Source organism: Aquimarina pacifica, from assembly GCF_000520955.1.
In the GTDB taxonomy this organism is placed as follows: domain Bacteria; phylum Bacteroidota; class Bacteroidia; order Flavobacteriales; family Flavobacteriaceae; genus Aquimarina; species Aquimarina pacifica.
In genome coordinates, this window is the sequence record NZ_JACC01000046.1 from 1 (window position 1) to 49,755 (window position 49,755).

Consider the following 49,755-nt stretch of genomic DNA (forward strand, 5'->3'; position numbering starts at 1 on the left):
GTAACGCTATTTCAGGACAAGACATTTATAAACTAAAAACCGCCCTTGTCGAAAAAGGGCGGTTTTCCATAATAATCAAATAATCACACTAACCATCAACTATGAATAAAATTTGATTATTATTTAACTAACTAACTAACTAACTTTATGAAATATTATCATCTCAATTACATTATATAAGACGCACTCAATCTAGTTGTGTTACAGCAGTATTTTGTTTTTAACATTTTTAGTATATTTTTTAACGATTCTAATAAATTATTTATGAATAATAAGACCTTGGTTCTTGGAGCCTCTTTAAAAGAAAAACGATATTCTAATTTGGTAATTCATAGATTAGTGCATTATGGACATTCGGTAGTTGCCGTTGGTTTGCGAGAAGGAGAAGTTGCAGGAGTCCGAATTCAATCAAATATAGAAACAGTGCATAATATTCACACAATTACATTGTACTTAAACCCTTCACGACAAGTGCATTATTATGATCAAATTCTTAGGCTAAGACCTGTTCAGGTAATTTTTAATCCCGGAACAGAAAACCCAGAACTATATGCATTACTTAAAGAAGAAAACATAGATGTTGAGATAGCTTGTACTTTAGTTCTTCTTTCTACTAATCAATATTAATCCCAGGAAAGTTATAAGTCCATTGATTATTAATATAAAAAAGCCAAAATCAAAATCTAACCATTTTGTACATGAGGCACTAATGATATAGGATAAAATGGGGGATATGATTGCAACCCAAGGGACAAAATTATCTTTAACCTTCATTTTGGTAAATAATCCAAATGAATAAAGCCCTAATAATGGTCCGTATGTATATCCTGCAAAAACAAATAATCTTGCAATTACACTTTCATTTTTTATAATGTATTTAAAAATTATGATTACCAGAACTAATATAATAGAGAATAGTACATGTATCCTTTTTCTCATTTTTACTTGATCTGATGTATTATATTTCTTTTCTATATCCAGAATATCTATACTAAAAGATGTAGTTAGAGAAGTTAAAGCACTATCAGCACTGCTGTACGCAGCTGCAATAAGACCAAGAATAAAAAAAATGGCTATTCCATACCCCAATTCACCTTGTGTGGCAACAATAGGAAAAAGTTGATCCTTATGTGCATTAATTCCATTTTGCGTAGCATATTCAGTTAGTAATAATCCAAGTCCTAAAAATATAAAAATGACAACTGTAGATACGCCTATGAACCAAAACATATTTTTCTGAGCATCTTTAAGATTCCTACATGTAAGGTTTTTTTGCATCATATCCTGATCTAGTCCGGTCATAACAATAGCCATGAAGGCTCCTGATAGAAATTGTTTCCAAAAATAATTAGCATTTTTGTAGTCATCAAAAAAGAATATTTTAGACATTTCACTTTCTGATATATGACTGATTAGGTTTGATCCGGCAATCCCTAGGTCTTCGGATACATAGTAAATTGCTACACCAAGGGCTATCAACATGCATAATGTTTGCAATGTATCGGTCCAAACGATAGTTTTTATACCAGATTTAAAGGTGTAAAGCCAAATAAGCAATATGGTAATGATTACAGTAATCCAAAAAGGAATACCTAATGCATCAAAGAGAATAGATTGCAAAACATTTGCAACAAGAAATAACCTAAAACTCCCACCTATTACTCTTGATAATAGGAAGAATGAAGCTCCTGTTTTATATGAATATCTGCCAAAACGCTGTTCTAGATAAGTGTAGATAGACGTAAGATTAAGTTTGTAATACATAGGAAGTAGTACAGTGCCAATTACAATAAATCCTACTATATATCCCAAGGCCATTTGCATATAACTAAACTGCGAGGCTTCTACCCATCCAGGAACAGAGATAAAAGTAACTCCACTTAAAGTAGCTCCTATCATCCCGAAGGCAACAATGTACCAAGGTGATTGCTTGTTTGCCTTAAAAAATGCTTCATTTCCCGCATTTTTTCCTGTGAAAAAAGAAATAAGTAGAAGAATACCGAAGTACGTGGCAATCAAAAAAAGAATATGGATAGGTTGCATGAATTTGTGTTAAGGATAGCGATAACCAAAATACAAATTTTTGTTAAAGAATCAAGGTAAACAAGAGTAATACCTCTCCTAATTTAAATTTACTCAAGAAGCATACTTTTTTTATTAGGTATAGGCAAATGAGGTAGGTTTAAGTTCTTATTATAAAATGTTCTTTGACTTGTTCTTTCCTAAAAAAAACAAATCCCAAATCATAGGTGTCAATAGTAACAGTGACTGCCGTTTGATTTTTTATTTCTTTCCAAATAAGGTAGTTTTTTTTTGATTGATGTATATTATTGATAAGTAATAGAGAGTCATTATGTGTACTCTCTAATATCAAAGATAGGATGTCGGAGTTATATTTTTGGATATCTAAAAAAATAAGATCATAACTTTTTTTGACGTTAAGAATATCAGAGACTTTTGCCGATGGGCTTAGCGCTAATATCTGATACATGGTTTTTACAGTATTTTCGATAGCGACTACTTCTTTAAAATCAAAATATGCAACTAACCGATTTATGAGTTTCAGTTTTTTTAGCGGTATGCATGACGGATTGACCACATTTTTATAAACAGATTTTATCGCAGGGTAGGAGTGTTTTGGTTTTCTGTCATAAAAACATTTTGTTACCAGATCATAAACAAAAGGTGAGTGAACACCATGTTGATTGGTCGATGTCAAAAGAAACTTGATGTACTCATTAGTTTGAAACCACATTGCAACAAATTGAAAGTGTAAATTATCCTTCTAGCTTTTCAGAAAGTTCTAACCAGCGCATTTCATTTTCTTCTATTTTTTCGAGGATTTTTTCGAGTTTTTGCGACTCTTCAGTAATCTTATCACCTTCTAAACTTCCTTCAAGAAATAGTTTTTCAATCTCTTTCTTTTGTAGCTCTAGTTTTTTAAGGTCACGTTCAATTTTACTAAACTCTTTTTGCTCGTTATAGGACAGTGATGTTTTATTATCTTTTTTCCAGGTGTTTTTTTCTTTTGAGGCGACACTTTCTACTCCTTTTATTTCGGGTGTTTTACTATCGTTATAGATACGATAATCTGAGTAATTACCGGGAAAATCCTGAATGATCCCTTTACCTTGAAAAACAAATAGATGATCTACAATCTTATCCATAAAGTAACGGTCATGAGATACAACTAATAAGCATCCAGGAAAGTCTAAAAGGAAATTTTCGAGGACATTTAGTGTAACGATATCCAAATCATTTGTCGGCTCATCAAGAATTAAGAAATTCGGGTTCTGAATTAAAACAGTACATAGATATAACCTTTTGCGTTCACCACCACTTAGTTTTTCTACAAAGTCATATTGTTTTTTTCGATCAAATAGAAAGCGTTCTAATAATTGTTGAGCCGAAATTTGTCTTCCTTTTTTTAATGGTATATAGTCTCCGAATTCTCGAATTACATCGATTACTTTTTGTCCTTCTTTTATTGTAATACCACTCTGGGTGTAGTATCCGAATTTTATGGTATCTCCGATTATTATTTTACCATGATCAGGCGTAATGGCACCTGTAATCATATTCAGGAAGGTGGATTTTCCTGTACCATTTTTACCAATAATTCCTATTCGCTCTCCTTTTTTGAACACATAATCGAATTTATCAAGAAGGATTAGATTTTCGAATTTCTTAGAGATTTTATGAAGCTCAAGAATTTTACTTCCCATACGTTCCATATTAATCTCGAGCTGCACTTCATGATCATTACGTCGCTTATGTGCACGCTCCTTAATTTCATAGAAGTCATCAATTCTGGATTTAGATTTTGTAGTACGTGCCTTAGGTTGGCGTCTCATCCAATCCAGTTCTTTTTTGTAGAGTTGCTTTGCCTTGTCTGTTGCTATTTGTTCATTTGCTATTCGGGCTTCTTTATTAGCAAGATAATAGGCATAATTGCCTTTATAACTGTATAACTTTCCGTTTTCTAATTCTACAATTTCATTACATACATTTTCTAAAAAATAGCGATCATGCGTCACCATGAATAACGTAAAATTTTCTTTAGCGAAATACTCTTCTAACCACTCAATCATTTCTAGATCTAAATGGTTTGTTGGTTCATCGAGATATAGTAAGTTAGGTTTGCTTAATAAAATATTGGCAAGAGCTAGTCTTTTTTTCTGTCCACCCGATAAATCACGTACTTTTTTACCGAGGTCATCAAGTTTTAGTTTAAAAAGAATCTGTTTGTATTGTGTCTCAAAATCCCAAGCATTTATAGCATCCATTTTTTCAAATGCTTTTTGGTACTCTTCTGCATCATCAGGATTTTGTAATGCTTTTTCATAGGCATTAATTACCTGAAGAACTTCATTGTCAGAAGCAAAAATTGTTTCTTCAATGGTAAGCAGTGGATCCAGATCGGGTTCTTGTGGCAAGAAAGCTACTTTTAAGTTTTTACGATATACAACCTGACCTTCGTCTGGTTCATCATCTCCGGCTATGATGTCAAGCAAAGAAGTTTTTCCTGTTCCGTTTTTGGCTACAAAACCAATTTTTTGTCCTTCGTTGATCCCAAAGGATATATTTTTGAACAAGATGCGTTCTCCAAATCCTTTAGCGATATTTTCTACTGATACGTAATTCACATTTTTTTATAAGACTGCAAAGGTACAAAGTTCTTTTAAGTTGGTGCCGCAAATTCATATATCAGTTAGTCATTCTAATGTATTACGTTTTTTTGCACCTAATTTTTGGGTGTTGCTCGTTATAGAGGTTGTAAAACTATAGCGAGAAAGCTTTATTCTGCCATATTCCAGTATTGTTGAGATATTATTTATTTAAACGGTAACTTATTCCTAGTTGCATAAAAATTGTTGGTTGCAAAGAATTTTCGAATGTTTCGTTTTCGGACTTATAGTTATCATTTACAAAATTATACGTGTTATTAAATAATATCCCTCCTTTTAGATTAAGCCATAAATTGGACGTAATATTCTTTGAAAAATAAGGAAAAAGATAGAAGTTTTGCCTTTGTAAATAGTTTGCAGCTTCAGGATACGCTTCATTTTGTAAATTAGTTATACTTCCTTCTAGATTAAATGAAAAACCATATTCATTTTTTTTACTTGGCATAAATGTTATCGTTGCACTTTGCGGGAGTCTAATGTTAAGATTCATTTTAGGTTTTGAATATAATAATACGAGGACTGGAAGAATAGAGTTTTTTGCCTGATTATTATTATAATTGATCCCAAAACCCCATCTAAAATCAGGATTTTTCTTAGATGTTTTTAATGCTGCAACCAATACTTGAGGGAATAATAAATCTTTATTAAACTGACGCTCTGCAAAGTCAGAACGTACATTTATTGAGGGTATATAAATCATTTTCCAAGATTCTGAAATAGAATGTCGAATAGGAAGAGAGTAGTTTAATTCATATAGCTCTTCGGGAAAAGGTAATATCATATTCTCGATAGTATCGATATCATTAATTATGGCTTTGGCACTAAAGACATTATTGATTAATAAATTTTCCCCAACTTTAATCGTTGGGGTATTTATTTTTACATCAATAACGTTTTGTGATATGGTCCCATTTGCATCCTTAAGATCCGTTTTTGGGGTTGCAAAATAGTTCGCATAAAATACATCCTTGGTTGATTGAACGGTTTGAGCATTGCTATAGCCCAAAAATAAAACCGAAAACAATAAAAGGAACGATCTTCTATTTCTTCGAAAGTTTGGTCTCATGAATAATAATATAAGTTAAAATTGTAATAAATAATATAGGCATTGATATTCCGCCAAGTAACTCAAACAAGAAGAAAGCAAATGCACCCAGCATAATAAGGAGGTACATGATTTTTCTTGAAATCCAATTTTCTATTCTTGCCTTATAAAGTATCAATAAATTTACCGGCAAATACAAGAGTATTGCAGTAACTGTCCCTGGACTATAATCTGTAAAGAAAACTCCTGCACCAATATGAAAAAAAGCATTAGTCAGCTGTGACATCATAAAGAACAAAATGACAGCATTTGCTGCAGGTTTACTTTTTCGAATAGAGAACAACAGAATAAGTAATAGTGCTACAAAAGAGACTACGATAAAAACGTATTCTGTAGTAAGTGGATTGTTTTGAAGGAAGTATCTCGCTCGCCAAGTCCTAAAGTTTCCTTCCTTTTCTTCTATATGATGTATACAATAGGCCAGAGGAGCCAGTAGTAGGACCGATGAAAAAGTTAATTTTTCGAATAGACTTTTAATTTTACTCATTTCTTTATGATTTTTTAGTCCAAGTAATAGTTTTGGTAACAAAATATTTTTTAGCTACAAAAGTTATTTTGTCATCTTTGATAGTTGCAGTGGCATTAATTTCGACACCATCTTTGGGTCGAATAAGTACGCATTTCCATTTGCCGTTTTCAAAATGTAAATCCTTTAAGACGATTACATTTTTACCAGTTAACATTCCTTCAAAGGCATTTGTTTTTTTAGATATAGCAACCACGCCTTTTTGTTCGGTTTTCCATTGACCTTCGAAGTCATCTGCTGCGCTTTGACTAAAGAGATGGATACTTAGTAAAGCGAATACTAGTATTGTTAATTTATTTCTCATTTTTTGAATTATTTTATACCGCAAGTATCTGAATAATACGAATGAGAGAAGTGAATTAATTTTTGAAATGAAAAAAAACACATGTGAATGGTACAGTGAAAAAATGAATGGTACAATACCGTAGATGAAAAGTACCTTAAAATGGTTAAGAATTATACCACTTTATAAAATCATTGACGTTTAATCGACTTACGATAATATCAAAATCTACAGGAATAGTAGTAATGATTTTTAACCTTCTGTCATCTAGTTTTACCATCTCGACGACACTTTTTTTATTAATAATAATTTGTCTATTGATTTTAAAAAAATCTGCAGGATCAAGTTCTTTTTCTAATTTATTTAATGTTTTATGAAATAGAAATTTTTCTTCGGTAAAAGTGAAAAGATATAGGTTTCCAAACTCTAAACAGAAAAGGCCTATTTTTTCTGAAGAAATAGGGATGATTTTGTTGCGAAAGGAAACCAGAAAATTATGAGTGTATTCTTGAGAAACCTTATTTTCTGATACTGCATTTGAATTCTGAACAGTGGTATCCAAAAAATCATTCAAAAGCTTATTGTACTTGCCTTGAAGTTGTTGATTTATAGATTTATACTTTAAATAATGAAGGACAACAAAAGTGAGGATAATAACAAAAATATGTCTTAGAATATGAAAAATACCATTTTCACTTGCAACGATCCCAAATTTTGGAAAGAAAAACATGCCTAGCCATTGTGCAAATAGTGTATTTAGTACATTGAGTATAATAAAAATGGATGCAAATTCTAGAGTGTTCTTTGTTTTAGGTTTTATAACGATTAACAAGTAATAATTCATAATCCAGACCAAAAAAGCTTTAATTGTTGTAGCAATAAAATGTGCGACTATTTGCCAAAACCCTAATGAATTTGTTTTGTCGCCCATGATAATAGAAAATAACCCAAGCAAAATGCAATAGTAAATTCCTGTGACTAAATATTTTTTCAAATTCATTTAAAAATTATAATTTCTTAATATCGCTAGATGATTACTTTTTGAGTATTAAAATGAGTTATTAGGTGAGTATTAAAACTCTCGTTTTTGTCATGTATAACGGTAGTTTATATAAAATCAAGATATCTGGGTTTTATTTTGTTTAAATATGCTACTATATTTGAATATTTACCATATTCGGAATCAATTTTTTTTCGTGGATTACTACATAAACATCAAAATCCTTAGTCGTTTTTATGTCATTAAACACACTAGACTCATTTAGATACGTAAGTAACTGAATCATGAGCTTATAATAAGAAGTATGTTTTACATCATCAATAGACTTTAGGCCTTTTTCATAATCGTCTCTGATACTATAAAAATCATTTTGGTATCTTAGAAAGGTTTCTTTTTCATTTTCTTCTTTAGATGAAAACGCATACGAGAAATCAATACCATGTGCCCAATCGTCAAAATTACAGACTCCCTTTTTTCTATCTTTACCATCAGAACTATCTAGAACCAAACAACTGAACCAACAAGCAATACCACTAAATACTTCATTGTCTTGATACTCTAATAGTGCCATTAATTCTGCTTCTACAAAAGAGAAGAAACGTATCCTATCAAATTTTTCAATTTTACTCATTATGCTATTATTTAATAATGAAGTGTTTTTTTTAAAACGTTCTGTCACGTAATTATTACACTAAACGCACTAATGTTCACCTGTATTTGAAACATTTTTTCTTTGAGTACATATCTAAATTAAGAGGTACTTCTCTTATAAAAAAGGATGTTTATACTTAGTTTAGGTATCTAATTTAATAAATACAAACCGAATAGAAAATCTGTAGGTTTTTTGCCTAAACTTAGATTTGTTTAAATTAATGTAGCGACTAAATATTAATTTGATTTACTCTCCTAAATGTGCAATCTATGCAATCGAAGCCTATTTTGATGAATCAACTCTGCTTTCAATTCTTCATATTTCTAATGTTTAGACAGATTTTAATTATAGGTTAGGTAAGTTGTAGTTTTAGAAGTGTTTGATTTCTATTTTTTTCGTAATTTAAAAAGATGAAATATGCATTGCTAGTTTGTATACTTGTCATGATTAGGTTTGATGGTACAAGCCAAGTCAATCCTACTTTTTTTGGTGTAAAATCGCAATATGGGTTTATTATAGCCCATTCTCCCGAGTTAAAACCTATTTCGCAAACGAATCCTTTTGGGTTTCAAATAGAGTATAGTAGACTAAAGATCAGCAATGAACAATGGAAGACTTGCAATTGCTATGGGAGAACTGGCTTATCATTTGCTTATTTTAATTATAATAATCCCAATGTGTTAGGGAGCTCATATAACTTGCTGTATAATGTAGAACCTTATTTAGCCCATAGCAGAAGGCTTAAATTTTCTTTAAGAGGATCTATAGGGGCGACATATCTTACCAAAGTCTTTGATCAAGAAACGAATCCTCAAAATGTATTGTTTAGTACAAATCTTAGTTTTTATCTGGGGTTGTCTCTTCATTTTAATTATCATATTAATAATCGTCTTGCATTAAATGTATCTGGGCATTACAATCATATTTCTAATGGTGGACAAAAACAACCAAATAAAGGGATGAATTTTCCTACTGTGTCTATTGGTATTGATCGCACCCTTAATATGACAATGCTTCCTCGCAAACCAGATTCTTTACGCTTTTATAATCGGTCGTTACGATGGTATGTGGGGGCTTTTGGTAGTTTGCGTTCTTCTGATCGAGAGGCAGAGGCATCTAATCATCCTCTAATTGGTACAATAGGAGGAGTATTAAAACCGGTATCTAGAATTAATGGGGTCAATACTGGGTTGGAGTTGTGGTATGATTATTCTGATGAAAAAATAGCCGAAAATCGACAAATTGATGACGCTGCATTTTCCTCGGCATTATTGCTGGGGCATCATTTTACTTTTGGGAATTTTTATTTTTTACAACAATTTGGGGTATATGTAACTCGACCCAAAAATATTCAAAGTAAAGCATTATATCAGCGCTACTCGTTTTGGTATAGTATTGGAAAAAATAAACGTTTTACACTAGGTGCCTCTTTGATTGCGTATGGTAGAGTTGCAGATCATATGGATGGCAGGTTGATTTATTTCCTGAATTAGAGAAACTTCTTATGCTTACGCGAGATAATACTAATCCACAAAAACTTACACTAATTAGGTTTTCTTATAAATCTGCAGTGTCAATTGATAATAAAAAGGAGGTCTACCTTAAAAAAATATATACAACTAATTGTACGTGTTTCCTTAAGAGATGAATGGACTCAAGACTTATAGGTATGATGTCCTTGGGTATTTATGGGGTTAAATAGGGGACCAGAATAAGCAGGAGAGCTATATGTTTTTTGTTCTTCTTCGTGTAATTGCAAATAGAAAAATAAAAACACAAAGAAAAATAGCAACTCTAGCCAAATAGTTTCCTGCTCTCACATAAAAGGTGATTTTATCATTTGTTTTAAGGGTTCCTACAAGTGCTCCTTTTTTTTCGTATCCTAATTTTTTAGTGATAGTTCCAGTTTGATTTATTATTGCAGAAATTCCTGTGTTTGCACTTCTGGCAATACTTCTTCTGGTTTCTATTGCTCTTAATTTGGCATAAGCCAAATGCTGTTTATGCCCTTGAGTATTTCCCCACCAAGCATCATTCGTTATAATAGCAAGAAAGTCTGCATTGTTTCGAATATATCCGGTGGCGAATTCACCATATACGCTTTCATAACAAATAAGTGGACCCACGCCAATATTATCATTATTAAAAAACACTTCGCGATCATCTTGCGTTGTTTTTTTAGCTACAGTACCACCCAAATCAATCATTGCATCACCTAAAATAGGTTTTAAGACACTTTGATACGGAAAATTCTCAATCCCTACAACAAGTTTACTTTTGTGATATAATTCAGAGGAGCCATCTGAGCGAACAAAAAAGGAAGAGTTGTAATCATCATAAAAATCATTTTCTCGTATTTTATTGGTTTGCTTGTGTACGCGAGAAGGATCTTTAAATCTGTCATAAAGAGATATCCCGCCCAGAAAATTAGCTTTAGGGTAATTTTCTAGGATTTTTAATGTTTGTTTTTTGGCAATTGAACGATCAAATCTCTGTAACCTGGTATTATCTGCAAAAACAGTTTCTGGTGCAATAATAAAGTCAGTGTTTTTGGTGATAACCGTATTTGTCAATGAGGTTAGTAATGTTGCAACCCTATCGTCGGTAGTGTTATATTTTTCTGTATAAGGATTTATATTTGGTTGCAGAATTACCACTTCTATGTTAGTACCTTCTTCTTTGTATGTTTTAAGGATAATGATTGAGATAAGTATCGGGATCAAAATAATTAATCCGTTACGAATACCAGATCGATAAAGAATTTTTTTGTCTTTGGATGCTAGAAAGGCAAGTATACTTTTGAAAATACTAATGTTTACAATCCAAACCCAAAGAGTTCCTCCGAATGTACCCGTAAATTCGTACCATTGAATCCAAGATGTAAAGCTTGCAAACCCATTACCAAGGTTAAGCCAAGGCCATGATACTTGCCATTGTAAATGAAAATATTCAAAACCCATCCAAAAGCAAGCAAGAAACAGAGTGCTTAATGTAAATGTTGTTCTTTTTGCAATAATATGATAGATCAAAAATACAATGGCCATTAATAAACTATTCACAAAAACGGCAATGCACATACCTAGCACTGTAGAATTATAAATCCACCAAGAAGCAATCAAATTCCAAATAAAAAAAGTCAGATATGCAAGACCGAATACCTGAGTTTTACTAAACCTATTAGTACGAACGTTGTGCTCGGCCAATAGTAACGGAATAAACCCAAAAAATAAAAGCAGAGGAAAACCATATGTTGGCCAACTTAGACCAAGTAACAATCCTGATAATACAGCTAGTAGAGTGTTTTTCATAGTATAGGTATACGGTATATCTAATAACGAAAGTAAAGTTATTCTGTTACAAATAGAATAATTGAATACTTCTTTTTTGTTAATACCATTTAAAGTTTAACTTGTCTTTGTAAAATCTTCATATGATGAATCAGAGGTGTAGGACCAAATAGTTTGTTACTTTTGCAAAAAAACAACTTTATGTGGATCAAAAAGCAAATTCCGAATTGTATAACCCTATTGAATCTTTTTTGTGGATGCTTGGCCGTTATTTTTGCGGTATCTGGGCATTTAGAATTGACAGCTCTATGTACGATAGCCGGTATAGGATTTGATTTTTTTGATGGACTTGCTGCGCGACTTTTAAAAGCTCAAAGCGAATTAGGGTTACAATTAGATTCTTTGGCTGATATGGTAACTAGCGGTTTGGTTCCTGGTATTGTAATGTACCAATTAATGTCTCAGGTCTTTGGAAAACCCTTTTATGTTACTCCACCTTCATGGAGTTCTGAGCAGATTTTGGCTAGTTTTGATATGTCTTATATGTCTCTTTTTGGGCTGATGATCACATTGGCTTCTGCGTATCGATTGGCAAAGTTTAATATAGATACAAGACAATCTACATCTTTTATAGGACTGCCTACACCAGCTAATACCTTGTTGATAATAAGTCTACCTCTTATATTAAAGTTTCAACTAGATACTTGGGTACTGAAGCTTATTCTTAATAAGTGGTTTTTGATTGTGCTAACATGTATCAGTTGTTTCTTACTAAACGCAGAGATTCGCTTATTTTCTTTAAAGTTTAAAACATGGGGATTATTAGAGAATTGGGTTCGTTATACTTTTCTATTATTAAGTATTGTACTTATTGTATTTTTCAAGTTTATAGCGATTCCTGGCGTAATATTACTTTATGTTTTGATGTCTCTAATTTTTAGAGAGAAAAAAGAAAAGTGACCCTGCCAATGCTTTAGAATTCAATACTTACTTTTCCTTTAATAAAGAAAGGAGTTCCTGGTGTAAAATGAATTTCTTCTACACTTTCTGTTTCATTAAATAGTCTTGATTCTGTAGCGAATTGTGCTTCATTCCATTCTGTGTCGAGTAAATTTTCTACAGAGAGACCCAAAGTTATTTTTTTGATAGTATAGCTGAGATTGGCGTCTAAAACAGTGTATCCTTCTGCCGTAATACTATTATCTTCATTGGCTGCTCTGTCACCCAAATAGCGATAGCGGAGTCCACCAGAAAAATTATTTATGTTGTCAATACTGATACCTCCTGCAGCAGTAAGCTCAGGAGCTAGCGGAATGTAATCTTGTCCTCCTGGCTCATCAACACTTTTGGCATCGGTATACGTGAAATCTGAATCAAAAAATAACCAGTCATTGAGCTGATATCGTCCGCTTAGGTCTATTCCTAACCTTTTTGTTTTTCCGCTTGGCTCAATAATACCCTCATCTCCTACATATACAAATTCTTGATCTAAACCTAAATACCATGCTGTAGTGTTAAGAAATACCCTTGGAAACGGTTTCCAATTTATACCAATATCTAACCCATATGCTCTAGGTAGAATATCCTCACCACCAGCAGCGACCACTACGCGAGTATCATTGCTATGAAACCCTATACCAGATTTTATAAATGTTGTAATATTATCTCCAAAATCATAGGATAGTTTTAGTTTGGGACTTACAATAGCTTTTTTTATGTCTTGAGTTTCGTATGTTTCCTCTAGATTATCCTCGTATAGATTTTTAAAGTAATCAAATCGTATTGAAGGTGTAATTTTTAATTTGTTATAGCTCAAAGTAGCATCGATAAAACCGTATATATTGGTTTCATTTACAGTACCTAGACTTATGATTTCTAAAACATCACTTCGGTTTAATGTTCTCGATAATTCATTGTCATTGATTTGATCATTTCGAACTCCTAAGCCTAGATTATAGTCAATTTTAGCATTTCCTACAGTAGTTTTTGTGTTCATAGTACTATTAAAACCAAAAATATCACGTGCTTCATACTGTTTTATTTGGTCTCCATTCACTGGGTCATTAAGAAAAAATGTGAAATTAGAATATAACTCAAAATCATAGTTAGTATAAAAAGCATTTGTTTTAAGAATACTATTGTCGGATAAAAACTTATGATGATTAATATACAGGTTGGTTCTCGAGGTATTCCCTCCTTCGGTATCATCAATTGCACCAAATCTAGAGATAAAACCACTATCAACAGCTCTCTCAGGAATTTGTCCCGATGCATCCCATCTACTTGAGAAATGAGAGGCACCGATACTCAATTTATTATCATCTGATAAAAGTGTGGTGTATTTTGTACTTAGGTTAATTCGATTAAAATTTTGATGAGATTCAAAAGGTCCATCACTCTCTAAATATTCTAAAGCCAAAATGGCTTTTTCTTTAGAAGAATCATCTAAAAGGTTAAATAGGCCTAAAGTTCTATAGGTATTAAAATCTCCTAACTCAATTTTTAGAAGGTTTGTGTCGAATTTTTCTTTGGTGTCAAAAGCGACGTATCCGGCAGTATTGAAGTTACCTTGCTCTGCATAATGAGGGCCTTTGCCAAAGTTTACTTTTTTTATAGTTTCCGGGATGATAAAATGTAGATCAGCGTATCCTTGTCCGTGAGCATGAGATACCATATTAACAGGGATACCGTTTACAGAAATCGCTATATCTGTACCATGATCTACATCAAACCCCCGCAGAAATATCTGTTCTGCTTTTCCACCACCACCATGCTGACCAATGAATAATCCGGGAACTTTACGTAATACCTCTTGTGAGGAGTTAACGGGATTGGTTTTGCTATCTATGGTGTTGATAACACTCATGGGGTCTATTTCTTGTTTTAGAATCAATTCATCAAGTTGAAACACTTTTGGTTTTAATATAACTTTCAATACAGAAGTAACATCTTGTTGGTTGATGATTTTTTTTTGAGTTTCGAAGCCTAACAGTTTTATAAACAGTGTGTCTTTAATAGTACATTGAGGTAAAGAAAAGGTTCCGTTTTCTAATGAATGTGTGTGTAATTCAGTAGTAGTATTATATACATAGACTCCTTCTAAGGGAGTCTCGAAACTATCATAAATGATTCCTTTTATTACTTGGTTTTGAGAAAAAGCGGTAAAATTGAAAAGGAGTGCGGTAATACCCAAAATACATTTTAGAACTCTTGTTTTTACTATTCTTAGTATGTGGTTCATGTTTTATTGCTGTCGATTTAGTTTGCATAGGTTACGGAATTGAAATATAAAAAAAGCGTTTTTAGAGGGTCTTAATTTTATCTAAAACCCAATGAGTACCTATTATTTTTCAGTGAATCTATTGGGGTTATATGCAAGGAATATTATGATTTCTCAGAATCGTGCTTAGCCCATTATATAATGAGAACTTATTAGAAAAAGAATTTTCTAGAAATTACCAGAGAGAGGTGACATTACAATAGCCCATGAAGGGACTATGATTATTAAGGCATATGTTTAATTCTTGAAAAGTTTACATCTTTTTATGGTTAGAAAAAACATGTAAATATTTAGATCATAGGAAAGAATTAAAATTCGATTTTCTTCTTACGAAGTTCAAAATTTTGTCCTAGATACACTTTACGAACCATTTCATCTTCTGCCAATTCTTCGGGGATACCAGCTTTAAGAATGCTGCCTTCAAACATTAGATAAGTTCTGTCGGTAATTGCAAGTGTTTCTTGTACATTATGGTCTGTGATCAGGATGCCAATGTTTTTATTTTTTAATTGTGCAACAATACGTTGTATATCCTCTACTGCTACAGGGTCTACTCCAGCAAAGGGCTCATCAAGTAAAATAAAATTAGGGTCTGTAGCTAATGCACGGGCGATTTCGGTTCGTCGTCGTTCTCCACCACTTAATAAATCTCCACGGTTTTTTCGAATATGGCCCAATCCGAATTCTTCTATAAGTGATTCCATTTTATGTAACTGCTCTTTTTTAGAAAGTTTTGTAAGTTGTAGTACACTTAGGATATTATCCTCGATACTCAATTTTCTAAATACAGAAGCTTCTTGGGCGAGATAGCCAATACCGTTTTGTGCTCGCTTATACATAGGAAATTTTGTGATATCCGTGTTTTCTAATGTTATTTTTCCTCCATTCGGTTTTACAAGTCCCACGATCATATAAAATGAAGTAGTTTTACCAGCTCCATTTGGTCCCAAAAGTCCAACAATTTCTCCTTGATTAACTTCTAGAGAAATTCCCTTTACAACTTTTCTACCTTTATATGATTTTATAAGATTTTCCGCTTTCAACTTCATAATAGAATGACTTTTTTATTTTGGGGATGTTGCTACAATGTGCGTATAAATTTATAGTATTTCTTGTTAAGTTTAAGTTTAATTTAAGAAACATTTTCTTCTAACGCATCCCAGAACTCATACGCTCTTCTTAAATGTGGTATTACAATGGTTCCTCCTACTAATGTAGCAATACTTAAAGCTTCTACAACTTCTTCTTTAGAGAGTCCTTCTTTATGACATGTTTCTAAATGATATCGCACGCAGTCATCACAACGCAAAACAGCAGAGGCTACAAGGCCTAATAACTCTTTAGTTTTTACATTAAGAGCGCCTTCCATATAGGCATTGGTGTCAAGGTTGAAAATTCTTTTGATTACCTTATTATTATCCTCAAGAATACGAGTATTCATTTTTTCTCGATATTCATTAAATTCATTAATTATTGAGCTCATTTGTGTAGTTTTTGTAATTTTTTCTTTTCTTTTTTAATAACCATTTTAGATATAAAAATACTTACCTCGTATAAGATAAGAATAGGAATAGCTACTATAACTTGACTTGCTATATCTGGTGGAGTTATGATTGCCGATAATATGAGAACGATAACCAAGGCAAATTTTCGGTATTTTTTTAAAAACTCTGGGGTAACCAATCCTACTTTTGTTAAGAAAAACATGATTACGGGTAGTTCAAAAATTAAACCGCACGCAATTACAGATGCCCTCACGAGAGCAATGTAGCTATCAATATCAAACTCATTGAGAACTTCTTTGCTGACTTGATACCCTCCTAAAAAATTAATTGATAAAGGGGTGATTATATAGTATCCAAAGAGTACACCTAAAAAAAACAAAAAGGAGCATATGATGATAAATCCTTTAGAGCTTTTTCTTTCCTTTTCGTATAGCGCAGGGGCAATGAATTTCCAGAATTCGTATAAAACATAGGGAAATGCCAGTATAAAACCTGCAGTAATTGATGTCCAGATATGAACAGAAAATTGACCAGCAACTTTTCTACTCTGCACGCTAAAAGGGAGTTCTTTGAAACATAGACTTTTGTCTAGTCCCATCATTTTTGATAGATTACATAATCCATTGTATGTTGGGAAATCTGGTTTTTTTGGACCAAAAATTATTATATCAAAAATAAATTCTTTTGATATAAACGCTATAATACCAGCAATAAGTACAGCAGAAGTGGCTCGAATTAAATGCCATCTTAATTCTTCTAGATGATCCAGAAATGACATGGATTGTGGATCTTTTTTACTTGTTTCTTTCATTATAGAATACCTTCTCTCATTAAGTCATGAATATGTATAAGTCCAGCGTACTTACCATTTTCTTCAGATATTAGTTGGGTTATTGAGTTTTCTTCCAGTTTTTCGAGAGCGTCTATTGCCATAGCATCATTACTTATGCTTTTGGGGTTAGGAGACATAATATCTTTGGCTGTTAACTCATTAAAAGAAGGAACTCCTTTGGTAAGCATTCTTCTTAGATCTCCATCAGTAATAATACCGAGCACACTTCCGTTTTGTGTTACTGCTGTTGCGCCGAGTCTTTTTTCTGTCATTTCGACAATAACAGTATTAATGTCAGATTCTGGAGATACTTCTGGCTTTTGATTTTGTGCAGTAATATCACTTACCCGAAGATATAGTTTTTTACCAAGTGCTCCTCCGGGATGATATTTGGCAAAATCACGACTAGAGAACCCCTGTAAATTTAATAAACAAACAGCCAAAGCATCTCCCATAACTAGCTGTACCGTAGTGCTTGTTGTGGGGGCTAGGTTATTAGGGCAGGCTTCTTTTTCTACGTAGGCATGTAATACGTAATCTGCTTCTTGGCCTAAAAATGATGTCTTGTTAGCTGTAATTCCTATAATGGGATTTTTAAAGTTTTTAATTAGCGGAATTAGTACTTTTATTTCTGGAGTATTACCGCTTTTAGAGATGCAAATTACAATATCATCCTCAAGAATGTTTCCCAAATCACCATGAATAGCATCTGCAGCATGCATAAACACAGCAGGAGTACCTGTAGAGTTCATCGTGGCTACAATTTTGGTAGCAATTATAGCGCTTTTACCGATACCTGTAATAATTACCCTACCTTTTGAGTTATGTATAGTTTCTACAGCATTAGAAAATTCTTCGTCGATAAGTTTTTCTAAGTTAGCAATTGCACTGGCTTCTTCGGCAATTGTTTTTTTAGCATATTCAATTATAGTATGTTGGGTGTTCAAAATTTAAGAATTTTGTGTGTTATAATTAAAGATTTTATTATCTTTAATTTATGCAAAGGTATACAATACCTTATTAATTTTAAATACGCTCAAAGAAAAGCATATTGTTTATCTTTGTCGTGTTAAAATTTAAAAATGAGAGTTTCCACAAGATCTGAATTGGGGAAGACAGATTTTTGTGATAGAGTATCTTTATTTAATTGGTATATAAAAGTAAAAGATTTAATGAGTTTGAATGAAACTGACTTGCAAAGTGCTTTAAAAAAGTATTTTGGGTTTAGTCAATTTAGAGGACTACAGGAAAAGGTAATACAAAGTATTCTTGCCCAGCAAAACACTTTCGTTATTATGCCTACGGGTGGTGGTAAATCCCTATGTTACCAGTTGCCTGCTTTGATGTGTGAAGGAACCGCTATTGTTGTGTCTCCTTTGATTGCTTTGATGAAAAATCAGGTAGATGCTATTCGTAGTATTTCTTCGGTTGAGGGAATTGCGCATGTACTTAATTCTTCTCTGAATAAATCAGAAATTAAAAGAGTAAAGGAAGATATAATAAATGGTGTAACCAAATTATTATATGTAGCACCAGAATCACTGACAAAAGAAGAATACGTAGATTTTCTGAAATCTCAGAAAATATCATTTCTAGCCGTAGATGAGGCCCATTGTATTAGCGAATGGGGGCACGATTTTAGACCAGAATATCGTAATCTTCGAAGTATTATAGGTCGCATAGGAGAAGATATTCCTATTATAGGACTTACCGCTACTGCAACTCCCAAAGTACAAGAAGATATTCTTAAAAATTTAGCAATGACTGGTGCCACGACATTCAAGGCATCATTTAATAGACCCAATTTGTTTTATGAAATTAGATCAAAAACTAAAAACGTAGATTCTGATATAATACGTTTCGTAAAACAAAATATGGGCAAGAGTGGTATTGTTTATTGTTTAAGCAGAAAGCGAGTAGAAGAATTATCGCAAACACTTGAGGTGAATGGTATAAAATCAGTTCCATATCATGCGGGATTAGATGCAAAAACTAGGGCAAAACATCAGGATATGTTTTTGATGGAGGATGTAGATGTTGTTGTCGCTACAATTGCATTTGGGATGGGGATTGATAAGCCAGATGTGCGATTCGTAATTCATCACGATATGCCCAAAAGTATAGAAAGTTATTATCAAGAAACAGGTCGTGCAGGTCGAGATGGGGGAGAAGGACATTGTTTGGCGTATTATTCTTATAAAGATATAGAGAAACTAGAAAAATTTATGAGTGGTAAACCTGTTGCAGAACAGGAGATTGGTCATGCGCTGCTACAAGAAGTAGTTGCTTTTGCAGAAACATCAATATCACGACGAAAGTTTATTTTACATTATTTTGGAGAGGAGTTTGATGATGTGAATGGAGAAGGTGCAGATATGGATGATAATGTGCGCACTCCAAAGAAAAAAACGCAAGCAAAGGATGAGGTCAAGTTGCTTTTAGAAGTTGTAAGCAAAACTGGTGAGATATATAAATCAAAAGATTTGGTTAGTACTCTTATAGGTAAGAGTAATGCATTGATTATTTCTCATAAAACCCATAATCAATCTTTTTTCGGAAGCGGAAACGCAAAAAATGACAAATACTGGATGGCTCTTGTACGTCAAGTAATAGTAGCAGGGTATTTGCGCAAAGATATTGAAACGTATGGAGTTATAAGAATTACTCAAGAGGGTAAGGATTTTATAGATGCTCCCCAAGATTTTATGATGACCGAAGATCATGTATATGATCATAATAATGATGATGCTATTATCACTGCTGCCAAATCCCTTAATAAAGGAGGTGGCGATGATAAACTTGCAGGTATGCTGCGAGACCTAAGAAAAAAGGTGTCTAAGAAACTAGGAGTTCCGCCATTTGTTGTTTTTCAGGACCCGTCAATCGATGATATGGCTCTCAAATATCCAGTTTCTATAGAAGAATTGGCCAATGTTCATGGTGTTGGTGAAGGTAAAGCAAAGAAATACGGTCCAGATTTTGTCGCACTAATTGCAAAATATGTGGGAGAAAATGATATCATGAGGCCTGATGATTTTGTGGTAAAAAGTACAGGAGCGAATAGCGGTCTTAAACTTTATATTATACAAAATGTAGATCGTAAATTGCCCTTAGATGATATCGCTTCTGCTAAAGGAATGGACATGGATGATTTTATCAAAGAAATGGAGGCTATCGTATATAGTGGTACTAAACTTAATATAGCTTATTGGATAGACGAAATTCTAGATGAAGATCAACAAGAAGAAATTCACGAATATTTTATAGAAGCAGAAAATGACAAGATAGATACAGCTATAGAAGAGTTTGATGGCGATTATGATGATGAAGAGCTTAGGTTATATCGTATCAAGTTTATAAGCGAAGTAGCTAATTAAATAGTATCAAATACAATTTTGTAGATGATGATTAAAAATTAAAGGTCTGTGTTTTTAAAACACAGACCTTTAATTTTTTTTGTTATTTATTGACTATCATTTTATTCGGATTTTCTAGAATAAGATAATAGTGTTGGTATTAAACTCATAATATTACCTATTATATCTAGACAAATTAATAGATAGATATATACTTGTTGTAGAAAGTGTTGATTCTGATAACTCATCAGTCAAGTTTTCTGTTTTAACAATATTCTTGTCAGTATAGATTCTATACCCTACTTTAAAACGGCCTATGCCTAGCCCACTACCATAAAAATAATCAAGAGTGGTTTTTTCTATATTTTCGAATATGGATTCTGTGCCTATATCATGATCAACAGAAAGTCCACCCTCAAAGAAAACTTCGAATTTAGAGCTCAAATATATGTGAAACCTAGGAGCTACTGCGACATTCACACTTTTGAAATCCAGTACTGCTGGCTCTACTGTAGGAAAAGCATTGTTCTGAGTTGTTGTAAATTGCCTGTAAGTAGATTCGAGAAAGAAACTAAGCCCTACTTTAGAAAAAGGAATAAAAGTTTCTAAAAAGATACCGTATTTTGGAGCCATGACTTCGTCATATATGGTTGTCGGATTCGTACTAACTCCAGAGGGATGTGAGAAGTTTACCATATCCAAAGATGCAATCAGTCCAATTTTAGTTTGACTAATCTTTTTCTTTAATATATACTCAATTTTTGCACCTCTACATTCATTAAATTCTTTGAAGTAATTTTTTAAGTCTTTTTCTGTATGTTCTACTGTAGAAACATCTTGATTACCACAATTTATATGCTCTTTTAATTGGTCTTTATATGTAGTGTTTTCTTTGGTAATTATTTTCTCACCTACTTTTTTTGTCGTATCCGGAACATAATATGTCTTAAAAACTAATAACTTGGGATAAGCTGTCGTTTTATTGGTGTAAAAGAAACGATGGACATCATTTTCTGAATATTGATAAAGTGTCGCTTCACTTTTTAGAATTGTTCTAAGAAATACTTTCCTAATTTTAAGTCTTGGATCCTTACTTTTTGTAGAAATACCTACATCATCTCCCTGTAGGTCAAACTCCATAATAAACCTCTTAAAAAAATAGTCTCGTCCTACTCCAAATTCTTTAATGTCCTCGATTTTTTCTTTTCTTGGACTAGACGAAATTGTTTTTTTCCACTCGAATTCGGTTGGATTATTTTTCCAGGGGAGTTTCTTTATTAAACATTCTTTACGTTTACCGTTGTTATCAATAAAATATCCAGATTCATAGATACTTTGGGCTGTAATAATGGAAGAAAAAAATAAAAAAAAAGTAAGTGTGGTGAGTAATGATTTCATTGCATAAAATTCAATTAGCTGGTTAAAAAAGTATTTAGAATACTTTGTTGTTTTATTTTAAATGTGTTGATTATAACAGTATTCTATGGTAATTATTGCGTTAATATACTGTTTTTAGGTAATTAATCAATGTCTAGTAATTAAATAGCTAACATTCTTGTTGTTACGAACTTGTTTCATTCTTGTTTTGATTGTTTTTTTTATGGTGAAAAAAAGGAATTTTTCCCCAAAAAACAGGTGTTGTATTTTTTGTAGAAAAGTTTCTTTATTTATAAAAATCAGATCATGACAAAGAATAGAAGAAATATAAAAGTGTCTAAACCTCTATGTTGAATCCATAGGCTTTTCTATAAATAGCACATGTTTAGAATTGTTGTATGTGTATTTAGGAAATATGTATTGATAATTCTTGGGTTTATAAAGAGTATTTCTATTCGTGTTTTTGTAATCTGAAAAAAATAGGATTGTTTTACCATTAAAACAATCCTACTGTTTTTTAACCCCCTTCAATTGGTTATCTTTGTCACCTTAATTTTTTAAAAAACATAAATCGCTATGCAAGAAGGATTGTACGCAAAATTTAATACAACAAAAGGAAGTATTTTGGTGAATTTGGAGTTTGAGAAGACTCCAGGAACCGTTGGTAATTTTGTTGGTCTGGCAGAAGGGACTATAGAGAATCAGGTAATTCCTCAAGGAAAACCATATTATAATGGACTTAAATTTCATAGAGTAATTGCAGATTTTATGATTCAAGGAGGAGATCCACAAGGTACAGGAGCAGGTGGTCCTGGGTATCAATTTGATGATGAGATTCATCCTGACCTTAAGCATGATGGACCGGGGGTATTATCTATGGCAAATGCAGGACCAGGAACTAATGGGAGTCAATTCTTTATTACACATACAGAAACGGCATGGTTAGATGGTAAACATACGGTTTTCGGAAAAGTAGTTGAAGGCCTTGATGTGGTTAACGCTATAGAGCAAGGAGATGAGATAGAATCGTTAGAAATTCAACGAGTGGGCGCTAAGGCAGAAGGTTTTAATGCGACTGAAACTTTTAGAGTTTTTAATGGGGCTAAAGCAGAGAGAGAAGCTGCAGCAAAGAAAAAAGCAGAAGATTTATTAGAAGAAATTGCAGCTGGTTTTGATAAGACTGAAAGTGGGTTACGCTATCAAATGATTCAAAAGGGTGATGGTGTAAAAGCAGAGAAAGGGAAAACAGTTTCTGTGCACTATAAAGGTAGCCTAACTGACGGAACCGTTTTTGATTCCTCATTCAAACGCAATCAGCCAATTGATTTTCCTTTAGGAGTAGGACAAGTAATTCCGGGATGGGATGAAGGTATATCATTGCTACACGTAGGAGATAAGGCAAGGTTTGTTATACCACCACATCTTGGATATGGAGCAAATGGAGCCGGAGGAGTGATTCCCCCAAATGCAACACTAATTTTTGATGTTGAATTAATGGAAGTAAAATAAAATATAGAATAAAATAACAAAGAAAAGCCTTAGGTCTAAAGTACTTAAGGCTTTTTTTTCGTTTTAGTTATAATCCTTGGATGGTTGAAAAATTATTAGATGTTACTTTTTTTTTGAAAAGTAACATTATTAAGGAAACAAAAATAAAGGGTGTAGCGTATTGATTTAATGATAAAAAAAACACTATCAAAAGAGGGATTTCATATTTTTTTGATTAATTAAAGTTTTTTTTCAGTTTTTTTTTCAGTAAATATTCTGTTAAATCACATTCGATAAGGGATTTAACTTCTCTTTTAGTTATATTTACTCTGTTTTTTACCCCCTAGAGAATGAAAAAAGTCAGTAGTGTTATTATTGCCGTTTGTGGTATGCTCATATGCCATGCCCAAGAAAGTCAGAGTATACTTGAAGATATCAATGATCAAATGGAGATCATAGATAGTTACACAGAATTCGAGACATTTTTTTTAGAACCCGAAGAGTTTCTTGATAAGATTCCTGATCATGGTGCCGAGTTGAATGGTTATTATGAGCATGAACGTTTAAAAAAAATAATCAGGAAAGTTGGTACACCCACAGCAGATATTCTAACATCATTTTATTTTTGGAATGACCAATTGATTTATGTAAACTATAGTCAGAATATCTATCAAGATACCACGAATGATTTTGGTCAAAAGGTAAAAGATTATGAGAATACGTATGTTAAGTATCAATCCCACCATTTTTACAATAATGGAAAACAAGTAAGTTTTAATAAAACGGGTGTGCCTATTTCTACAATTTCTCCTGAAAAAAAATTTCTTAGTTACGCTAAGAAAATGAAAGGACTTTTGGATAATAAGTTTTACAATCGAGGAACCTATGAGGCATTACAAGGAAAGTGGATTTTTATTGAAAATACTGATGATTACCTTGTTTTTGACGGAACAATACGGTTTAATTTTTATAACGGACAATTTGCAAATCGATTGAAAACCAGAATTGAGGATAACAGTGTCTTAGTTTGCTTTTTTCCTATGGATAATCGAATTTATAGATATAAGATAAATGACATTAATGAAAATATACTTTCTTTGACAGATTTGTTTTCTAATGAAGAGTTCGTGTATGCCAAAGTAGAACGATAATGGCAGATGATAAAAAAAGATATCCTATTGGGCAGTTTGACTGTCCAGAAATTATAACACAACAACATATAGAAAATTGGATATCAGATATAGAAAACCTTCCTTCAAAACTATCTAATCTTGTTTCTGGTTTTACAGAAGTACAATTAGAAACTCCGTATCGAAATGCAGGATGGACTGCCAGACAGGTTATACACCATATTCATGATAGTCACCATAATGGGTACATAAGGTTTAAATGGGCACTAACAGAAAACACTCCTGTTATTAAGGCATATCATGAGCATTTATGGGCAGAATTATTTGATACGAAATCTGCACCTATTTATTTATCATTGGATCTTATTACTGCCTTACATGCTAAGTGGGTTTACTTTTTAAAGGGTTTGTCAAGTAATGATCTTCAAAAAGAATTTATACATCCAGAAGGTGATACAGTTATTTCTCTGGCAGAAGATATTGGTATATATGCTTGGCATGGTAATCACCATTTGGCGCATCTGAAAATAGTTGCTGACTTGTCCTAATATTTAAAATATCATACTGTATTAGGTTTAAAGTATGAGATTTTAATTCAGCAGTTTTGATACATAATTATTTCCATTTGATATTGCAACCAATACTTGGTTTTTGAATTGTTGATACTAGAGCATTTCTCAATACAGCATCAAGTGCTTGTCTTAGATCACGACCATTAACAGGTATTCCATTTCCGGGTCTAGAATCATCGAGTTGGCCTCTATAAATTAATTTTAAGTTCGCATCAAATAGATAAAAATCTGGCGTGCATGCTGCGTCATATGCCTTAGCGATTTCTTGACTCTCATCATATAAATATGGAAAAGTGTAGTTGTTTTTTTGCGCAGTTTTCCACATTAATTTTGGGCCATCTTGCGGATATTTTTCAATATCATTGCTGCTAATGGCAACGAAACCAAATCCTTGTGTTCTGTAATCATTGGCTATCCTAACGATTTCTTCATTGACATGTATAACAAAAGGACAATGGTTACAAATAAACATAATTACGGTTCCTTTTTGTCCTGCAATATTCTCTAAGGAAACTTGGTTGTTGGTAACACTATCAACAAGATTAAAATCGGGAGCTACTGTACCTAGAGGTAACATGGTGGATTCTGTACGAGCCATATGTTTACTTTTTTTGGAAGATCTGAAATTACAATTTTTATAGCAGATTAATTTTAAATAATTGGATAATTTTTCTTGTGTGGCCTAAATTGGGGAGAAAATATATTGGAAGTGTATTGGTCATGGAATGGTCTTAGTTTTCTAATGCGTAGAAAAAATAGTATCTTAGGGGCATTAGAAAATACCTTTGTAAGGTATGAAAGATGTGTTATGGGCAAAATGCTATAGAAAGAGTTTTCTAAATATAGCTTTGTTAAGAATGCCCACGTTTAGTATACCCATTTGTTAATCATAAACTTTATAATTGATGAAATCTTTAGAAACTTGGTTTAGCGAATATGCAGTAAGTCATCAAAACAAGACTAATATTGCAATTCATTTTGTTTGTGTCCCTGCAATAGTTTTTTCGGTAGTAGGTCTGTTAATGAGCATCCCTAGTGGTTTTTTAGCCTCAATCATCCCTGGTACGAATCCATTTATAGAAAATTGGGCCTTTATTGTGTTATTACTAGTAGTGTTTTTTTATATCAGATTGTCTATAAAAATGGCATTACAAATAATAGTTTTTTCTGCTCTTTGTATTGTTGGTAATTACTACTTAGGTCAATTTGTTTCCTTATGGATTGCTTCGATAGCAATTTTTGTCATTGCTTGGCTAGGGCAATTTTATGGCCACAAATTAGAGGGTAAAAAACCATCTTTTATAAAAGACTTACAATATTTATTGATAGGCCCTGCATGGGTCATTCAAAAAATGTTTGGAAAGAAATCCTAATCGTTTTTTAGATGTTAAAGACAGTAGGTTTTTGTTAGAAAATACGTATTTCGGATTATAAGATTCAAAAAAAGAACAAATGAAAATTTGTTCTTTTTTAGTCTTACGGGTATTTTTATGTTAAGGGTTTCTAGCTTAACTTACATTTCGTTATCAAAGAAAATGGCATTCATTAGTAATTTGTTAGTGCCGTACCAAAATGCTCTGAAATTCGTATTATCGGTAAATAAAATAACATTTCCCTTTCCTAAATGAGTGTGTACAAATGGTACAGTACCTGATAATGAATCTAGATTTTTTTTGCTTATGTAGCCACTAAGAAGTGGGTTTTTACTGTATTTAATAGGGTTGTTGTAACTTTGTTCATTAGGTTTTATAAACAAGGTAGTGTTTCTGAATAATGAAATTTTGTCGTTATGATAGCCAAAATTAATTGGGTGTGATCTATCCTGATTTGCTTCAAAAATAGCGCCTCCAATTCTTTGGGCATCATGAAACTTTCGTTTTTGCTCAAAAGAGATATTCTTTGCAATGTTTTCAGAGGTTACAAATTCGATATTTATAAGTTTATTATTTTTAAAAAACTGAGCAGCATTTCTATAGCCGATTAGTGTACCACCTCTTTGGATCCACTGTTTGAGTATTTCTGCTTCTCTTTTGTGTAAGCTTTGTTGCCAGCTATTAGGTAGTACAATATGAGTATACCTAGATAAATCAGATATAGCAATGCTTTCGGTTGTTAGTTTAGTGATAGGAATGTCATATCGTTGATCTAATAGGTGCCAAATTTCACCAGAGTCATAAGAAGTAATTCCTGTACCCGTTATAAGTGCAATTTTTGGTAGTGATACCGCTCTAAACTGATTACTTCCCAAATCAATTCCTTCTGTAAGTCCAGTAGATACGCCAGTAATATCAATATGATTTTCAATAGCAATCTTCTGTAAAAAAGAATGTAATTCATCACTGTTTAATGTTTGATTTTGAACTGGGATTAATATGGTGCCATAGTCATAAGCGTTATCCTCTAGAGAAAAAGGTTCCATCCCTACTTTGGCACGTAACTTTTTTGATAGAATTTGGTATAAAGCCTTCGGGCTATAATATTCATGCCATTGCATCAAGTAGGCATAATTACTTTTGAGAGTTTTTTTGATTGATCGATGTTTAAGGGTTTTAACTTCTGTTCCGATTTCAGATATAGAAATATTATCTGCATAGTCAAGATTAAAAGCTAAGGGAAATGTCCAAGCAGAAATGTCATAAAACAAACTGTCTTTAAATGACGTTCGTTTTTCGAACATGGCTTGTAATAATCGATATTGACGTTGTTTTTTTGGTACTATGTAGCTGTATTGACTTTTGAATTTTTTGCGTTCAATGGTTAGATCCTGTTTTGGTCTATATACAGAGATCTTGTGTCTTTTTAGAATTTCTGCCAGATGATAAGATGAGGCGGCGTCTTTCTCGTTACCGAAAATGTAACAATCATTCGAAACTTCTTTTTTTGCATTTGCAAAAAAGTCTCTTTTGTATCCGAGTAATTCTGTACGCATTACTTTGGCAGCTTTGAGAGTAGAAAGTGCTGTGGTAAACTGATTTCGTATTGTAAAAGGAAAAGTAAGAAGCCCATTATCGGTTTGTTGAGCATGCCCTCTAGAGCTTCCTTGCTCGAATAAGATACCAATACCCCCATTAATATCAGGAAAAGTAGATCCCTTACCATAATAAAAGTCATCAAAATTTTCCTCGGTATAATAAAGTGAGCCAATAGTGTCTAAAGCACTAGCGTGATAGTTGGCTATTTTTTTTGTCAATTTTTGATTTAATTGGGGTGTTAGCGGATGTGTTCTTGATTGAATTCCAGGTTGAAAAAAGAAAGTACTATTAGAACCCATTTCGTGATGATCGGTAAGGATATTAGGGTACCATTCATGAAAAGTTTTAATTCTTGCTCTGGATTCTGGAAGTTGTACAGGTAACCAATCGCGATTCATATCAAACCAATAATGATTGGTACGCCCACCTGGCCATACCTCATTATATTCACGATCTTGAGGATCTGTACTTATATTTTTGCTTTTATTGGTATTGGCCCAATATGCAAAACGTTGCAGACCATCAGGGTTTAATGAAGGGTCAAGAAGTATTACCACAGAGTCGAGCAATTGTTCTATTTCTTCTCCTTGAGCTGCAGCAAGATAATATGCAGTTAGCAATGAGGCATTAGAGCCACTAGGTTCATTGCCATGAATAGAGAACCCTTGATACACTACAGTTGGAAGTTTTTCTAAAGAAATAGTTTTTTCAGTATCCTCAGTAAGTTTGTAATGGTGTTTTTTTATTTCATTTAGGTTATTATGATTTTTTTCTGAGGTAATAGTTAGAAGGATGATAGGGCGGTCTTCAAAGGTTTTTCCTCGTTCCTCTATCGTAATTCTAGGAGAAGCTTTTGCTAATGCCCGCATGTAGTTCACAAGTTTATCATGGGTTACATGCCATTTTCCAGGAATATAACCAATATTGCTTTGTGGTGTGGGGATTTCTGAATTATAAGTAATGCCTTTGGGTAAATAGTAATCCAGTGATATGTCGCTTTGAGAGAAAGCGCTGTGATAGGTAAAAACAAATAGAGTAATTAATATGTATTTCATACGCATAATCGATGTTAGAGAATCAGTCTAAAGTACCAACGAATAATGATAATAGTATGTACATTTTGTATGTATCGTTGGTGCGTATAACTGACGTTGTGTGTACTTCGATGCTGAATATAAAAAAACCACTTCATGTATATGAAGCGGTTTAGATAACTTTAACTAAAGTGTGTGTTTTCTATTCTAAATATCGTCAAAGCTTACATCTGTAAAGCTTTCTGTTGATACAGCAACCTGTTCTTGTTTTTCAACATCTTGGGTTGTTTCTTTTTCATACGATTTCTGGAAATCTTTCTGATGTCTTTCACTAATCACTTCTTCGCCTTTTTCTTCGACAATGAATTGAGTCATCTCATTCAAGATTTCTGTAAAACCAACAAAGTCTTCTTTATAAAGATAGATTTTATGTTTCTTATAGTGAAAAGATCCATCATCATTGGTGAACTTTTTACTTTCGGTTACTGTCAAATAGTAGTCCCCTGCTTTTGTAGCCCTAACGTCAAAAAAATACGTTCTTCTCCCTGCTCTTAAAACTTTTGAGAAAATTTCTTCTTTATCCATCATTTCATTATCACTCATGATCCGTATGTATTAATTAATTAATCTGCTATGATGCTTTCAAAAATCCAAAAAAATTGTTAATCGGACAAAAAAAACTCAAGTTTCTTTTTCGTTAAGTTGTTTTAAATAGAGTTCTTTATAGTATCCTTCTGTCCTTATTAGTTGATTGTGAGTGCCTTGCTGTATTATTTCGCCTTCTTTAAGCACGATAATTTTATTTGTATTTTTAGTTGTAGATACCCTATGACTTACAATGAAAGTGGTTTTATCTTTAGAAATGGCATTCAGATTTTGTAAGATCTCTTCTTCTGTTTCTGTATCTACAGCAGATAAACAATCATCAAAAAGCAATATGGAAGGTTTTTTTATAATTGCTCTTGCAATCGAAACACGTTGTTTTTGACCTCCTGATAGTGTAATACCACGTTCTCCCAGTACCGTGTCATATCCATTTGAGAAATCTTTAATGTTATTATGAACTACTGCATTTTTTGCTGCTTCATAGACTTCTTCATTTGATGCATTTTGATCACCAAATTTTATATTGTTTTTTATACTGTCGCTAAACAAAAAAGCATCTTGAGGAACATAACCAATGTGTTTTCTTAAATCTATTAGATTTAAGTTTTTAATAGGAACTCCATCAATACGTATTTCTCCTTCGGATACATCATAAAGTCTACCTATTAAATCTAATATAGTAGATTTACCCGACCCTGTTTTGCCAATGATTCCTATGGTTTCTCCTTTTTTGACCTCAAAACTAATAGATTTTAGAGCTGTAATATTTGTGTCGTCATATATAAAAGAAACATTATCAAAACTAATATCTCCTCCAATAGGTGTCTGAGTCGTAATTGTATTAGTGATTTCTGGTTCTTGACTTAAAAATTCATTAATTCTTGTTTGCGATGCTTCAGCTTGCTGTACAATTGAGCTTACCCAACCTACTGTCGCAACAGGCCAGGTTAACATGTTAACAAATATGATAAACTCAACTATTACACCAAGATCCTGTATCTTTCCTTCGATAAATTGATTACCACCGATATAGATTACCAAGAGATTACTGCATCCGATTAATAAAACCATTAATGGAAAGAATAAAGCTTGAACTTTGGTTAGATCTAAGTTTTTATCTCTACTAGTATTTGACAGATCAGAGAAATTTTGGTGTGTTTGAGGTTCAATTCCATATGCTTTTATTACACTAATACCACTAAAGGATTCTTGTGTAAACGTTGTTAACTTAGACAAGAATTCTTGAACGATGGTACTTCTTTTATGAATCGCAACGCTAAGTTTATATATAGAAATAGATAGTATAGGTAATGGGGCAACTGTATAAAGGGTAAGTTCTGGGGCGATACTAACCATATATCCAATCACAACTATAAATAAAGTAATCGTGTTTACACTATACATAATTGCAGGACCGACATACATTCTTACTTTTGATACATCCTCGCTAATACGATTCATGAGATCACCAGTTCTATTTTTTTTATAAAAATTAAGTGATAATTTCTCATAGTGCTCAAATACTTCGTTTTTTAGATCAAACTCAATAAATCTGGATACGACTATAAAGGTTTGACGCATCAAAAAGGTAAAGAATGCCGATATTAATACTGCACCAAGTATAAGAAGGATGTTCAGAATTAGGCCATTTTTTACTTCTGAGATATCTGTAATCTCATGATTTATATATTGTTCAACTACATCAACAGAGTCTCCTACTAATGTAGGGACCATAGTCGCAAAAATTCTAGCAACAATAGTAATTATTAGTCCAATGATAAGGCGATACTTATATAATAAAAAATATTTGTTTAAATGACGTAATGCCCGCATGTGGAGTTAAGGTTTTGAATTTAAATTATTAATAAATTAATAAAATTAACATCGTATTAATGAATTTTATGTAAAAACAAGTTATTTTAGCACCTGTATTTTACGTATAATGTAATTTTATAAGTTAAAAATTTTATATCATGATAACCGAAATGTTTACTGCAAATCAATTAAAAAAAGAGTCTCCCGTATTTGGTCAATTATCTTTTGATGATCATGAACAAATTGTTTTTTGTCATGACAAAGATACAGGATTGAAGGCAATTATTGGTGTGCATAACACAATTTTAGGACCTGCTCTAGGAGGGACGCGTATGTACAATTATGCCACAGAATGGGATGCTCTTAATGATGTTCTAAGATTATCTAGAGGTATGACCTATAAAGCGGCAATTACAGGTCTTAATCTCGGAGGCGGTAAAGCGGTTATAATAGGAGAACCATCAAAAATAAAGACGCCAGAACTTATGAAACGATTTGGTAAGTTTGTACATACATTGGGAGGAACATATTATACGGCAGAAGATGTGGGGATGGAAACATCAGATATGGATACCATACGAGAGGTGACTCCTTATGTAACGGGTATTTCTGAGGCCAATGGGGGAGCAGGAAACCCATCACCTGTGACAGCTTATGGCGTATATATGGGAATGAAAGCAGCAACAAAGTTTGCCTTTGGGAACAATGATCTTAAGGGAAAACGAATTCTCATAGAAGGTATAGGGCATGTCGGAGAGGAACTAGTACGACTTACCTCAAAAGAAGGAGCTGATGTGGTCATCAGTGATATTAATCAAGAACGATTAGAAAAAGTAGCCAAGGCATATGGGGCAACTATATATAGAGGAAATAATCTTTATGCTGAAGCTGCTGATATTTATGCTCCATGCGCTTTGGGAGCAACAATAAATGATAAAACCATTGATGATCTTAAAATAAAAGTGATTGCTGGTGCAGCAAATAATCAATTATCAAATGAGGAAATACACGGTGCTAAATTGCAAAATAAAGGGATTGTGTATGCTCCGGATTTCTTAATTAACGCAGGAGGTATAATAAATGTATTTGCAGAAATTGAAGGATACAATCGCGACCATATTATTTCTAAAACAGAAAATATTTATGATACTACTCTAGATATTTTGAATAAAGCAAAAGCTACTAATATGACGACAAACGCCTCAGCACTTAGTATTGCTGAAGATAGAATAGCATTTAGAAAAAAAGAAGTTTTTAGGTAAGTACGTTAAAAATAATACTATTTTTGTAGGGCAAAATTTAAGGCAAATTTTTGCCCTTTTTTAATATAAAGTTCTTTGTAATTTTCTATGTTAACCAGAAGACATATTAGAGTAAAAGTTATGCAGTCGCTCTATTCAATAGCGCAGACGCAAAGTGAAAATATAGAAAAAGAAGAAAAGTTTCTTCTTTTTAGTATTGATAAGATGTATGATTTATTTCTTATAAATCTTCAGCTTTTGGTGGAAATTAAAAAGCAAGCTGCTGATTTAATTGAAAAAAGCCAGAAAAAGCATTTGGCAACCTCCGAGGAAAAAAACCCGAATACAAAGTTCGTCAATAATACATTATTAGTATTATTAGAGAAAAACCTTCAGCTTAAGGATGAAATTGATAACAAAAGACTTAATTGTTGGGAGTTAGATGATGAGTACGTGAGTATTTTATGGAAGGAAATAAAAGAAAGTGACTTATATACTACATACATGAGCACTAAAGTAAGTACCTTTAAAGAAGATAGAGATTTTATCCTTGATGTTTTTAAAGAGATTATAGCTCCAAATGATAAGTTGTACGAGTATATTGAAGATAAAAAATTAACGTGGGTTGATGATTTACCTCTTGTTAATACGTCAATTATTAAAATGCTTCGTAAGATAAAATCTTCTCACGATGAGACAATGTCCTTGCCAAAACTTTATAAGGATGTAGAAGATAAAAAATTTGCCAGAGACATTTTTAGAAAGACAACACTTAATGCAAGTGAGTTTTCTAAAGAGATTGATGGTAAAACACCTAATTGGGATCAGGATCGTATTGCAGAACTTGATAAGGCAATAATAAAAATGGCTATTTGTGAGTTTGTAAAATTTCCATCTATTCCCGTAAAAGTAACAATTAACGAATATTTAGAAATTGCTAAGGAGTATAGTACACCCAAAAGCAGTATTTTTATAAACGGAATTTTAGATAAAATTTCTAAAGAATACTTAGAAAGTGGTAAATTAAACAAAGTAGGCCGCGGACTTATGTAATATTTAGAAAAAATAGTATTTTTAACGCTCAAATAATTAAAAACTTAAGTAATGAAAAAAGGAATCCTAGTTTTGGCCGGAGTTTTCGCAATGACAGTAATGTCTTGTAAAGACAAAGCGGTAGAAAAGGTTAAAGAAGAAAACGTAGAAATAGCAGCCGATCGTGATGCAAAAAATACAGATTTTCCTGTAATGGCTTTTGCCGAAACAGAGCATGATTTTGGAACTATCAATGAAGGAGATGTTGTAGAACATAAATTTGAATTTACAAATACAGGAAAAGCTCCATTAGTAATTGTTAGTGCTAAAGGAAGTTGTGGTTGTACGGTGCCAGAATGGCCAAAAGAGCCAATTGCTCCAGGTGCTACAGGTGAGATGTTAGTTAAGTTTAATTCTAACGGAAAACCAAACCAACAAACAAAACAAGTAACTATTACAGCAAATACAGAAGCTGGAAAAGAAATTATTAAAATAAAAGCGTCAGTGACTCCAAAAGCTAAACCAGCAAGCGGAACACCAGCAGCGGAATAATTTATGGATCAAATACAACAATTTCTTCCCTTTATATTAATTTTTGTAGTGATGTACTTTTTTATGATACGTCCGCAAATGCAAAAGGCAAAGAAAGAAAAAAAGTTTACTGAAGATTTAAAAAAAGGAGATCGAGTTATTACAAAAAGCGGTCTTCATGGAAAAGTATTTGACTTCAGTGAAAAAAACAACGCTGTTATTATAGAAACAGGATCGGGTAAATTAACATATGATAAGTCTGCTATTTCATTAGAGATGAGTCAGAAGTTAAATCAACCGGCAGAGAAGAAGTAATAACTAGCCTACTTGTAAAAAGCGCGATTAAACTGTATGTTTTATCGCGCTTTTTTTATTCAATTATTACGGTAAAAAGAGGTTTTTTTAGCTTTTCATAGTAACAATTCTCTGAGGTAGCGGAGCATCATAGCTTGCTTTACCTAATGCTTCAACAATTTTTTGTCTTGTATCCCAATATACATCCCAGTAATTATCGCATGTAGCATATGGAAGCGCTAATAGCTCAACACCATTAGCTCCTAGGTTATTTACTGCAACTCTAGGTTCTGGTGTTTTCATGACGTTTTCATCGGCTTTGAGAACATCCATTACTATTTGTTTTGCATTTTCTATATTGGTTCCATACTGAATGCCAAAGGGCATGTCTACTCTTAGGTTCCCTATCATTGTTAGGTTGGTAATAGTGCCCGATGTGATCGCCCCATTAGGAATAATCTCGGTCTTGTTTTGAAAAGTTTCAAGAATTGTAACGAATACAGAAATTTCTTTTACAAATCCAAGTTTGCCTCCGGTTTCTATAAGGTCTCCAACTTTAAAAGGTTTAAAGATTAAAAGCATTACGCCTGCAGCCATATGTCCCAAAGATCCATTAAATGCACCACCAATAGCTAGGCCTACTGCTGCCAAAAGTGCTGCAAAAGTAGCTGTAGGAATTCCTACGATACCAGCGATAGAGATGAATAGAAGTACTTTTAGTAAAAAACCAACCAAGGTTACCAAAAAAGGTTTTAATGTGCTGTCTACTTTACTTTTATCAAAAGCTTTCTTAATTGCTTTCATGATTATTTTTACAATCCATAAACCAATAATTAGGGCAACAATTCCCCCAACTATTTTAAGCCCATATTGTCCTACACCTTCTTGTATAGAGTTAAAAAAACCTCCTAATGAATTCATAATAGTTCCTCCTGCCTCTGAAGTTGCAGTAACTGCAGTATCCATAACTTTTTCTGTTGTTTGCATGATTTAATTTTAGTTATTTTTTATTTTTTAAATCTACCATTTCAAAAAAAGGAACTCCAATACTTGATTCTCAAAAAAGTATTAAAACCGCTTAAAGTATAGAAAAATCGATAAATTGTTTTTATTACAATTTTGAATAAAGTAGGTTGTAGTATATTTTTAATACCTATGTCATTGATACGTTAAATTTGTGGGAATACGAATGTCCTTTTTTTTCGATTAATTTATGCTATTAATATGATAAGTAAGTTAATAGCAGTTCGAAGGTATGGTGATATTTATATAGGAACTAGTATATTTTGATACGGTTTGGTGTCGATGAAGCTATTTGTTTAATACTTATAAAATAAATAAAATGAATTTCTTTCAAAAAGAGATAAAGCTCCCTTATTATAAAAGAGGGTTTCATCTTATTACAAATATTATTGTTGCTGAGTTATCGGAAATCTCAAAAATAAAGGTAGGCCAGCTTCATGTGTTTATCAAGCATACCTCTGCAAGCTTAACAATTAATGAGAATGCAGACCCAACTGTAAGACATGATTTTGAGCATCATATGAATGTTATGGTACCCGAAAATGCACCATATTATATCCATACATATGAAGGGCCTGATGATATGCCGGCCCATATTAAGTCATCTTTGATGGGAGCATCAGTTCAAGTACCCATTACAAACGGGCAATTAAATCTAGGTGCCTGGCAAGGTGTTTATCTTTGCGAGCATAGAGATAATGGTGGTTTCAGAAAGTTAGTTCTAACGGCTTTTGGAGAGTGATATTATGTAGTCAAAAACTAATTTTTAACACATGTTGTTTGTTCCTAAAATAAACGATATCCAATTAGGATTCCTCCTTTTAAGAAGCCAATATTGTCATTGTCATCAAGAAAATATCTTCCACCTCCTAAACTGATTTCAAAAACAAATCCGTTTTGACTGGTCCACTTTTGTCCAATGACAAAACCCACACCAATATCAAACCAATTATCGGTACCCAAGCTATTGCTTCCTATACCTACAATATCTGTTTCATTTTCTCCACCTGCAAAACGAACAAGACCTTCTACAAATAATCCGCGTGCTCCAAAATCCTGTTTATTTAGAAAATATTGCCTAAAATATGGGTCGAATGCATATTTCGGAAACACATTATCAGTATCCCCTAAAGATAAGTAAGTTGTAATCCCAGCACCAGAAAATTTATTTATTACATACTCATAGCTAATATCGATACTAGGAGTGGCTAAAATCTCTAGGGCATCAAGCCTAAACTCATGTTTATTTTCATTATTTCCTTCATTTTGTCCTTGTCCTTGATAAAATGATATTACGATACATACTACCGATAAAAAAAACTTTTTCATATTGTGTTTTATATGTTTTCCCAATTTCTTCATTAGAAGAGTATTTCAAACCAAAGATGAAAAAAATAGAATAGGGTTGCTTTATTATTTAGAATATTTTTAAATAAGACTTTTTTCTTTGCTTGCTGTTAATTCTACAATTCTTACAATTACCTCTACAGCTTTTATCATACTTTCTACAGGAACATATTCATATCGCCCATGAAAATTATGCCCTCCGGCAAAAATATTGGGACAAGGTAACCCCATAAAGCTAAGTTGTGAACCATCTGTCCCTCCTCGTATAGGTTTAATAATAGGAGTAATGTCAAGGGATTTCATTGCTTCTTCTGCAATATCAATAATATGCATTACTGGTTCTATCTTTTCGCGCATATTATAATACTGATCCTTTATGTCTACAGTAATTATTTCATTACTATGTCGGCTATTAATTTCTGTCGCAAGTTGATTGATCATTTCTTTTCTAGCCTCAAAATGCTTACGGTCATGATCTCTAATTATATATTGCAATTTTGTTTCTTCGACATCACCTTCTACGGTATGAAGGTGAAAAAAACCTTCTCTTCCTGTGGTGTGCTCCGGTGTTTCTAGTCGAGGTAATGAGCTGATAAAGTCTTGGGCAATATACAAGCTATTGATCATTTTTCCTTTGGCATATCCAGGATGTACAATTTTTCCTTTTATGGTTACTAATGCTCCTGCAGCATTAAAATTTTCATATTCAAGTTCTCCAATTTGACTACCATCCATTGTATATGCCCAGTCGGCACCAAATTTTTGAACATCAAATTTGTGAGCACCTCGTCCTATTTCTTCATCAGGTGTAAATGCAATGCGTATTTTTCCGTGTTTAATTTCGGGATGTTCTATCAGGTATTCCATTGCTGTAATAATTTCGGCAATCCCGGCCTTATCATCTGCACCTAATAGTGTAGTGCCGTCTGTTGTAATTAATGTCTGGCCCTTATATTGTTTAAGGTCTTCAAAATAATCTGGTGATAGGATATGGTTTTCTGAAGCATTTAATACAATATCTTTTCCATCATAATTTTCTATAATTTGAGGGTTTACATTGGCCCCCGTAAAATCAGGAGTTGTATCAAAGTGCGATATAAAACCTATTGTGGGCACGGGTTGATCTACATTAGAAGGAACAGTAGCCATAATATAAGCATGCTCATCAATAGAAACATCTTCAAGCCCAATTTTTTTTAATTCTTCTACTAATTTATTAGCGAGATCCCACTGCTTTTTGGTACTGGGAGTCGTATTACTTTCTGGATCACTTTCTGTATCAATAGTGACGTAACCAATAAATCGATCAATGATGTGTTGTTTCGAAATCATACTCTGAAAATTTTTGTGTCTGAAGAATTCAAAAATACACTTTTATTAGAACCTTGGATAACTTATTTTTGCATAGGAAAAACCATATTTAATGTATAAACTTCTAATACGCCCACTGTTCTTTTTGTTTGACCCCGAAAAAGTACACCATTTTACATTCAGGATGATTCGAGTGTTATGCAAAATCCCTTTGGTATCATCATTATTTAGAACTTTATATCAGATAAATGACCCTCGCTTAGAACGAGAGGTATTTGGTCTTAGGTTTAAGAACCCAGTCGGGTTAGCAGCAGGTTTTGATAAGAATGCTGTTTTGTACAATGAACTTGCGAATTTTGGGTTTGGTTGTATTGAGATTGGTACCGTTACACCAAGAGGTCAAGAAGGGAACCCTAAGCAAAGACTGTTTAGATTAACTTCGGATCATGGGATTATCAATAGAATGGGGTTCAATAATGAAGGACTAGAGGCAGCGATAAGGCAGCTTAAGAAAAATAAAGGAAAGCTCATCATTGGGGGGAACATAGGAAAGAATACAGATACGCAACCAGAATCATATACAGAAGATTATTTACAATGTTTTAATGCCTTGCATCCATATGTTGATTACTTTGTACTGAATGTTAGTTGCCCCAATGTAAATAGTCATGCTAAGCTCAATGATAAAGTATATTTGTTAGAATTAATAGGAGCTGTGCAAAAAGAAAATGCCAAGTTTGATGTTCAAAAACCTATTGTCCTTAAAATAGCTCCTGATCTTAATACAAATCAATTAGATGAAATAATAGAATTAATAGCAGAAACAAATCTAGATGGTGTAATTGCTAGTAATACTTCTGTTTCTAGAGAAGGACTAAAAACCTCGAAAGAGCAACTAGAGAATATTGGTAACGGTGGTTTGAGTGGTTTACCAATACGTGACAAAAGCACGAAAGTAATACAGTATTTGTCAGAAAATAGTAATAAAGCTTTTCCTATTATTGGAGTAGGGGGTATACATAGTGCAGAAGATGCCTTGGTAAAACTTGAAGCTGGGGCCAGTTTAGTACAAATATATACAGGTTTTATCTATGAAGGCCCTCGATTAATTAGAGATATTAATAAGGCTATCCTTCGACAGGGATAAAGTTTGTAATTTCTTAATTGGCAGGTTTGACTTGATTTTTATCCTGTAATCAGTTATTAAGATAATGAATTACGATATTCTTTATACTTTTATTTTGGCGACAGCCCTATTGGCCTGTTCCCCAGGTCCTGATAACATATTTGTGCTCACTCAAAGTGTTGCACACGGTAAAAAATATGGATTAACCATTGTCTCAGGGCTAATGACAGGGTGTTTGATACACACAACTTTTGTTGCTTTGGGTTTTTCTGCTATTATTAGCCAAAGTGAATTGCTTTTTTTTATTATTAAGCTTTTTGGGGTGTTATATTTACTTTTCTTAGCATATAAGGTATTGAGAAGCCAATCGGCTATAGAATTATCAGATGAAAAGAAACAGAAAAAGAAAAAGAAAAAGAAGCTATGGGAATTATTTAAACAAGGTTTTATCATGAACGTATTAAACCCTAAGGTCTCAATATTTTTTTTGGCTTTTTTTCCAGGGTTTTTATTTAATGAAACAATGAGCACAGCTACACAGTTTTATATATTAGGTCTTGTTTTTATTATAGTTTCTTTTATTGTTTTTGGTTTGATTGCAATTTTGGCGGGCCATATTTCGAAATATTTAAGAGGGAATCCTAAAGTTGGAGGAGTTTTAAAGTGGGGACAGATTATTGTTTTTATTGGGATTGCAATTTTTATTCTTTTTTCAGATAAATAATTATATTTTTATACTCAGAACCGTGGACTTTCCAATACGTATTAGGAGTGCTTTAGAAGTGTTTTTTTTTGAAAAAAACATTCATAATTCAGTCGAAAGATATAAATAGAATAGTTTTCAGCTTAACACTGTATAATGATCCAAAATGTAAAGCTTATTGAATGCCCAAGAGATGCGATGCAAGGCATAAGAGAATTTATACCAACACAAAAAAAGGTTCAATACATTCAGTCTTTATTGCGTTGTGGTTTTGATACGATTGATTTTGGGAGTTTTGTTTCTCCTAAAGCAATACCTCAAATGGCGGATACAGCAAAGGTGTTGTCGCAGTTAGATCTTTCTCAGACGAATAGTAAACTACTGTCAATAATTGCGAATGTGAGAGGGGCGACAGATGCTGCGCAATATGAAGCTATTGATTATTTGGGGTACCCTTTTTCAATCTCTGAAAATTTTCAGATGCGTAATACACATAAAACCATAGCCCAATCTGTTACTATTCTAGAAGAAATATTAAATATTGCCGATAAGTCGGGTAAAAAAGTAGTAGCATACCTTTCTATGGGGTTTGGTAATCCCTACGGTGATCCTTGGGATGTAGATATTGTTGGTCAATGGACAGAAAAGTTAGGAGGTATGGGGGTTAAAATACTTTCTCTGTCAGACACAGTTGGGTCTTCTACTCCAGAAATTATTGAGTATTTGTTTTCTAATTTGATACCCAAATATCCACAGATAGAGTTTGGCGCGCATCTTCATACAACTCCGACTACTTGGTTCGAAAAAATAGACGCTGCGTACAAAGCAGGATGTAGACGATTTGATGGCGCAATTCAGGGGTTTGGAGGATGTCCTATGGCAAAAGACGAATTAACCGGTAACATGCCTACAGAAAGATTAGTTTCTTATTTTAATACAATGCAGGCTGATACAAATATAAAATCAATGAGTTTTGAATCTTCATATAATGAAGCAACAAAAATTTTCTCTAAATATCACTAAATAGGGTTCTAGTATTCTCTATGTGCATTTTAATTGATGTTTAAAAAATGATTTAAACCCTTAGATATCAATAAAAACTTTTGTTAAGTTAATTTCTTTTTAAAATTATTTCCAATAGCTTTGTAGTTATGAATGAGTTTTATGAATACGATACAATGATTGCCAGACATTCTACTAATCTGTCTCATGGTACATTGCCCTTAATTTCTTGGGAGTTTTATGCTGAAGATCTTACCTTGGTTGAAAGCCATAAAGAAGATTTTAACGCACTTAAGAAAATCACAAAAGATTGGAGTTTTTATAGGGATTATCACAAAGAGTTGATAGCTAAAAAATCTGTCATCTTAATTACTAATCCTAATCTTACAATTGTATACGCTTCTCAGAATATGATAAAAATGAATGGGTATTCTAATGAAGAGGTTGTTGGGAATTCTCCGAAAATGTTTCAAGGAGAAGATACATGCCCAAAAATGTCTAAAAAGATAAGAAACGCCGTTGATCGTCAAATTCCTTTTGAAGCTTCTTTACTGAATTATAGGAAAGACAATTCTACATATATGTGCGAAATTAAAGGTTTTCCTGTGCATGATAAGAATGGTAAATTAATACATTATATTGCTTTTGAAAAGGTAGCTTAGTAGTTCGCCTTGTTATAAGTTTTAAAGAAATTGTCATTATACCATTACAGACTTTTGAGAGAACTTCATTGCACAAAAATCATTTTTATTAATAAGTCTAATTTTAAATTGTGATAAAAGAATAAGCCTATGTTCAAAAGCACAATTATTTCCTTATTTTAGATATTTAGAAAACGAATAACAGACTATGATAGCAGAAATAGAAAAATTATTAAATGATCAAATTAAATACGAGGCCAAAGCTTCTGCACAATATCTGTCCATGGCAAGTTGGGCAGACACGAATGGATATAATGGAATAGCCGATTTTTTTTACACGCAATCTGAGGAGGAACGTGTACATATGACCAAATTGGTAAAGTTTATTAATGAAAGAAGTGGAACTGCTGTTATACCCGCTATAGAAAAACCAAGAGATGATTTTGAATCGTTAATGCAACTTTTTGAAACTTTTTTAAAAAGTGAAGAGTTCGTAACAGAAAAGATCAATAATGTAATATTTGAGTGTCTTCAGCACAAAGACTACAATGTGCACAATTTTATGCAATGGTATGTAGCAGAGCAACTAGAAGAAGAAGCAATTGCTAGAACGTTGTTGGATAAATTAAAAATTATAGGAGAAGATAAATCAGGTCATTACCTTTTTGATAGAGATATTAACAGTTTTCAGATTGCTGAAGAGCCTAAATAGTTGTTAATAAGTTAATAAAGATTAATTAAAGATTCCTTTTTTAGGAATCTTTTTTTATTATTTTTGTGCTTTATTTAGATTTAATAAAAATTAAAAAAAGTGCAAACCTCAGAAACTCCATCATTATACTCGCCTTGCGCAACTATTAACTGCGAAGTTGCATGTGGGGGCAAGAAGAAAAAGTGCTGTAAAAAGTATAAAAAGAAAGGAAAAAGCAATTGTAAAAGGTGTCCGAAATTATAACTTTTTTAATTTTCTCTTTTTTTTAGTGAAAATATTTTTTTTGAATTCATAGTATTAAGTACTAGATTTACAATACTATGAACAGAATGTATCTACTATATGTATTGTTACTTTTGACAATAACACCAATGGTTTCTCAGGAATGGAATTCTGATTTTGAAGAAGCAAAACAAAAGGCTCAAGAAAGAAACCATTCAATACTACTCTTGTTTTCTGGATCTGATTGGTGTGCTCCCTGTATCAAACTAGAAAAAGAAATATTAAGTACAAAAGAATTTACAGAAAAAGCAAAAGACCATTATGTGCTTATGAAAGCAGATTTTCCTAGAAAGAAAAAGAATCAGTTGCCCGAAGTATTAAAAAATCAAAACGCAAGATTGGCTGAACAATATAATAAGAGTGGTGGTTTTCCGATGGTTGTACTATTGGATCAAGTAGGAACAAAGCTTGGGGAAATAGGCTATAAAAAAGTAAGTCCCAAAGCCTATATAGAACTCCTCAGCGCAATGAAGAAGTAATATTTTGAAATATTATCACACACTTCTTTTACTTTTCATTTTAGGAAATTGCTTTTCTCAGGAATTGCATAAGCGTACACTTGTCTTAATGGGAAGTCGTTTTGATATCACTGTAGTTGCAGAAGACGCTACGATTGCTGATGGCTATATACAAAGTGCCATAAAAGAGATTAAAAGAATAGAAAAATTGATTTCTTCGTGGGATTCAGATTCTCAAACTTCCTTGATTAATGCTAATGCAGGAGTAAAGCCAGTGCACGTGGAAAAGGAACTTTTCGATTTAATAGATAGAGCACTACAAATTTCTCGACTTACTGATGGAGCATTTGATATTAGCTACGCATCAATGGATAAAATTTGGACTTTTGATAGGGCCATGGACTCAAAACCTTCAAGAGAAGAAATTAAGGCATCTGTATCAAAAGTGGGATATAAGAACATACTACTTGATAAAAATAACAATACCGTATTCCTTAGAGAAAAAGGAATGAAAATAGGATTCGGAGGAATAGGAAAGGGCTATGCAGCTGATAAGGCAAAAAAAAAATTGATGGATATAGGAGTCCAAGCAGGAATTATTAATGCTTCGGGTGATATGAATACTTGGGGAAAGCAACCTAATGGTAATGCCTGGAAAGTAGCAATCACCAATCCCCTAAAGAAAGAAAATGCTTTTGCCCTATTACCAGTCTCTGATAAAGCAGTGGTTACCTCTGGCAATTATGAGAAATATGTAGTTTTCGACGGCAAAAGATATAGTCATATTATTGACCCTCGTACAGGATATCCATCTCATGGTATTATTAGTGTTACGGTTTTTGCAGTAAAAGCAGAAATTGCTGATGCGTTAGCAACATCTGTATTTGTAATGGGAGTAGAGGCAGGGTTAGATAGAATCAATCAATTAACAGGCATAGAATGTATTATAATTGATGATGAAGGAGGTATACATACCTCTGATCATATTGATATAGATACAAACTAGAGGTGCTGATAAAAAAAATAATAAGTTATGAATAGACAGGTACTGATATTTTCGATACTGTTACTTTTATTCGGGTCATGTGTTGTGGTAAAAGAATATGAGAAGGTACAACTCAACGATCCAGACATGGAATTGACAGTTAAAAAGTGTGATCGTTTCGAAACAAACTTTCATACGTATCGTGAGTCTGCATCGGGAGCGAATGGAGGAAAAACCGGCGGTGGTTGTGGGTGTAATTAGTCATTTCTCTTTTAAAATCAATAATTTATAAGCGGTTTCATATGTTTTTGAAAAAAATCCCCTTACTCCTCATCGTAGTATCTGTAATTTCTACAGTCGCACAAGAAACTGAAGAAAATAGTACTCAATCATATAAAAAAAGAGTACTAGAATCTACAGAAGTAGACTTTTTGATGAGTTACTACACACAGGATGGAAGCAATGCAGCGGTTACAGGAGGTGTTGGTACCGAAGAGCTTACAGATATCACTCCTACAATTGTGATTGCCGTACCTCTAAGTGATGATGAGGTTTTAACAATAGATGCAGGCATATCGGCATACTCATCTGCTTCTTCTAGTAATGTAAATCCATTTGATGGTAATGGCCCAGCAAACGCTTTTGTAGCTTCTTCAGGAGCTTCTCAAAAAGATGTTTTAACAACAATCTCTGGAAATTATAGTCATAGTAGCGATAATCGCAATAAAATTTGGTCTATGAATGCAGCGGTAGCAACAGAATATGATTATTTTTCTATTGGTTTCGGAGGAAGCTATACCCAATTGTTTAATGAGAAAAACACCGAGTTTAGTATAAAAGCTAATGTTTTTCTTGATACCTGGAATGCAATTTATCCTTCAGAATTAAGGGATCTTTCTACATTTGAGTCTTTTGATGATGAATCTCGTAATTCATATTCGGTAGGTTTTGGTTTCTCTCAGATATTAAGTAAAAAAATGCAAGGCTCCCTTTCTTTAGATATAATTCAACAAACAGGTTTGTTATCAACTCCTTTTCAGAGAGTTCAATTTGCGGATATTACAGATGTTATAATTCAAGAATTCACTTATGGTGATGATATAGAACGATTGCCCGATACTCGATTTAAAACGGCAATAGGAGGAAGGTTGCACTATTATGTTAATGAAATTTTTACTGTGCGTACTTTTTACAGGTATTATGTAGATGATTGGGATGTTAGTTCGCATACTGCAAGTATTGAGATACCCATTAAAATATCAGACCAATTTACTATTTACCCATCATATAGATTCTATACACAAACTCAAGCTACCTATTTTGCTGGATTTAATCAACATCTCTCTACGCAAGAATTTTATACATCAGATTATGATTTGTCTGATTTTAATGGAAATCAATACGGTATTGGAATTAGCTATACAGATATTTTTACAAAATTACACCTTTGGAAATTTGGTTTAAAAAGTATTGACCTACGATTCAGACAATACGAAAGAAGCTCTGGTCTTAGTGCAAGCTTATTTTCTGGAGGAGTTAATTTTGTGATGGATTAATTTTTGATTGAAGGTCAATGTAAATAATGGTCTTATAGTATTCTTTGGTTGTCCTTAATATGTGTGTTGTATGTTTTTTTGCTGTTTTTTGGACCTAATGTTGTGCCATTGGTAATATCCAAAAAAATGGTGATCGCAGATAATCATGAAAAAAATAAAAAAAAACAGTAAATTTATAATCTATTAAATATGAATATTATGCGGTCTAGATGTATAATTACTTTCTTTTTAGGTTTGATTTTTTTTAGTGTACTAACTACAGGAAAGGTTTTTGGGAAAAGTATAGAAATAAAAATTAACGAAAACCCTAAAGAATTAGTTGGTAAATGGATAATGGATGGAGATAAAGAGACCTATATCGATTTGAAGCTAGATGGAACGGCTATTGAAAAATCAATAGGAGAACCATTAAAAAGATATTGGTTTGTAAAAGATAATATGCTTTGTTTAAAAGCAACAGAAATTGATGAAGATTCTGAGAAATGTCTTAATTACAGGTTGCAAGATGATGAACTTACTTTAGTAACCAATAAAATGATGATTCATTACAATAAATCAAAAATAAAAAATGAAGAATAAAATGATTTAAAAAAATACTTTTTTTGGTAATTAATGGTACAAAACTTGTTAGTTAGAATAATAACATAATTCTTTATTATTTAATCAAAGTAAATCAACTTTTAAACGAAAATTAAATAAATTTATACCTTTACAAAAATATATATTATGAAAAAGCCCCAATTTATATCCTTAATCTTATCATTACTGATCATGGTTTTTACACTAACTAGCTTTGGTGTAGTACATTTTGATAGCAGTGTTAATCCTGATAATGACATTGCATATATTGACGTTCAGAATAAATATGGACTTATAGGTACCTGGGTTAAAGATGATGATCCAGAAACATCTATTACATTTAATTCTGATTTTACTGTAGTTGTAAAGTCTAAAGGTACTTCGACTACCAGTAAATGGTCTGTTATAGAAATGGATAGAGAAGTATGCATTGGTGATGAAAAATGCAAGTATTTTGAAGCAAGTGAAGCCAAACTTGTATTTAAAGAAAATAAGGTTAGAATTCAATATTCTAAAGTTCTTCTTTAAAGGAAAGTAGTCGTCGTGTGTTTTCTTTTTGATTAAAAATGAGTTCGAAAGGCCCTCGTCTTTTTGTAAAAAGATGTCATTCTAACGAATCAAAGAATCGATAAAATCAAAAAGATCTGAAAAAATTAGGAACAATTAATTTTAGTATGTTTCCACTGGTATCGAATTGCAAACCAATTTCATTTTTTCACAATTGATATTTTTTAAACTCTCTTTTTTCGATTGGCCTTACATACTAATTGAGAGCATAGAGTTCAATATTTTTCAGATCTTTTAATTAAGCAGCCACTTCTTTAGTAATTGGTTCTTCTATAGTTTCTATAGCTGCCCATTTTGATTTTGTATTAAACTTAATTAATACAGGTCTTTTATTTCTAAGAGTTTCGAGAATAGACTGCGATTCTGTTTCATTATAATAAATAGCTAGGGTGCCATCGGTATGTTGTCTATTTTCGGGTATTGTTTTTTCATTTTTTATGACACCTATGTGTCCTATGTATCGTTTGTATCGGTCATAGAGATGTATAAACCCGTTTTGATATCCGCCACCACCGGCATAATTGCTTACTATTTGAAGGTTAAAAAAAGCTATTTCATTTGAAGTAATCATCGTGATATTTTTTTAAAGACTATTTGTGTTGTTCATTATTCAAAATTATACTTTATCCTACTATAATAATAGAGGCAAATAACTGATTCTATATAGGGGTATTTCCCCGCGTTTTATAAGTATTAGTTCTTTTCATCATATTTTTAGAAGCAATACACAATTAATAGTGGTTTTGGGTCAGGTTTTGTATTTATGATGCCATATTTGGTTTTAGGGTTCATGCAATTAGAAGTATTCAATATGGTATTAATTTCGTTTTTGGACGTATGAGTTCTTTTACTTTGTCTTTATACTTTACTTATTGGTTTTGTTTAAAAAAATAAATCTTGATCACCTTTGTATTCCTTAAAAAAGACTATATTTACACGCAATTAAATTTTAATTGCCATGACAGCACATGATTCCAAAATCGTTGGTGAAGGTTTAACCTATGACGATGTCCTTTTAGTCCCAGCTTTCTCTGAAGTTTTACCAAGAGAAGTAAGTATTCAGACTAATTTTACTAAAAATATTATTCTTAATGTTCCTATTGTTTCTGCCGCTATGGATACGGTTACAGAGAGTCGTATGGCGATAGCTATGGCTCAAGAAGGTGGGATTGGTGTGTTACATAAGAACATGACCATCGAGGAACAGGCAATTAAGGTGCGTAAGGTGAAAAGAGCAGAGAGCGGTATGATTATCGACCCTGTGACACTTCCTATAAATGCTAAAGTAATAGATGCAAAAAATAATATGCGAGAGCATAGTATAGGAGGGATTCCTATTGTTGATGATTCATATAAATTAATTGGGATAGTTACCAATAGAGATCTGCGTTTTGAGAAAAACGATCAGCGTCCTATATCTGAGGTAATGACCAGTGAAAATTTGGTTACAGTAGGCGAGGGAACCTCTTTACAACAGGCAGAAGTTATTTTACAAAATAATAAAATTGAAAAGCTTCCAGTAATCGATGCGGATAATACATTAGTTGGGTTAATTACGTTTAGAGATATAACAAAATTAACACTGAAACCATTGGCCAATAAGGATGAACTAGGACGTCTTAGGGTCGCTGCTGCAATAGGTGTTACAGGAGATGCAATTGAGCGTGCCGAGGCTTTGGTTAATGCAGGAGTAGATGCAGTGGTAATCGATACTGCTCATGGTCATACGAAGGGGGTGGTTACTGTATTGAAAGAGGTGAAATCAAAATTTCCTAAATTAGATGTTGTAGTTGGTAATATTGCTACAGGAGAAGCTGCAAAATATTTGGTAGAAGCTGGAGCAGATGCCGTAAAAGTAGGTATCGGACCAGGTTCTATATGTACTACACGTGTAGTTGCGGGTGTTGGATTTCCGCAATTTTCTGCAGTATTAGAAGTTGCTAATGCAATTAAAGGTTCGGGAGTCCCTGTAATAGCAGATGGAGGAATTCGTTATACAGGAGATATTCCAAAAGCAATTGCTGCAGGAGCAGATACGGTAATGCTAGGTTCACTTTTAGCCGGAACAAAGGAATCACCGGGAGAAACAATAATTTATGAAGGCCGAAAATTTAAAACATATCGAGGTATGGGATCTGTAGAGGCTATGAAAAAAGGATCAAAAGATCGATATTTTCAGGATGTTGAGGATGACATTAAAAAATTAGTTCCTGAAGGAATTGTTGGTAGGGTGGCATATAAAGGAGATTTGATAGAAAGTATACATCAGTTTATTGGCGGACTTAGAGCTGGTATGGGATACTGTGGTGCAAAAGATATCCAAGCGCTCAAAGATACTGGACGATTTGTGAAAATTACAGCTAGTGGTATTAATGAGAGCCATCCACACGATGTGACCATTACCAAAGAAGCACCTAATTATAGTAGGTAAGTAAGCGGAAAGCTGTTATAAAATATAATCAAAAAAAGACCTGCAAAACTATGCAGGTCTTTTTTTGATTAACGATCAAGAGTAGGATTACTCTATTACAAGCTTAGAAGCCTGTTTTGATCCATCAAGAAAAGTAACGATCAATAAGTATAATCCTGATGATTGATTATTAATACTTACTTTATTTCCACTTTCTAATGGGATTTCTTTTGATTGGCCCACCATATCAAAAATCTTAACAGATAAGATGGTGCTTTTGGTTACAATAGAAACTTGAGAACCTATGGTGGCGGGATTAGGATATATTTCGGATACGGCATTGATACTTGCCTTATTGTATCCTTGAAAACGTTCTCTACTAGCTAGCCACTCCATATCCCATCGTACTCCTGTTAATAAACATCCTTCGGCTCCTTGGTCAACTCT

The 49,755-nt window shown here is 32.9% G+C and carries 49 protein-coding genes; 25 read left to right on the forward strand and 24 right to left on the reverse strand.

What is annotated here, in order from left to right; all coding sequences use genetic code 11:
- The first annotated feature begins 264 nt into the window (after nucleotides 1-264).
- Nucleotides 265-627 carry a CoA-binding protein gene (locus tag DZ60_RS0118940; RefSeq protein WP_025743592.1) on the forward strand — a complete coding sequence of 121 codons (363 nt, stop codon included), beginning with the start codon at nucleotides 265-267 and terminating at the stop codon, nucleotides 625-627.
- Here the strand turns inward: DZ60_RS0118940 and DZ60_RS0118945 are convergent.
- The 8 genes from DZ60_RS0118945 to DZ60_RS0118980 all read right to left on the reverse strand — a co-directional run bounded on the left by DZ60_RS0118945 (nucleotide 598) and on the right by DZ60_RS0118980 (nucleotide 8,233).
- Nucleotides 598-2,043 (reverse strand): sodium:solute symporter, encoded by a 1,446-nt coding sequence (locus DZ60_RS0118945; protein WP_025743593.1) that lies wholly within the window; start codon nucleotides 2,041-2,043, stop codon nucleotides 598-600. The two genes, DZ60_RS0118940 and DZ60_RS0118945, sit on opposite strands and share 30 nt — an antisense overlap.
- A gap of 139 nt (nucleotides 2,044-2,182) precedes the next feature.
- On the reverse strand, nucleotides 2,183-2,755 hold the full coding sequence (locus DZ60_RS0118950; protein ID WP_025743594.1) for a hypothetical protein: 573 nt from the start codon (nucleotides 2,753-2,755) through the stop codon (nucleotides 2,183-2,185).
- A 22-nt stretch (nucleotides 2,756-2,777) separates the two neighbouring features.
- Complete coding sequence (locus DZ60_RS0118955; protein WP_025743595.1) at nucleotides 2,778-4,646, reverse strand: ABC-F family ATP-binding cassette domain-containing protein; 1,869 nt, start codon at nucleotides 4,644-4,646, stop codon at nucleotides 2,778-2,780.
- A 184-nt stretch (nucleotides 4,647-4,830) separates the two neighbouring features.
- Nucleotides 4,831-5,754, reverse strand: a complete 924-nt coding sequence (locus tag DZ60_RS0118960; RefSeq protein ID WP_025743596.1) for a DUF6268 family outer membrane beta-barrel protein — start codon at nucleotides 5,752-5,754, stop codon at nucleotides 4,831-4,833.
- Nucleotides 5,729-6,280 carry an HXXEE domain-containing protein gene (locus DZ60_RS0118965; protein ID WP_152537474.1) on the reverse strand — a complete coding sequence of 184 codons (552 nt, stop codon included), beginning with the start codon at nucleotides 6,278-6,280 and terminating at the stop codon, nucleotides 5,729-5,731. Before DZ60_RS0118965 ends, DZ60_RS0118960 begins: the two co-directional genes overlap by 26 nt.
- Before the next feature lie 4 nt (nucleotides 6,281-6,284).
- On the reverse strand, nucleotides 6,285-6,623 hold the full coding sequence (locus DZ60_RS0118970) for a DUF2147 domain-containing protein (RefSeq protein WP_025743598.1): 339 nt from the start codon (nucleotides 6,621-6,623) through the stop codon (nucleotides 6,285-6,287).
- 145 nt (nucleotides 6,624-6,768) lie between these two features.
- Complete coding sequence (locus DZ60_RS0118975; protein WP_034230170.1) at nucleotides 6,769-7,533, reverse strand: LytTR family DNA-binding domain-containing protein; 765 nt, start codon at nucleotides 7,531-7,533, stop codon at nucleotides 6,769-6,771.
- Between the two features lie 223 nt (nucleotides 7,534-7,756).
- Nucleotides 7,757-8,233: a hypothetical protein gene (locus DZ60_RS0118980; protein ID WP_025743600.1), complete on the reverse strand. Its 477-nt coding sequence runs from the start codon at nucleotides 8,231-8,233 to the stop codon at nucleotides 7,757-7,759.
- Nucleotides 8,234-8,664: 431 nt separating this feature from the next.
- Between DZ60_RS0118980 and DZ60_RS0118985 the strand changes: the two genes are divergently transcribed.
- Nucleotides 8,665-9,747, forward strand: coding sequence for an acyloxyacyl hydrolase (locus DZ60_RS0118985; RefSeq protein ID WP_025743601.1), 1,083 nt, complete (start codon nucleotides 8,665-8,667; stop codon nucleotides 9,745-9,747).
- A 231-nt stretch (nucleotides 9,748-9,978) separates the two neighbouring features.
- On the opposite strand, the gene lnt is transcribed toward DZ60_RS0118985, so the two are convergent.
- Nucleotides 9,979-11,562, reverse strand: coding sequence for an apolipoprotein N-acyltransferase (gene lnt / locus DZ60_RS0118990; RefSeq protein ID WP_025743602.1), 1,584 nt, complete (start codon nucleotides 11,560-11,562; stop codon nucleotides 9,979-9,981).
- A gap of 180 nt (nucleotides 11,563-11,742) precedes the next feature.
- Between lnt and DZ60_RS0118995 the strand changes: the two genes are divergently transcribed.
- Complete coding sequence (locus DZ60_RS0118995; protein ID WP_025743603.1) at nucleotides 11,743-12,501, forward strand: CDP-alcohol phosphatidyltransferase family protein; 759 nt, start codon at nucleotides 11,743-11,745, stop codon at nucleotides 12,499-12,501.
- A 13-nt stretch (nucleotides 12,502-12,514) separates the two neighbouring features.
- Here DZ60_RS0118995 and DZ60_RS0119000 read toward each other — a convergent pair whose 3' ends face one another.
- The 5 genes from DZ60_RS0119000 to DZ60_RS0119020 form a co-directional block, all read right to left on the reverse strand.
- On the reverse strand, nucleotides 12,515-14,782 hold the full coding sequence (locus DZ60_RS0119000) for a TonB-dependent receptor (RefSeq protein ID WP_025743604.1): 2,268 nt from the start codon (nucleotides 14,780-14,782) through the stop codon (nucleotides 12,515-12,517).
- Between the two features lie 347 nt (nucleotides 14,783-15,129).
- Nucleotides 15,130-15,870: an LPS export ABC transporter ATP-binding protein gene (gene lptB, locus DZ60_RS0119005; protein ID WP_025743605.1), complete on the reverse strand. Its 741-nt coding sequence runs from the start codon at nucleotides 15,868-15,870 to the stop codon at nucleotides 15,130-15,132.
- Nucleotides 15,871-15,953: 83 nt separating this feature from the next.
- Entirely contained in the window at nucleotides 15,954-16,304 is a 351-nt protein-coding gene (locus DZ60_RS0119010; RefSeq protein ID WP_025743606.1) for a carboxymuconolactone decarboxylase family protein, read from the reverse strand.
- Entirely contained in the window at nucleotides 16,301-17,137 is an 837-nt protein-coding gene (tatC, locus tag DZ60_RS0119015; protein ID WP_025743607.1) for a twin-arginine translocase subunit TatC, read from the reverse strand. The genes DZ60_RS0119010 and tatC overlap by 4 nt, the downstream gene beginning before the upstream one ends.
- Nucleotides 17,137-18,105 (reverse strand): KpsF/GutQ family sugar-phosphate isomerase, encoded by a 969-nt coding sequence (locus DZ60_RS0119020; RefSeq protein WP_025743608.1) that lies wholly within the window; start codon nucleotides 18,103-18,105, stop codon nucleotides 17,137-17,139. The genes tatC and DZ60_RS0119020 overlap by 1 nt, the downstream gene beginning before the upstream one ends.
- Nucleotides 18,106-18,330: 225 nt before the next feature.
- Here DZ60_RS0119020 and DZ60_RS0119025 point away from each other — a divergent pair, with 225 nt between their 5' ends.
- On the forward strand, nucleotides 18,331-20,535 hold the full coding sequence (locus tag DZ60_RS0119025; protein ID WP_025743609.1) for a RecQ family ATP-dependent DNA helicase: 2,205 nt from the start codon (nucleotides 18,331-18,333) through the stop codon (nucleotides 20,533-20,535).
- Nucleotides 20,536-20,688: 153 nt separating this feature from the next.
- Here DZ60_RS0119025 and DZ60_RS0119030 read toward each other — a convergent pair whose 3' ends face one another.
- A complete protein-coding gene (locus DZ60_RS0119030) occupies nucleotides 20,689-21,912 on the reverse strand; it encodes a hypothetical protein (RefSeq protein WP_025743610.1) in 1,224 nt (407 codons plus the stop codon).
- Nucleotides 21,913-22,467: 555 nt separating this feature from the next.
- On the opposite strand from DZ60_RS0119030, the gene DZ60_RS0119035 reads away from it, so the two are divergent.
- The 3 genes from DZ60_RS0119035 to DZ60_RS0119045 all read left to right on the forward strand — a co-directional run bounded on the left by DZ60_RS0119035 (nucleotide 22,468) and on the right by DZ60_RS0119045 (nucleotide 25,057).
- Complete coding sequence (locus tag DZ60_RS0119035) at nucleotides 22,468-23,400, forward strand: peptidylprolyl isomerase (RefSeq protein ID WP_025743611.1); 933 nt, start codon at nucleotides 22,468-22,470, stop codon at nucleotides 23,398-23,400.
- Nucleotides 23,401-23,729: 329 nt separating this feature from the next.
- A complete protein-coding gene (locus DZ60_RS0119040; protein WP_025743612.1) occupies nucleotides 23,730-24,530 on the forward strand; it encodes a hypothetical protein in 801 nt (266 codons plus the stop codon).
- Nucleotides 24,530-25,057 (forward strand): YfiT family bacillithiol transferase, encoded by a 528-nt coding sequence (locus DZ60_RS0119045; protein ID WP_025743613.1) that lies wholly within the window; start codon nucleotides 24,530-24,532, stop codon nucleotides 25,055-25,057. The genes DZ60_RS0119040 and DZ60_RS0119045 overlap by 1 nt, the downstream gene beginning before the upstream one ends.
- A 67-nt stretch (nucleotides 25,058-25,124) precedes the next feature.
- Here DZ60_RS0119045 and DZ60_RS0119050 read toward each other — a convergent pair whose 3' ends face one another.
- The gene (locus tag DZ60_RS0119050; protein WP_025743614.1) at nucleotides 25,125-25,679 is read right to left on the reverse strand and encodes a thioredoxin family protein; all 555 of its coding nucleotides are present in this window, start codon (nucleotides 25,677-25,679) and stop codon (nucleotides 25,125-25,127) included.
- Nucleotides 25,680-25,986: 307 nt separating this feature from the next.
- Here DZ60_RS0119050 and DZ60_RS0119055 point away from each other — a divergent pair, with 307 nt between their 5' ends.
- Nucleotides 25,987-26,454 (forward strand): Mpo1 family 2-hydroxy fatty acid dioxygenase, encoded by a 468-nt coding sequence (locus DZ60_RS0119055; RefSeq protein ID WP_025743615.1) that lies wholly within the window; start codon nucleotides 25,987-25,989, stop codon nucleotides 26,452-26,454.
- Nucleotides 26,455-26,594: 140 nt separating this feature from the next.
- On the opposite strand, the gene DZ60_RS0119060 is transcribed toward DZ60_RS0119055, so the two are convergent.
- The 3 genes from DZ60_RS0119060 to DZ60_RS0119070 form a co-directional block, all read right to left on the reverse strand.
- Nucleotides 26,595-29,108 (reverse strand): M14 family metallopeptidase, encoded by a 2,514-nt coding sequence (locus DZ60_RS0119060; RefSeq protein ID WP_025743616.1) that lies wholly within the window; start codon nucleotides 29,106-29,108, stop codon nucleotides 26,595-26,597.
- Between the two features lie 186 nt (nucleotides 29,109-29,294).
- Complete coding sequence (locus DZ60_RS0119065) at nucleotides 29,295-29,690, reverse strand: PUR family DNA/RNA-binding protein (RefSeq protein ID WP_025743617.1); 396 nt, start codon at nucleotides 29,688-29,690, stop codon at nucleotides 29,295-29,297.
- Between the two features lie 78 nt (nucleotides 29,691-29,768).
- Nucleotides 29,769-31,526, reverse strand: coding sequence for an ABC transporter ATP-binding protein (locus tag DZ60_RS0119070; protein ID WP_025743618.1), 1,758 nt, complete (start codon nucleotides 31,524-31,526; stop codon nucleotides 29,769-29,771).
- A 140-nt stretch (nucleotides 31,527-31,666) separates the two neighbouring features.
- Between DZ60_RS0119070 and DZ60_RS0119075 the strand changes: the two genes are divergently transcribed.
- The 4 genes from DZ60_RS0119075 (at nucleotide 31,667) to yajC (ending at nucleotide 34,627) form a co-directional block, all read left to right on the forward strand.
- On the forward strand, nucleotides 31,667-32,770 hold the full coding sequence (locus tag DZ60_RS0119075; protein WP_025743619.1) for a Glu/Leu/Phe/Val dehydrogenase dimerization domain-containing protein: 1,104 nt from the start codon (nucleotides 31,667-31,669) through the stop codon (nucleotides 32,768-32,770).
- Between the two features lie 120 nt (nucleotides 32,771-32,890).
- Nucleotides 32,891-33,802: a transcription antitermination factor NusB gene (gene nusB, locus DZ60_RS0119080; RefSeq protein ID WP_034230180.1), complete on the forward strand. Its 912-nt coding sequence runs from the start codon at nucleotides 32,891-32,893 to the stop codon at nucleotides 33,800-33,802.
- A 51-nt stretch (nucleotides 33,803-33,853) separates the two neighbouring features.
- The gene (locus tag DZ60_RS0119085) at nucleotides 33,854-34,333 is read left to right on the forward strand and encodes a DUF1573 domain-containing protein (RefSeq protein ID WP_025743621.1); all 480 of its coding nucleotides are present in this window, start codon (nucleotides 33,854-33,856) and stop codon (nucleotides 34,331-34,333) included.
- Nucleotides 34,334-34,336: 3 nt separating this feature from the next.
- A complete protein-coding gene (gene yajC / locus DZ60_RS0119090) occupies nucleotides 34,337-34,627 on the forward strand; it encodes a preprotein translocase subunit YajC (RefSeq protein ID WP_025743622.1) in 291 nt (96 codons plus the stop codon).
- 87 nt (nucleotides 34,628-34,714) lie between these two features.
- Here the strand turns inward: yajC and DZ60_RS0119095 are convergent, their stop codons facing one another.
- Nucleotides 34,715-35,593, reverse strand: coding sequence for a mechanosensitive ion channel family protein (locus DZ60_RS0119095; protein WP_241448761.1), 879 nt, complete (start codon nucleotides 35,591-35,593; stop codon nucleotides 34,715-34,717).
- Nucleotides 35,594-35,948: 355 nt separating this feature from the next.
- Here DZ60_RS0119095 and DZ60_RS0119100 point away from each other — a divergent pair, with 355 nt between their 5' ends.
- A complete protein-coding gene (locus DZ60_RS0119100; protein WP_025743624.1) occupies nucleotides 35,949-36,371 on the forward strand; it encodes a secondary thiamine-phosphate synthase enzyme YjbQ in 423 nt (140 codons plus the stop codon).
- Between the two features lie 44 nt (nucleotides 36,372-36,415).
- Here the strand turns inward: DZ60_RS0119100 and DZ60_RS0119105 are convergent, their stop codons facing one another.
- Nucleotides 36,416-36,958, reverse strand: coding sequence for a hypothetical protein (locus tag DZ60_RS0119105; RefSeq protein ID WP_025743625.1), 543 nt, complete (start codon nucleotides 36,956-36,958; stop codon nucleotides 36,416-36,418).
- 99 nt (nucleotides 36,959-37,057) lie between these two features.
- Nucleotides 37,058-38,308: a peptidase T gene (pepT, locus tag DZ60_RS0119110; protein WP_025743626.1), complete on the reverse strand. Its 1,251-nt coding sequence runs from the start codon at nucleotides 38,306-38,308 to the stop codon at nucleotides 37,058-37,060.
- A gap of 91 nt (nucleotides 38,309-38,399) precedes the next feature.
- Between pepT and DZ60_RS0119115 the strand changes: the two genes are divergently transcribed.
- From DZ60_RS0119115 to DZ60_RS0119165, 11 genes are all read left to right on the forward strand, one after another.
- Nucleotides 38,400-39,434: a quinone-dependent dihydroorotate dehydrogenase gene (locus DZ60_RS0119115; RefSeq protein ID WP_025743627.1), complete on the forward strand. Its 1,035-nt coding sequence runs from the start codon at nucleotides 38,400-38,402 to the stop codon at nucleotides 39,432-39,434.
- A 64-nt stretch (nucleotides 39,435-39,498) separates the two neighbouring features.
- Nucleotides 39,499-40,137: a LysE family translocator gene (locus tag DZ60_RS0119120; protein ID WP_025743628.1), complete on the forward strand. Its 639-nt coding sequence runs from the start codon at nucleotides 39,499-39,501 to the stop codon at nucleotides 40,135-40,137.
- A 135-nt stretch (nucleotides 40,138-40,272) separates the two neighbouring features.
- The gene (locus DZ60_RS0119125; protein WP_034230172.1) at nucleotides 40,273-41,139 is read left to right on the forward strand and encodes a hydroxymethylglutaryl-CoA lyase; all 867 of its coding nucleotides are present in this window, start codon (nucleotides 40,273-40,275) and stop codon (nucleotides 41,137-41,139) included.
- A 128-nt stretch (nucleotides 41,140-41,267) separates the two neighbouring features.
- Nucleotides 41,268-41,780: a PAS domain-containing protein gene (locus DZ60_RS0119130; protein WP_025743630.1), complete on the forward strand. Its 513-nt coding sequence runs from the start codon at nucleotides 41,268-41,270 to the stop codon at nucleotides 41,778-41,780.
- A 187-nt stretch (nucleotides 41,781-41,967) separates the two neighbouring features.
- Nucleotides 41,968-42,471, forward strand: coding sequence for a ferritin (locus tag DZ60_RS0119135; RefSeq protein ID WP_025743631.1), 504 nt, complete (start codon nucleotides 41,968-41,970; stop codon nucleotides 42,469-42,471).
- 329 nt (nucleotides 42,472-42,800) lie between these two features.
- Nucleotides 42,801-43,232, forward strand: a complete 432-nt coding sequence (locus DZ60_RS0119140; protein ID WP_316929902.1) for a thioredoxin family protein — start codon at nucleotides 42,801-42,803, stop codon at nucleotides 43,230-43,232.
- Nucleotides 43,233-43,236: 4 nt separating this feature from the next.
- The gene (locus tag DZ60_RS0119145; protein WP_034230174.1) at nucleotides 43,237-44,217 is read left to right on the forward strand and encodes an FAD:protein FMN transferase; all 981 of its coding nucleotides are present in this window, start codon (nucleotides 43,237-43,239) and stop codon (nucleotides 44,215-44,217) included.
- 27 nt (nucleotides 44,218-44,244) lie between these two features.
- On the forward strand, nucleotides 44,245-44,457 hold the full coding sequence (locus tag DZ60_RS0119150) for a DUF4266 domain-containing protein (protein ID WP_025743634.1): 213 nt from the start codon (nucleotides 44,245-44,247) through the stop codon (nucleotides 44,455-44,457).
- Nucleotides 44,458-44,498: 41 nt separating this feature from the next.
- Entirely contained in the window at nucleotides 44,499-45,752 is a 1,254-nt protein-coding gene (locus DZ60_RS0119155) for a DUF3570 domain-containing protein (protein WP_025743635.1), read from the forward strand.
- Nucleotides 45,753-45,950: 198 nt separating this feature from the next.
- Nucleotides 45,951-46,331: a hypothetical protein gene (locus tag DZ60_RS0119160; RefSeq protein WP_152537475.1), complete on the forward strand. Its 381-nt coding sequence runs from the start codon at nucleotides 45,951-45,953 to the stop codon at nucleotides 46,329-46,331.
- A 147-nt stretch (nucleotides 46,332-46,478) separates the two neighbouring features.
- A complete protein-coding gene (locus tag DZ60_RS0119165; protein ID WP_025743637.1) occupies nucleotides 46,479-46,859 on the forward strand; it encodes a hypothetical protein in 381 nt (126 codons plus the stop codon).
- Between the two features lie 277 nt (nucleotides 46,860-47,136).
- Here DZ60_RS0119165 and DZ60_RS0119170 read toward each other — a convergent pair whose 3' ends face one another.
- Nucleotides 47,137-47,469, reverse strand: a complete 333-nt coding sequence (locus DZ60_RS0119170) for a hypothetical protein (protein WP_025743638.1) — start codon at nucleotides 47,467-47,469, stop codon at nucleotides 47,137-47,139.
- A 387-nt stretch (nucleotides 47,470-47,856) separates the two neighbouring features.
- Here DZ60_RS0119170 and guaB point away from each other — a divergent pair, with 387 nt between their 5' ends.
- On the forward strand, nucleotides 47,857-49,329 hold the full coding sequence (gene guaB, locus DZ60_RS0119175) for an IMP dehydrogenase (protein WP_025743639.1): 1,473 nt from the start codon (nucleotides 47,857-47,859) through the stop codon (nucleotides 49,327-49,329).
- Between the two features lie 87 nt (nucleotides 49,330-49,416).
- Here the strand turns inward: guaB and DZ60_RS23460 are convergent.
- Nucleotides 49,417-49,755: T9SS type A sorting domain-containing protein (locus tag DZ60_RS23460; RefSeq protein ID WP_034230176.1), on the reverse strand; the 339-nt coding region annotated here is incomplete at its 5' end.

Bases quoted from the DNA above. Each gene is read 5' to 3' on its own strand.
- DZ60_RS0118995 (WP_025743603.1), top strand. From the start codon at position 11,743: ATGTGGATCAAAAAGCAAATTCCGAATTGTATAACCCTATTGAATCTT.
- DZ60_RS0119000 (WP_025743604.1), bottom strand. From the start codon at position 14,782: ATGAACCACATACTAAGAATAGTAAAAACAAGAGTTCTAAAATGTATT.
- DZ60_RS0118940 (WP_025743592.1), top strand. From the start codon at position 265: ATGAATAATAAGACCTTGGTTCTTGGAGCCTCTTTAAAAGAAAAACGA.
- DZ60_RS0119100 (WP_025743624.1), top strand. From the start codon at position 35,949: ATGAATTTCTTTCAAAAAGAGATAAAGCTCCCTTATTATAAAAGAGGG.
- DZ60_RS0119070 (WP_025743618.1), bottom strand. From the start codon at position 31,526: ATGCGGGCATTACGTCATTTAAACAAATATTTTTTATTATATAAGTAT.
- DZ60_RS0119075 (WP_025743619.1), top strand. From the start codon at position 31,667: ATGATAACCGAAATGTTTACTGCAAATCAATTAAAAAAAGAGTCTCCC.
- tatC (WP_025743607.1), bottom strand. From the start codon at position 17,137: ATGAAAGAAACAAGTAAAAAAGATCCACAATCCATGTCATTTCTGGAT.
- DZ60_RS0118985 (WP_025743601.1), top strand. From the start codon at position 8,665: ATGAAATATGCATTGCTAGTTTGTATACTTGTCATGATTAGGTTTGAT.
- DZ60_RS0119130 (WP_025743630.1), top strand. From the start codon at position 41,268: ATGAATGAGTTTTATGAATACGATACAATGATTGCCAGACATTCTACT.
- DZ60_RS0118980 (WP_025743600.1), bottom strand. From the start codon at position 8,233: ATGAGTAAAATTGAAAAATTTGATAGGATACGTTTCTTCTCTTTTGTA.
- DZ60_RS0119105 (WP_025743625.1), bottom strand. From the start codon at position 36,958: ATGAAAAAGTTTTTTTTATCGGTAGTATGTATCGTAATATCATTTTAT.
- DZ60_RS0119135 (WP_025743631.1), top strand. From the start codon at position 41,968: ATGATAGCAGAAATAGAAAAATTATTAAATGATCAAATTAAATACGAG.
- DZ60_RS0119165 (WP_025743637.1), top strand. From the start codon at position 46,479: ATGAAAAAGCCCCAATTTATATCCTTAATCTTATCATTACTGATCATG.
- DZ60_RS0119055 (WP_025743615.1), top strand. From the start codon at position 25,987: ATGAAATCTTTAGAAACTTGGTTTAGCGAATATGCAGTAAGTCATCAA.
- DZ60_RS0119120 (WP_025743628.1), top strand. From the start codon at position 39,499: ATGAATTACGATATTCTTTATACTTTTATTTTGGCGACAGCCCTATTG.
- pepT (WP_025743626.1), bottom strand. From the start codon at position 38,308: ATGATTTCGAAACAACACATCATTGATCGATTTATTGGTTACGTCACT.
- DZ60_RS0119050 (WP_025743614.1), bottom strand. From the start codon at position 25,679: ATGGCTCGTACAGAATCCACCATGTTACCTCTAGGTACAGTAGCTCCC.
- DZ60_RS0118950 (WP_025743594.1), bottom strand. From the start codon at position 2,755: ATGTGGTTTCAAACTAATGAGTACATCAAGTTTCTTTTGACATCGACC.
- lptB (WP_025743605.1), bottom strand. From the start codon at position 15,870: ATGAAGTTGAAAGCGGAAAATCTTATAAAATCATATAAAGGTAGAAAA.
- DZ60_RS0119010 (WP_025743606.1), bottom strand. From the start codon at position 16,304: ATGAGCTCAATAATTAATGAATTTAATGAATATCGAGAAAAAATGAAT.
- DZ60_RS0119045 (WP_025743613.1), top strand. From the start codon at position 24,530: ATGGCAGATGATAAAAAAAGATATCCTATTGGGCAGTTTGACTGTCCA.
- DZ60_RS0118960 (WP_025743596.1), bottom strand. From the start codon at position 5,754: ATGAGACCAAACTTTCGAAGAAATAGAAGATCGTTCCTTTTATTGTTT.
- DZ60_RS0119125 (WP_034230172.1), top strand. From the start codon at position 40,273: ATGATCCAAAATGTAAAGCTTATTGAATGCCCAAGAGATGCGATGCAA.
- guaB (WP_025743639.1), top strand. From the start codon at position 47,857: ATGACAGCACATGATTCCAAAATCGTTGGTGAAGGTTTAACCTATGAC.
- DZ60_RS0119030 (WP_025743610.1), bottom strand. From the start codon at position 21,912: ATGAAATCATTACTCACCACACTTACTTTTTTTTTATTTTTTTCTTCC.
- lnt (WP_025743602.1), bottom strand. From the start codon at position 11,562: ATGAAAAACACTCTACTAGCTGTATTATCAGGATTGTTACTTGGTCTA.
- yajC (WP_025743622.1), top strand. From the start codon at position 34,337: ATGGATCAAATACAACAATTTCTTCCCTTTATATTAATTTTTGTAGTG.
- DZ60_RS0119160 (WP_152537475.1), top strand. From the start codon at position 45,951: ATGCGGTCTAGATGTATAATTACTTTCTTTTTAGGTTTGATTTTTTTT.
- DZ60_RS0119115 (WP_025743627.1), top strand. From the start codon at position 38,400: ATGTATAAACTTCTAATACGCCCACTGTTCTTTTTGTTTGACCCCGAA.
- DZ60_RS0119040 (WP_025743612.1), top strand. From the start codon at position 23,730: ATGAAAAAAGTCAGTAGTGTTATTATTGCCGTTTGTGGTATGCTCATA.
- nusB (WP_034230180.1), top strand. From the start codon at position 32,891: ATGCAGTCGCTCTATTCAATAGCGCAGACGCAAAGTGAAAATATAGAA.
- DZ60_RS0119065 (WP_025743617.1), bottom strand. From the start codon at position 29,690: ATGAGTGATAATGAAATGATGGATAAAGAAGAAATTTTCTCAAAAGTT.
- DZ60_RS0118970 (WP_025743598.1), bottom strand. From the start codon at position 6,623: ATGAGAAATAAATTAACAATACTAGTATTCGCTTTACTAAGTATCCAT.
- DZ60_RS0118945 (WP_025743593.1), bottom strand. From the start codon at position 2,043: ATGCAACCTATCCATATTCTTTTTTTGATTGCCACGTACTTCGGTATT.
- DZ60_RS0119095 (WP_241448761.1), bottom strand. From the start codon at position 35,593: ATGCAAACAACAGAAAAAGTTATGGATACTGCAGTTACTGCAACTTCA.
- DZ60_RS0118975 (WP_034230170.1), bottom strand. From the start codon at position 7,533: ATGGGCGACAAAACAAATTCATTAGGGTTTTGGCAAATAGTCGCACAT.
- DZ60_RS0119155 (WP_025743635.1), top strand. From the start codon at position 44,499: ATGTTTTTGAAAAAAATCCCCTTACTCCTCATCGTAGTATCTGTAATT.
- DZ60_RS0118965 (WP_152537474.1), bottom strand. From the start codon at position 6,280: ATGAGTAAAATTAAAAGTCTATTCGAAAAATTAACTTTTTCATCGGTC.
- DZ60_RS0119170 (WP_025743638.1), bottom strand. From the start codon at position 47,469: ATGATTACTTCAAATGAAATAGCTTTTTTTAACCTTCAAATAGTAAGC.
- DZ60_RS0119085 (WP_025743621.1), top strand. From the start codon at position 33,854: ATGAAAAAAGGAATCCTAGTTTTGGCCGGAGTTTTCGCAATGACAGTA.
- DZ60_RS0119060 (WP_025743616.1), bottom strand. From the start codon at position 29,108: ATGAAATACATATTAATTACTCTATTTGTTTTTACCTATCACAGCGCT.
- DZ60_RS0119140 (WP_316929902.1), top strand. From the start codon at position 42,801: ATGTATCTACTATATGTATTGTTACTTTTGACAATAACACCAATGGTT.
- DZ60_RS0119150 (WP_025743634.1), top strand. From the start codon at position 44,245: ATGAATAGACAGGTACTGATATTTTCGATACTGTTACTTTTATTCGGG.
- DZ60_RS0119035 (WP_025743611.1), top strand. From the start codon at position 22,468: ATGCAAGAAGGATTGTACGCAAAATTTAATACAACAAAAGGAAGTATT.
- DZ60_RS0119025 (WP_025743609.1), top strand. From the start codon at position 18,331: ATGAGTTTGAATGAAACTGACTTGCAAAGTGCTTTAAAAAAGTATTTT.